General features: G+C 57.2%; 50 protein-coding genes (2 of these 50 only partly in view). 22 read left to right on the forward strand and 28 right to left on the reverse strand.

Annotated features, from left to right (window positions below):
- Window positions 1-576: the 3' portion of an FAD-binding oxidoreductase gene (locus tag ACR0BT_RS04000; protein WP_480762577.1), read on the forward strand. Its footprint begins 483 nt before the window's first position; 576 of the gene's 1,059 nt are visible here — the last part of the coding sequence; its start codon lies beyond the left edge, outside the window; it ends in the stop codon at window positions 574-576.
- A 27-nt stretch (window positions 577-603) separates the two neighbouring features.
- A complete protein-coding gene (locus ACR0BT_RS04005; RefSeq protein WP_170566031.1) occupies window positions 604-2,283 on the forward strand; it encodes a BCCT family transporter in 1,680 nt (559 codons plus the stop codon).
- 342 nt (window positions 2,284-2,625) lie between these two features.
- On the opposite strand, the gene ACR0BT_RS04010 is transcribed toward ACR0BT_RS04005, so the two are convergent.
- From ACR0BT_RS04010 to ACR0BT_RS04040, 7 genes are all read right to left on the reverse strand, one after another.
- The gene (locus ACR0BT_RS04010; RefSeq protein WP_480762578.1) at window positions 2,626-3,060 is read right to left on the reverse strand and encodes a Gfo/Idh/MocA family oxidoreductase; all 435 of its coding nucleotides are present in this window, start codon (window positions 3,058-3,060) and stop codon (window positions 2,626-2,628) included.
- On the reverse strand, window positions 3,036-3,431 hold the full coding sequence (locus ACR0BT_RS04015; RefSeq protein WP_480762579.1) for a Gfo/Idh/MocA family protein: 396 nt from the start codon (window positions 3,429-3,431) through the stop codon (window positions 3,036-3,038). The genes ACR0BT_RS04010 and ACR0BT_RS04015 overlap by 25 nt, the downstream gene beginning before the upstream one ends.
- A gap of 804 nt (window positions 3,432-4,235) precedes the next feature.
- Window positions 4,236-5,213 carry an HpcH/HpaI aldolase/citrate lyase family protein gene (locus ACR0BT_RS04020; protein WP_480762580.1) on the reverse strand — a complete coding sequence of 326 codons (978 nt, stop codon included), beginning with the start codon at window positions 5,211-5,213 and terminating at the stop codon, window positions 4,236-4,238.
- A gap of 28 nt (window positions 5,214-5,241) precedes the next feature.
- On the reverse strand, window positions 5,242-6,213 hold the full coding sequence (locus ACR0BT_RS04025; protein ID WP_480762688.1) for a 2-hydroxyacid dehydrogenase: 972 nt from the start codon (window positions 6,211-6,213) through the stop codon (window positions 5,242-5,244).
- The gene (gene sucD / locus ACR0BT_RS04030) at window positions 6,213-7,103 is read right to left on the reverse strand and encodes a succinate--CoA ligase subunit alpha (protein ID WP_170613799.1); all 891 of its coding nucleotides are present in this window, start codon (window positions 7,101-7,103) and stop codon (window positions 6,213-6,215) included. Before sucD ends, ACR0BT_RS04025 begins: the two co-directional genes overlap by 1 nt.
- Entirely contained in the window at window positions 7,103-8,299 is a 1,197-nt protein-coding gene (locus tag ACR0BT_RS04035; protein WP_170396612.1) for a malate--CoA ligase subunit beta, read from the reverse strand. The genes sucD and ACR0BT_RS04035 overlap by 1 nt, the downstream gene beginning before the upstream one ends.
- A gap of 15 nt (window positions 8,300-8,314) precedes the next feature.
- A complete protein-coding gene (locus tag ACR0BT_RS04040; protein WP_480570136.1) occupies window positions 8,315-9,556 on the reverse strand; it encodes a pyridoxal-phosphate-dependent aminotransferase family protein in 1,242 nt (413 codons plus the stop codon).
- A gap of 215 nt (window positions 9,557-9,771) precedes the next feature.
- On the opposite strand from ACR0BT_RS04040, the gene ACR0BT_RS04045 reads away from it, so the two are divergent.
- Window positions 9,772-10,407, forward strand: coding sequence for a response regulator transcription factor (locus tag ACR0BT_RS04045; RefSeq protein WP_255612072.1), 636 nt, complete (start codon window positions 9,772-9,774; stop codon window positions 10,405-10,407).
- A 784-nt stretch (window positions 10,408-11,191) separates the two neighbouring features.
- Here ACR0BT_RS04045 and ACR0BT_RS04050 read toward each other — a convergent pair.
- A complete protein-coding gene (locus ACR0BT_RS04050) occupies window positions 11,192-11,869 on the reverse strand; it encodes an aspartate/glutamate racemase family protein (protein WP_170396608.1) in 678 nt (225 codons plus the stop codon).
- Between the two features lie 263 nt (window positions 11,870-12,132).
- Here ACR0BT_RS04050 and ACR0BT_RS04055 point away from each other — a divergent pair, with 263 nt between their 5' ends.
- The 5 genes from ACR0BT_RS04055 (at window position 12,133) to ACR0BT_RS04075 (ending at window position 15,968) form a co-directional block, all read left to right on the forward strand.
- Window positions 12,133-12,555 carry a DUF2852 domain-containing protein gene (locus tag ACR0BT_RS04055; RefSeq protein WP_170396606.1) on the forward strand — a complete coding sequence of 141 codons (423 nt, stop codon included), beginning with the start codon at window positions 12,133-12,135 and terminating at the stop codon, window positions 12,553-12,555.
- Window positions 12,556-12,620: 65 nt separating this feature from the next.
- Window positions 12,621-13,052 (forward strand): RDD family protein, encoded by a 432-nt coding sequence (locus tag ACR0BT_RS04060; protein ID WP_170396604.1) that lies wholly within the window; start codon window positions 12,621-12,623, stop codon window positions 13,050-13,052.
- 74 nt (window positions 13,053-13,126) lie between these two features.
- Window positions 13,127-13,951, forward strand: a complete 825-nt coding sequence (locus tag ACR0BT_RS04065; RefSeq protein ID WP_170396602.1) for an arginyltransferase — start codon at window positions 13,127-13,129, stop codon at window positions 13,949-13,951.
- A 6-nt stretch (window positions 13,952-13,957) separates the two neighbouring features.
- Window positions 13,958-14,365, forward strand: a complete 408-nt coding sequence (locus ACR0BT_RS04070; RefSeq protein WP_480762581.1) for a VOC family protein — start codon at window positions 13,958-13,960, stop codon at window positions 14,363-14,365.
- A 244-nt stretch (window positions 14,366-14,609) separates the two neighbouring features.
- Window positions 14,610-15,968 (forward strand): dicarboxylate/amino acid:cation symporter, encoded by a 1,359-nt coding sequence (locus ACR0BT_RS04075; protein ID WP_480762582.1) that lies wholly within the window; start codon window positions 14,610-14,612, stop codon window positions 15,966-15,968.
- A 53-nt stretch (window positions 15,969-16,021) separates the two neighbouring features.
- Here ACR0BT_RS04075 and ACR0BT_RS04080 read toward each other — a convergent pair whose 3' ends face one another.
- From ACR0BT_RS04080 to ACR0BT_RS04090, 3 genes are all read right to left on the reverse strand, one after another.
- Window positions 16,022-18,376, reverse strand: a complete 2,355-nt coding sequence (locus tag ACR0BT_RS04080) for a TRAP transporter large permease (RefSeq protein WP_480762583.1) — start codon at window positions 18,374-18,376, stop codon at window positions 16,022-16,024.
- 17 nt (window positions 18,377-18,393) lie between these two features.
- Window positions 18,394-19,320 (reverse strand): TRAP transporter small permease subunit, encoded by a 927-nt coding sequence (locus tag ACR0BT_RS04085; protein WP_170396594.1) that lies wholly within the window; start codon window positions 19,318-19,320, stop codon window positions 18,394-18,396.
- 117 nt (window positions 19,321-19,437) lie between these two features.
- Window positions 19,438-20,520, reverse strand: coding sequence for a TRAP transporter substrate-binding protein (locus ACR0BT_RS04090; protein ID WP_170396967.1), 1,083 nt, complete (start codon window positions 20,518-20,520; stop codon window positions 19,438-19,440).
- A gap of 246 nt (window positions 20,521-20,766) precedes the next feature.
- On the opposite strand from ACR0BT_RS04090, the gene ACR0BT_RS04095 reads away from it, so the two are divergent.
- Window positions 20,767-22,200 (forward strand): cache domain-containing protein, encoded by a 1,434-nt coding sequence (locus ACR0BT_RS04095; RefSeq protein WP_170396592.1) that lies wholly within the window; start codon window positions 20,767-20,769, stop codon window positions 22,198-22,200.
- The gene (locus tag ACR0BT_RS04100; RefSeq protein WP_170396590.1) at window positions 22,200-22,847 is read left to right on the forward strand and encodes a response regulator transcription factor; all 648 of its coding nucleotides are present in this window, start codon (window positions 22,200-22,202) and stop codon (window positions 22,845-22,847) included. The genes ACR0BT_RS04095 and ACR0BT_RS04100 overlap by 1 nt, the downstream gene beginning before the upstream one ends.
- Before the next feature lie 74 nt (window positions 22,848-22,921).
- Here the strand turns inward: ACR0BT_RS04100 and ACR0BT_RS04105 are convergent, their stop codons facing one another.
- Complete coding sequence (locus tag ACR0BT_RS04105) at window positions 22,922-23,308, reverse strand: bleomycin resistance protein (protein WP_255612071.1); 387 nt, start codon at window positions 23,306-23,308, stop codon at window positions 22,922-22,924.
- 43 nt (window positions 23,309-23,351) lie between these two features.
- Window positions 23,352-24,197, reverse strand: coding sequence for a HalD/BesD family halogenase (locus ACR0BT_RS04110; protein WP_170396586.1), 846 nt, complete (start codon window positions 24,195-24,197; stop codon window positions 23,352-23,354).
- Window positions 24,198-24,622: 425 nt separating this feature from the next.
- Here ACR0BT_RS04110 and ACR0BT_RS04115 point away from each other — a divergent pair, with 425 nt between their 5' ends.
- The 4 genes from ACR0BT_RS04115 (at window position 24,623) to ACR0BT_RS04130 (ending at window position 29,312) form a co-directional block, all read left to right on the forward strand.
- On the forward strand, window positions 24,623-26,374 hold the full coding sequence (locus ACR0BT_RS04115; protein WP_170598101.1) for an acetolactate synthase 3 large subunit: 1,752 nt from the start codon (window positions 24,623-24,625) through the stop codon (window positions 26,372-26,374).
- A gap of 169 nt (window positions 26,375-26,543) precedes the next feature.
- Window positions 26,544-27,719, forward strand: coding sequence for a glycosyltransferase family 87 protein (locus tag ACR0BT_RS04120; RefSeq protein WP_480762584.1), 1,176 nt, complete (start codon window positions 26,544-26,546; stop codon window positions 27,717-27,719).
- Window positions 27,716-28,276, forward strand: coding sequence for an acetolactate synthase small subunit (ilvN, locus tag ACR0BT_RS04125; RefSeq protein WP_170396580.1), 561 nt, complete (start codon window positions 27,716-27,718; stop codon window positions 28,274-28,276). The genes ACR0BT_RS04120 and ilvN overlap by 4 nt, the downstream gene beginning before the upstream one ends.
- 340 nt (window positions 28,277-28,616) lie before the next feature.
- Window positions 28,617-29,312: a helix-turn-helix domain-containing protein gene (locus ACR0BT_RS04130; protein WP_480762689.1), complete on the forward strand. Its 696-nt coding sequence runs from the start codon at window positions 28,617-28,619 to the stop codon at window positions 29,310-29,312.
- On the opposite strand, the gene ACR0BT_RS04135 is transcribed toward ACR0BT_RS04130, so the two are convergent.
- From ACR0BT_RS04135 to ACR0BT_RS04165, 7 genes are all read right to left on the reverse strand, one after another.
- Complete coding sequence (locus ACR0BT_RS04135) at window positions 29,309-30,106, reverse strand: DUF2189 domain-containing protein (RefSeq protein ID WP_170396570.1); 798 nt, start codon at window positions 30,104-30,106, stop codon at window positions 29,309-29,311. The two genes, ACR0BT_RS04130 and ACR0BT_RS04135, sit on opposite strands and share 4 nt — an antisense overlap.
- Window positions 30,107-30,134: 28 nt before the next feature.
- Window positions 30,135-31,532: an amidase gene (locus ACR0BT_RS04140; RefSeq protein ID WP_480585325.1), complete on the reverse strand. Its 1,398-nt coding sequence runs from the start codon at window positions 31,530-31,532 to the stop codon at window positions 30,135-30,137.
- Window positions 31,533-31,650: 118 nt separating this feature from the next.
- Window positions 31,651-32,358, reverse strand: a complete 708-nt coding sequence (locus ACR0BT_RS04145) for a M50 family metallopeptidase (RefSeq protein ID WP_223117911.1) — start codon at window positions 32,356-32,358, stop codon at window positions 31,651-31,653.
- Window positions 32,359-33,486, reverse strand: a complete 1,128-nt coding sequence (gene prfB, locus ACR0BT_RS04150; protein WP_170566005.1) for a peptide chain release factor 2 — start codon at window positions 33,484-33,486, stop codon at window positions 32,359-32,361.
- A gap of 89 nt (window positions 33,487-33,575) precedes the next feature.
- The gene (locus ACR0BT_RS04155) at window positions 33,576-36,062 is read right to left on the reverse strand and encodes a PBP1A family penicillin-binding protein (protein WP_170396564.1); all 2,487 of its coding nucleotides are present in this window, start codon (window positions 36,060-36,062) and stop codon (window positions 33,576-33,578) included.
- Between the two features lie 95 nt (window positions 36,063-36,157).
- Window positions 36,158-37,378, reverse strand: coding sequence for an N-acetylmuramoyl-L-alanine amidase (locus ACR0BT_RS04160; RefSeq protein WP_170512067.1), 1,221 nt, complete (start codon window positions 37,376-37,378; stop codon window positions 36,158-36,160).
- A 66-nt stretch (window positions 37,379-37,444) separates the two neighbouring features.
- Complete coding sequence (locus tag ACR0BT_RS04165) at window positions 37,445-38,608, reverse strand: pyridoxal phosphate-dependent aminotransferase (RefSeq protein WP_480762585.1); 1,164 nt, start codon at window positions 38,606-38,608, stop codon at window positions 37,445-37,447.
- On the opposite strand from ACR0BT_RS04165, the gene ACR0BT_RS04170 reads away from it, so the two are divergent.
- The 3 genes from ACR0BT_RS04170 (at window position 38,607) to ACR0BT_RS04180 (ending at window position 41,840) form a co-directional block, all read left to right on the forward strand.
- Complete coding sequence (locus ACR0BT_RS04170; protein WP_480762586.1) at window positions 38,607-39,992, forward strand: M48 family metalloprotease; 1,386 nt, start codon at window positions 38,607-38,609, stop codon at window positions 39,990-39,992. The two genes, ACR0BT_RS04165 and ACR0BT_RS04170, sit on opposite strands and share 2 nt — an antisense overlap.
- Window positions 39,989-40,747 (forward strand): DsbA family protein, encoded by a 759-nt coding sequence (locus tag ACR0BT_RS04175; protein ID WP_170396556.1) that lies wholly within the window; start codon window positions 39,989-39,991, stop codon window positions 40,745-40,747. The genes ACR0BT_RS04170 and ACR0BT_RS04175 overlap by 4 nt, the downstream gene beginning before the upstream one ends.
- Window positions 40,748-40,814: 67 nt before the next feature.
- On the forward strand, window positions 40,815-41,840 hold the full coding sequence (locus ACR0BT_RS04180; protein ID WP_480762587.1) for an agmatine deiminase family protein: 1,026 nt from the start codon (window positions 40,815-40,817) through the stop codon (window positions 41,838-41,840).
- Window positions 41,841-41,846: 6 nt separating this feature from the next.
- Here ACR0BT_RS04180 and ispG read toward each other — a convergent pair whose 3' ends face one another.
- The 3 genes from ispG to hemA all read right to left on the reverse strand — a co-directional run bounded on the left by ispG (window position 41,847) and on the right by hemA (window position 45,607).
- Window positions 41,847-42,968 carry a flavodoxin-dependent (E)-4-hydroxy-3-methylbut-2-enyl-diphosphate synthase gene (ispG, locus tag ACR0BT_RS04185; protein ID WP_170396552.1) on the reverse strand — a complete coding sequence of 374 codons (1,122 nt, stop codon included), beginning with the start codon at window positions 42,966-42,968 and terminating at the stop codon, window positions 41,847-41,849.
- Window positions 42,969-43,038: 70 nt separating this feature from the next.
- On the reverse strand, window positions 43,039-44,253 hold the full coding sequence (locus tag ACR0BT_RS04190) for a helix-turn-helix domain-containing protein (RefSeq protein ID WP_170608901.1): 1,215 nt from the start codon (window positions 44,251-44,253) through the stop codon (window positions 43,039-43,041).
- Between the two features lie 130 nt (window positions 44,254-44,383).
- Window positions 44,384-45,607 (reverse strand): 5-aminolevulinate synthase, encoded by a 1,224-nt coding sequence (hemA, locus tag ACR0BT_RS04195; RefSeq protein WP_170403046.1) that lies wholly within the window; start codon window positions 45,605-45,607, stop codon window positions 44,384-44,386.
- Window positions 45,608-45,909: 302 nt separating this feature from the next.
- Here hemA and ACR0BT_RS04200 point away from each other — a divergent pair, with 302 nt between their 5' ends.
- Window positions 45,910-47,295 (forward strand): dipeptidase, encoded by a 1,386-nt coding sequence (locus ACR0BT_RS04200; protein ID WP_480762588.1) that lies wholly within the window; start codon window positions 45,910-45,912, stop codon window positions 47,293-47,295.
- A gap of 134 nt (window positions 47,296-47,429) precedes the next feature.
- On the opposite strand, the gene lpdA is transcribed toward ACR0BT_RS04200, so the two are convergent.
- On the reverse strand, window positions 47,430-48,824 hold the full coding sequence (gene lpdA, locus ACR0BT_RS04205) for a dihydrolipoyl dehydrogenase (RefSeq protein WP_480762589.1): 1,395 nt from the start codon (window positions 48,822-48,824) through the stop codon (window positions 47,430-47,432).
- A gap of 212 nt (window positions 48,825-49,036) precedes the next feature.
- Between lpdA and ACR0BT_RS04210 the strand changes: the two genes are divergently transcribed.
- A complete protein-coding gene (locus ACR0BT_RS04210; RefSeq protein WP_170512961.1) occupies window positions 49,037-49,471 on the forward strand; it encodes a hypothetical protein in 435 nt (144 codons plus the stop codon).
- Here ACR0BT_RS04210 and ACR0BT_RS04215 read toward each other — a convergent pair.
- The 4 genes from ACR0BT_RS04215 to ACR0BT_RS04230 all read right to left on the reverse strand — a co-directional run bounded on the left by ACR0BT_RS04215 (window position 49,468) and on the right by ACR0BT_RS04230 (window position 56,006).
- A complete protein-coding gene (locus ACR0BT_RS04215) occupies window positions 49,468-50,046 on the reverse strand; it encodes a DUF924 family protein (protein ID WP_170396541.1) in 579 nt (192 codons plus the stop codon). The two genes, ACR0BT_RS04210 and ACR0BT_RS04215, sit on opposite strands and share 4 nt — an antisense overlap.
- A gap of 107 nt (window positions 50,047-50,153) precedes the next feature.
- Complete coding sequence (locus tag ACR0BT_RS04220; RefSeq protein ID WP_170422201.1) at window positions 50,154-51,425, reverse strand: MFS transporter; 1,272 nt, start codon at window positions 51,423-51,425, stop codon at window positions 50,154-50,156.
- Between the two features lie 106 nt (window positions 51,426-51,531).
- Window positions 51,532-52,578 (reverse strand): tRNA preQ1(34) S-adenosylmethionine ribosyltransferase-isomerase QueA, encoded by a 1,047-nt coding sequence (gene queA / locus ACR0BT_RS04225; protein ID WP_480762690.1) that lies wholly within the window; start codon window positions 52,576-52,578, stop codon window positions 51,532-51,534.
- Between the two features lie 44 nt (window positions 52,579-52,622).
- Window positions 52,623-56,006: a YhdP family protein gene (locus ACR0BT_RS04230; protein ID WP_480762590.1), complete on the reverse strand. Its 3,384-nt coding sequence runs from the start codon at window positions 56,004-56,006 to the stop codon at window positions 52,623-52,625.
- A gap of 68 nt (window positions 56,007-56,074) precedes the next feature.
- Here ACR0BT_RS04230 and ACR0BT_RS04235 point away from each other — a divergent pair, with 68 nt between their 5' ends.
- The 3 genes from ACR0BT_RS04235 to ACR0BT_RS04245 form a co-directional block, all read left to right on the forward strand.
- On the forward strand, window positions 56,075-56,536 hold the full coding sequence (locus ACR0BT_RS04235) for a peroxiredoxin (RefSeq protein ID WP_170512955.1): 462 nt from the start codon (window positions 56,075-56,077) through the stop codon (window positions 56,534-56,536).
- Between the two features lie 85 nt (window positions 56,537-56,621).
- Window positions 56,622-57,440: a ferritin-like domain-containing protein gene (locus ACR0BT_RS04240; protein WP_170422471.1), complete on the forward strand. Its 819-nt coding sequence runs from the start codon at window positions 56,622-56,624 to the stop codon at window positions 57,438-57,440.
- Window positions 57,441-57,618: 178 nt separating this feature from the next.
- Window positions 57,619-57,671 carry the beginning of a DUF5930 domain-containing protein gene (locus ACR0BT_RS04245; RefSeq protein WP_480762591.1) on the forward strand. It continues 1,273 nt past the right edge of the window, so only the first 53 of its 1,326 coding nucleotides appear in the window; the start codon lies at window positions 57,619-57,621; the stop codon falls past the right edge of the window.

Consider the following 57,671-nt stretch of genomic DNA (forward strand, 5'->3'; position numbering starts at 1 on the left):
TTCGTGCATTTCGCTCGCTCGCCTAGGGACATCATTTTCCACGACCAGCTTGAGTTTTTGAACCGACGCTTCGCCAACGTGACCATCCATACCATTGTGGATGAAGCGAATGATGGGTTTGAGGGTGAAATCGGTCAGATATCGGCAGATTTGCTGCAGCGACTTGTGCCTGATCACGCCGAGCGCAGCATTTTCATGTGCGGTCCCGAAGGGTTCATGAAAGCAGCCCGTGATGTGGCTTCTGTCATTCCGTTTGCCGCTGTCCACGAAGAAAGCTTTGGCGAAAAGATCACTATCGAAGAAAGCAGCGGCACGGGGGGTGAGGTCTATTTCTCACTCAGCGGTCTGCACGGTCATGCCGCCGAGGGCGAGACCTTGCTAGAGGCTGCGCTGAACGCAGGCGTCTGGATCGACTCGGCCTGCCAGCAGGGCGTTTGCGGCAACTGCAAAGTGCGCCTCACTCAGGGCGATGTTGAGATGCAGGACATGGGCGGCCTGCAACCCGGTGATACCGAGCAAGGGTATGTGCTGGCCTGTTGCAGTTGGCCGAAAGGCCCGGTCGCGCTCGACGCGTGAAGTGGAGATTCAAAGGGAGGAATACAAATGTCAATGAAACCACCGCTATCGGAACTTCCGATAAAAACCGCTGACAACGGTTTTTACCGGGGGTTCAGCGTCAACGTGACGGTGATCAGCAAGATCGTCATCAGCCTGCTGGTTGTTTGGTGCATAGTCTGGCCAACACAGGCTGGTAGAATTCTTGGCGATTGGAATGCCGCCATTCTTTCGCAGTTTGCTGCCTGGTATATCTGGGTTGTTACCGGGTTTGTCATCGTCTGTATTGGGCTGGCCATCTGGCCAACTGCTGGACGTATGAAACTTGGCGTAGAGGGCGAGAAACCCGAGTTCTCTAACTTTTCCTGGTTCTCGATGATGTTTGGCGCGGGCATCGGTGTCGGAATGTTAACTTGGGCGGTCGCCGAACCTGTCGCGCATTTCAAGAACAATCCATCCGTTATTCAGGGGGTGACGACTGCACTGGATGCAGACAATGTCCGAACGGCGTATGTTTGGTCATACCTACATTGGGGTTTCGGGGCGTGGGCATGCTATGCGATAGCTGGCTTGGCGCTTGCTTTCTTCAGCTATCGTCGCGGACTGCCGCTGACGATCCGCTCCTCATTGACCCCACTGTTTGGTAAATCACTGTCGGGCAACCTCGGTCATCTGATCGACATCGTCGCCGTTGTCGCCACTATTCTTGGGGTAGCCCAGACGCTCGGCTTCGGTGTTGAACAGTTCGTTGCAGGTCTCACACGCATCGGCATCGGTGGGCTCGCACAGCCCGATGGTTCTGCGACAAACTTGGGTATCGTCGTCGCTCTACTTGTCATCATGGGCGCGTCGACCTTGTCGGCCCTGTCCGGTGTTGGCAAGGGCATCAAATGGCTATCGAACATCAATATGGGCCTGTCGATCTTCCTTCTGGGGTTCTTCATCCTGTTCGGAGCGACCTTCTTTGGCGCCAAAGCGTTTTTTGTAGGCATATGGGACTATGTGGTCGCGCTGCCATGGCTGAGCTTCAACGTATACACATCTGATGGTGTTGAAGGGTCGGAAGCGTTCCTTCTTGCGCAGTGGCAGGGCTGGTGGCCGGTCTTCTACTGGGCGTGGTGGATCGCGTTCGCACCTTTCGTCGGTTTGTTCCTGGCGCGGATTTCCAGAGGCCGGACAATCCGTGAATTCGTGTTGGGCGCGATGATCGTCCCCGCGCTGATGTGCTTTGTCTGGTTCGCCTGGGCCGGAGGCACGGCAATCGATCTGGAACTGAACGGAGACGCAAACGGCGTCATCCTAGATGCGGCGAACGGCGACAAGATCTTTGCAATGACGGAACACATGCTTGCTCCGATTGCAGAAGCATTGGCGTGGGCGATGGCCGCTGTGATTGTTGTTCTACTGATGACGTTCCTCGTCACGTCTGCGGACTCGGCCGTGCTGATCGTGAATACAATCAACGCGGCTGGCGATGAAGGTCCCAAGGCAAGGCCTCACATCATGTTCTGGGGCGCAGCTCTGGCACTTGTTGTAGGGGGCTTGCTTGTCTCAGGTGGTACCGGAGCAATTCAGACCGCAATGGTGATAGGTGCACTGCCCTTCTCAATTGTAATGGCGTTGATGTGCATCGCACTGATCAAAGCAATCTGGAATGATGGGCGGCGCGAAGCAGCGGGCATCGCGACAACAATCTCAGCTGACGCAACGACTATGCCGGCCGAATAGAGGTTGAGCTAATATCTTTGATTGGCCTCCGGTATTTCGGAGGCCATTTTCTGTCTGGCCCTCAATGCCAACCCATCAAAGGTGTGAGCAAACTGAAACTGATTCAAATCTGTATTCCAGTTTGAAGTTGTTTGCGACAATGTCGGCCAATGTGGACGCTTTACTACAAGTATCGCCCCGCACTTTTTTGCCGACAATCGAGGTCGCGCACATGATCCGTAAAGGTCAGCTAACGCTTGGAGTCTGTTCCTTTCAAAAGCTCAAAGAACTGACCACTTTATACCGCAGGTCAGATGCATTTATTAGAACTTCAGGAGGCTTCGCTGTAGAACCCTTATGCATTCATGCGGCACCATCGGCCTTCGTCTTGACCGATGCCAGTACGCTTGAGATTAACGCCATACCCAACAAACCGTCACAAAGACCGGGCAGTAAGTGGTCCGCCTTATCCTCACATCGGATCAGTTCGGCGGCCTCGGCGTAGAGGGTTGCAAAGCCTTCCAAATATCCTTCAGGGTGGCCCGGAGGGATACGAGTTGCTCGTTGGGCGGCTTGCGGCAGCACCGATCCTGATCCACGTGTCAGGAGCTGCATAGGCTGGCCAACGCGGGTGAATTGTAGGTGGTTAGGTTGTTCCTGTGACCACTCCAGACCACCACGTTCGCCATAAACCCGCAAACGCAGGCCGTTTTCGTTTCCCTCGGCCACGTGACTGGCCCATAGCATTCCACGCGCGCCACTAGCATAGCGCATCAAGACGTGGGCGTTGTCGTCCACCTGGCGGCCCGGAACCAAGCTTGAAAGGTCAGCGGCAAGGTGCGATGGCACTTCGCAGTTACAAAATGTGCCAGATTGAACGCGTGAGTACCGATATCACCAATTGCACCAGCACCGGACCGAATTGGGTCGGTGCGCCGGTCGGACTGCTTGTTGTCCGATGCGGTGGGTACGGTCAGCCAGTCTTGCGCATATTCCACTTGCACCAACCGCAGCTTGCCCAGCTCGCCCGCACGCACCATGCCACGTGCCTGACGAACCATTGGATAACCCGTGTAGTTGTGAGTCAGTATAAGATGAGCTGATGACGCTTGTCGGAAGCGCAGAATGGCGTACTCGGCATCACGTTCGGTCACAAGATCGCCCTTCATTGCGAACCAGGCTCTTATGTGCCCGAATAGTTCGGTATCCGGATCGTAAACCTGTTCGAGATCTTACGAGTCGATGACGGGTTCATGCAGCTTTCGAACCTGACATGGTGCCCTGTTCAAACCACTATGCTGCAGATTCAGTTTTTGACCGAGGCTTAGGTCATCTGGCTTAATACCTATCATGCGACACTGATTGAACGTCTTGGCCCCTGCTGTCGTCGTCAAAATTGACATGGTTCAAAACCGCGTTTGCGCCGTTGCCACTTTATAGAAGCTGGTTCTGTCGTAACGGGACCCGTTGCAGTCTTTTGGCCATTGACGTTGGTGGATCTAGCGCCTGTTTGGCGAAAGGTATTATCCAGTTGACGGTCTGCTATTGGTCTCCTTCAAAAGGCGGTTCAGTGCAGCGTGGTCCAAGACTACCCTCCGCTCCGACATGGTTTCTTCTGGGTCCCGGCAAGAAACACGCTAACGCAGGTGGTGGAAAACCGCGTGGAAGATCACTTCATCAGGAAAATGTGCTCCCTTGAGTAAGATCAGAACGTACCGCTCCTGTCTGTTTTGCGAACGCCGCCAAAAGAACTACCTTGCAAGCGACAGTTGGGATCGTAGATTGCGACAGAACCTATCTGGTTTGGTCCGAAAAACATCGTTTTCAGGCAAGGCTGTGAGTGTTCAAGGTAGTGTGTTGCAGACTTCAGCCATATCGATTGAATGACCACCGAAGTCTGCAGATGTTGCCTGCCCCGGACCTGCCGAGGCAAGCGCGCGCACCCCTACTTCAGTGCCCAATGCGGGCTAAAATCACGCTGCCGCGATCTGGCGAGCCTTTTCGACCATCACTTCGGCCTGGCGGATCGAGGCATAGTCGATCAGACGACCATCCAGAGACACCGCACCTTTGCCTGCGGTCTCGGCCTCGGCCATAGCAACAAGGATACGCTGCGCCTTGGTGACTTCGGCATCGCTGGGTGACATGACCTCATTCGCCAGAGCGATCTGGCTGGGATGGATGGCCCATTTGCCTTCGCAGCCCAACACCGCCGCCCTTTTGGCAGCTGCCTTATAGCCTTCAGGATCCTGGAAATCACCGAACGGACCATCAATCGGACGCAGACCGTTGGCACGGGCGGCGACAACCATACGGGCGAGCGCGTAGTGCCACATATCGCCCCAATGGGTTGCGCGCGCAGCATCGCCATCCGGGTCAGTCAGAACCGAATAGTCGGGGTTCACGCCACCAATGATCGTGGTTCGCGCGCGGGTCGAGGCTGCATAGTCCGCCACACCGAAGTGCAGGCTCTCATTGCGGCTCGAGGCCGCCGCGATTTCGCTGACATTCTGCATGCCCAGAGCGGTCTCGATGATATGCTCGAACCCGATGCGTTTCTTGTAACCCATCGCGTCTTCGATCTGCGTGACCATCATATCGACGGCATAGACATCTGCTGCTGTGCCGACCTTGGGGATCATGATCAGGTCCAGCCGCTCACCGGCTTGTTCGACTACATCCACAACATCGCGATACATGTAATGCGTATCCAGCCCGTTGATGCGCACCGACATTGTCTTGCTGCCCCAGTCGATATCGTTCAGGGCTTGAATGATGTTCTTGCGGGCCTGCTCTTTTTCATCCGGGGCTACCGCGTCTTCGAGATCTAGGAAGATCACGTCCACATCCGAGTTCGCGGCTTTTTCGAACATGCCGGGCTGGCTGCCCGGCACGGCGAGTTCGCTGCGGTTCAGGCGCGCGGGGGCCTGTTCGATGGCATAAAAGCTCATGGGTTTTGCTCCTTTGAAGAAGGGTTCGTCAGATTACGCGGTCACGGGGTGGGCGACCAGCGAAGAAGTCGCCCAGATTGTCCAGCACGCGAAAGCCCATGGCTTCGCGCGATTCTTTTGTTGCGCTGCCCAGATGCGGCAGCATCACCAAGTTGTCGCATTGCAACAGGTCAGGGTTGATGCGCGGCTCGCCGTCGAAAACATCCAGCGCAGCGCCGCCGATCGTGTCGAACATCAGCGACTGTACCAAAGCGCGCTCGTCCACCACCTCACCGCGCGCGGTGTTGATCAGGAAGGCGTCGGGTTTCATCAAGTCCAGCCTGCGCCCGTTGATCAGGTGCCGGTTCGCGGCCCCGCCGGGGCAATGCAGCGAGACGAAATCGCACTGCGGTAACAGATCGTCCACTGTCTCGACCTGCGTGGCGTTGAATTGCTTCAGTACGTCTGGCGACACGGTGCTGCGGTTCTGTACGAGAATTTTCATGCCGAAACCGTGATGAGCGCGGCGGGCCATTTCCTGACCGATGCGGCCAAAGCCGATGATACCCAGCGTCTTGCCGCTGACCTTGGTGCCGACCAAATGGGTCGGACGCCAGCCGGTCCAGCCGCCAGCGCGCAGCTCGCGTTCACCCTCGCCCGCGCGCCGAGCGGCCATCAGCAGCAGCGTCATGGCCAAATCAGCGGTGCATTCGGACAGGACATCCGGCGTGTTCGTGACCGTCATACCCAGATCTCGGGCCGCCGGTTCACAGATGTGGCTGTAACCCACGCCGTAGTTCGCCAAAATCTTGGTTTGTGCGGTTGGTACGTCCAGCGCCTCGGCGCTCAGTGTATCTGTCACTGTCGGCAGAACCGCGTCGTATGTCTTCAACGCGTCGCGGAGTTCAGCCGGAGACATCGGATTGTCCCCGGTATTCAGCACGGCGTTGTAGTTTTCGGCCAGTTGCGCCTCGACGGCGGCAGGCCAGCGACGGGTGACAAGGACCGAAGGTTTGACCATCACGCAGCCTTTCCCATGACACGGGCGATAGTCTCGCCGATCACCGCGGGGTTTTCAGCAACCGTCACACCAGCCGCCGACAGGATTTCCACCTTCTCGCTGGCACTTTCGCCAAAGGCCGAGATGATCGCGCCAGCATGGCCCATGGTCCGGCCCTTGGGCGCGGTCAGACCCGCGACATAGGCCACAACAGGCTTGGTGACGTGGTCACGGATGTATTCTGCAGCCTCGGCTTCCTGAGGGCCGCCGATCTCGCCGATCATGGCTATGACCTCGGTGTCTTCGTCCTGTTCGAACCGCTCAAGGATATCGCGGAAGGACGAGCCGTTGATCGGATCACCGCCGATGCCGACGCTGGTCGAGACACCGATGCCGCGCTCTTTCAACTGCGCTGCGGCCTCGTAACCCAGCGTGCCCGAACGTCCGATGATGCCCACATTGCCTGGCAGGTAGATATGTCCCGGCATGATGCCCAGCAACGCCTTACCGGGGCTGATGGTACCGGCACAGTTCGGACCGGTCAGCACCATGCGCTTGTCCTTAGGATAGCGGTACATGTAGCGTTTTACGCGGATCATGTCCTGCGCGGGGATGCCGTCGGTGATGCAGACGCAATAGCGAATACCGGCATCTGCGGCCTCCATGATCGAATCCGCCGCAAACGGCGGAGGCACGAAGACAAGGCTAGCCTCGGCGCCAGTGGCCTCAACCGCCTGTTTGACGGTGTCGAATACGGGTACGCCTTCGACGGTCTCTCCGCCTTTGCCGGGAACAACGCCGCCAACGACGTTGGTGCCATATTGCACCATATCCTTGGTATGCAGGCGCGCCATGCGTCCGGTGATGCCCTGAACGATAACGCGGGTGTCGCGGTCCAGAAGAATGCTCATTACACAGCCCTCATCTTGGTGTTTTGGGACAGATCGTTGCGCCATGCACCCACAGCGCGTTCAGCGGCTTCCATAAGGGTTGTCGCGCGGATGATTGGCAGGCCCGATTTGGCCAGGATTTTCTGACCTTCCTCGACATTGGTACCCGCCAGACGCACGATGACCGGCAGGTCGATTTCCAACTCGCGCAGCGCCTGTACTACGCCCTCGGCCACCCAGTCACAGCGGTTAATGCCTGCGAAGATATTGACCAGCACCGCCTGAACGTTGTCATCGGACAGTACCAGTCGGAACGCTTTGGCCACCCGCTCGGGCGAGGCACCGCCACCGATGTCCAGAAAGTTCGCAGGTTCACCGCCAGCCAGCTTGATGGTGTCCATCGTGGCCATGGCCAAACCGGCACCGTTCACGATACAGCCGATATTGCCGTCCAGTCCGACATAAGACAGTCCGCGATCCGCCGCGCGGCTTTCGCGCGGGTCTTCCTGACTTTTGTCGCGCAATTCAGCAACCTGCGGATGGCGAAACAGGGCATTGTCGTCAAAGCTCATCTTCGCGTCCAACGCCAGCACACGGTCGTCACCAGTGATGACCAACGGGTTGATCTCGACCATAGTCGCGTCCAGCTCGCTGAACGCAGCATAGCAACCCTGCAGGGTACGGACCATGTGTTGAATTAGGCGAGGTTCCAGCCCCAGATTAAACGCTATTTCGCGGGCCTGAAACTCCTGCAGTCCAACGGCAGGTTCAACGATTGAGCGGACGATACTGTCGGGGCGCTCAGATGAGATTTCTTCGATCTCCATCCCACCTTCCGAAGAGGCCACTATCATCACCCGCTGACTGGACCGATCCAGCACAAAGCCCAGATAAATCTCGCGATCAATCGGTACGGCGGCCTCCACATAGACGCGGTAGATGCCTTTGCCCTCGGGGCCGGTCTGGTGCGTCACCAGCTTGCGGCCAAACATCTCGTCACAAGCCTCGTATATTTCGCTTTCCGAGTTGCACAGCTTTACACCACCGGCCTTTCCACGCCCGCCAGCATGGACTTGCGCCTTAATAACCCACTTGTCACCACCCAACTCACGCGCGCGATATGCCGCTTGCTCGGGGCTGTAGGCCAAAGCCCCCGAAGGGACCTCGACGCCGAAATTCGAAAGAAGTTCTTTCGCCTGATATTCATGGATATCCATCTGCATTCCCTCCCGTTATGCAGCGATAGATGTGCCGTAGCGACTTTCCAAAAGTGCTTCGATGGCTTCGAAATCAACCGAGCCGCCCATCTCGCGGATGGCCTGGGCGAACAGCCTGACGATGCGACTGACCGATTGGTGGGTTAGCTGGTTCAGGATGCCGATACGGACTTGAACCGGGGCGCTGAGCGTGGGCCAGATGCCAAAGCCACGGGCGCGGCAGTTCTGTACCAACTCCATCTCACGACCCGCCAGCTCTGCGGGCAGGTTCAGCACCACAAGGCTGGGCATGTCCGATGTGACCTGGCAACCCATCGCGGTGACGGCGTCGCGCAGGACGGCCTCATGCGTGCGATAGGAATGCGCACGTTTGGCCAACCCTTCCTGCAGAGTCAGGCGCAGCGATTCATGGAAGGCGGCGACCGCATAGCCCGAATGGGTACGGTGATAGGTGCCCTTTTCCACGTCTTGCCCGTCAACGATGCCCCAGTGGCGTGCTTCGAAAATCGGGTTGTGGACGTATGTATAGGCGCCGGAGGTCTTCAGCGCGTCGATATAGGCGTCGGTGAAGCTGACCGGCGCATAGGTCAGCGGTAGGCAGCACAGCCCTTTTTGCGGGCACGAGGCCCATCCCGCGACACCCGGATAGTCATCGATGCTGAAATCCGCGATACCCAACGACGATACGGCATCGATCAAACCCATCACATCGTGGCGTTCACAGGCGTCCGAGAAGCCACGCAGGTCGTTGACCCGACCCGACCCGGTTTCCCAATGCGCCATGAAGGCCCACTTCGGTTTGTGCGTGGCCAACACCTCTTCGACCATCTCGCCTGTGACGGGCTGGCCATGAGGAACCTCAATAACGGCGACACTCGCAGCTTGTGGGTCCAGAGGGTTGGTCGCGTGCTCTTCCGGTGTTGCAGCCTTGATCCGCAGAGTCATCGCATCGATGCCCGAGAAGGTGCCATTGGTGAAGGCCACAACCTTGTCACCCGGCATCACCGCCGAGAACATGGTGTCCAGCCCACTCCATCCGGTGCCAGCAACCGCGAAGGTATGGGTGTTGGCGGTGCCCCAGATCAGACGCAGCATGTGCTTGCATTCGATCATGCCACGCAGCACGTCGCTCTGCATGTGGTCGGCAACGCCGGCGCTGGCAAACGCCTGCAAAACACGTGCGTCGGTGTTTCCCGGTCCTGGGCCAGCGGCCAGCGTCTCGGGGATGTCGAGCGTTGGATAAATCTGAAACGTCATGTGCTCCTCCTGTGCGTCGGGTGTGTTCGATACCGCCGATCGCCTTGACCCAGAGGAAAACTGAAACTTGCGCCGGGGCACAACGTAACTTACTACAGCTTTAGCATATCTTGTTAGGTGGGTATTAACCTACCCATTTTGGTAAATATGCCAATGTATACTGAAAGCATCCCCACCAAAATGGGTAGGTTTAGATAAAATCAGACGGGAAAACAATGTCCGACACATCTCAACGCCCCATTGATGTCATGCTGGCCAACAACAACCCTTTGGTGCTGTCGGCCATGTCCGAGATCTTCGAGCGCGACCCGCGATTCTCTCTGGTGGCCACTTCAGCGACCGCCGAGGGATTTCTGGGCACAGTCATGCGGGTGCCGGTTCAGGTGGGGATCGTGTCCTGGGAACTTCCTGCTTTGGGCGCGGCAAAACTGATTGAGGTTCTGCGCGAGCAGACCAACGCGCCACGCTTTGTGGTCTATGGGGACGAGGCTGGGGACGTACCGCGTCAGGCTATGCAGGCCGGGGCCGCAGGGTTCGCGCCGCGTTCGGGCGAGGTCGAAGGCTTGCTGGAAACCTGTGTCGATGTCGCTAAGGGCAAAATGGTATTTCCCTATATCGACGTGCGCAAAATGCATCAAAACCCGTTGCAGACTCTGTCGCGCAAGGAACTCGCTATCCTTGAGGCACTGGCGCAGGGCATGTCCAACAAGGAATTGTCGAAAGAGCTGCAGATTTCGACCAACACGGTAAAGTTCCATCTGTCGAACATTTACGACAAGCTGTCGATCAAGAACCGCGCGCAGGCGATTGCCTTCTATTACGCTTCAAAACTGGACAACGGAAACTCGTGAACTGCGAAACCTCGTGGCGTCCGTTGCTAAGGTTTAGATTGTTAAGCGGCTGGTTCAGCGAATTGATGAAACGGACAGGTTCTGGGTATGATTTGACCTTTGCGGATCATATGCGTCACTTACCTTTCGTCGAGCGTTACCCCCGCTGATTTGAGCGCGCTGACCCAGCCGATCTGAGGTTGAGCGTATGAATGACATCTGGGCCATGGACATCGCGTCGGACCGGCTGGCGTAGATCAAGGGCAAACCAGCGGGCTATGCCTACTATGAGGCGTTGTCGCCGTGCACTGAATTTCTGGACGCAGATATACGCTGATGCTCCAGCCCAGATTTTGTGCCCGTAATTCTAGGATATACACGGGACACCAAATCGCTATTAGGCCGCCCAAGGGCAGCGATTCAGTTGGGGGACCCGAACCTGATCGCAACCCTCGTTGCCTTCGTTCTGTAGTAAGCTCGGTTCGAACACGGCTTCGAACTCAGAGCCTTTCACCCTGACTTGACTGGTCGAAAAAGAGCTTTGCCATAGTCTTTGCGACCCGACCACCGTGAGCGGATACATCAACGGGCAGTAATAATCGCCTTCGGTTGTCTTTCGAGCATTCTTTCCCGATGTTGCGCTAAATATTTCAATCATGCGCCCTGCGCATTGCCTGCCATCCGCCGCGGCAAATGATCTTGTGCATCAACTAATTTCAACGATTGAACGCATCAATTAACAATTTTGATAAGCAACATACCATTGCTACCACTCGACCTCTGACGCAACTAGTAAAAAAACCGGCTAGGAATAAGAACAAAGCTTTGACGTCGTCAATCTGGATTTGACAAGGGCTTCGGCAAAAGTGACGGCACATGCAACGTCATCTACCACCGGCAGGCCGAACTCTTCGGACAGTTGTGACATCAGATCTGTCATGCCAGCGCAGCCCAGAACAATCGCTTCCGCTCGGTCTTCTTCGATTGCGGCGCGTATCTCTGCCCGTATTATATCGATGGTCTTGGGGTCGTTTTCCTCCAGCTTCAAAACCGGCACATCCGAAGCCCGAACCCTGACACATCTGCGATCTAAGCCGTATCGCAACAAGTTTGCCTCTAGCCCTGCTAGAGATCGGGACAAAGTGGTGATGACGCTAAATTTTGGACTGATCATGGAAGCCGCGTGGTAGGCCGCCTCCCCAACGCCGATGACTGGCGCCGAAGTGACGCAGCGCACGGCGTCGACTCCGGTATCATCGAAACAAGCAACAACAATTGCGTCCGCATCAGCATGCGCCTTCACGACCTCCAGAAGACCGGGAACACAGGTAGAGACCTCCAGATAGCCCTGAATGCTGGCGGGGCCTTCTTGCGAATTGGCGGCAATGATCGTGGTTTCGGAATGCGCAGCGGCCCGTGCAGCTTCTTTGATCTTTCGCGTCATGGAGGCGGTGGTGTTGGGATTTACAACAAGCAGTTTCACAGCGTCCTCACACTTCTCCGCCCAGATAGGCGGCTTTGATCCGGGGACCAGTGAGCGAAGAAACCAGAAAACGACTTGCTGCAATTATCCATGTCGAAATTTGAATAAAACCATGGCGCGCTTCACCCCGCTGATTGATCCGCCCGGTCAGACGCTGGATTCCGAAAAATGTAAATCTTTTTCACATACCCCCTTGCAACCACCTATCCCCCCTCCCATCTTGGTAATGTGAAAAGCATTTACATCCTAACTGGAGAGAGCACATGACCGCATTGTCCGACCACGCCGTTCCCCAAAATCCGGGATGGCTGCACCGAAGCGAAGCCTGGCTTGATAGCAAGGGCAAAGGCGCCTGGATCGCCGCAATGGTCCTTGGCTTTATCTTCTTCTGGCCCATCGGCCTGGCCTTTCTTGCCTATATGATCTGGAGCAAACGCATGTTCAGCAAATCCTGCAGCCGCCGTTCGTCGTGGAACAGCCACATGAGCGCCATGAAACCTTCGGGCAACAGCGCGTTTGACGCCTACAAGGCCGACACCCTGGCGCGTTTGGAGCGCGAACAGAAAGACTTTGAGGCGTTCCTGCACCGCCTGCGCGAAGCCAAGGACAAGGCCGAGTTCGACGAGTTCATGGACGAACGCGCCCGCGATAATCGTGATGACGAAAACGGCGAACAACCTGCCTAATTGCGGCTTGCCCTGTCCCGCCCATCGGGACAGGGTGTTTCTGCACAATACCCGGATTACAGTCTATGTCTCATCTGCCTGACCCCGACAGCCAACCCGAATTCTACCAATCCGTAGCGACCAAGCGCTTTTTCGCGTGGCTGTTCGACATCGCCTTTATCTCATTGCTCTGTACAGTTGCGATTCTGCTGACCTTTGGCATGGGCTTCTTCATATTGGCGCTGATCTACGCAGTCATCAGCTTTGTCTATCGCGTTGTTACCATCGCCAACGGCTCGGCCACGCTGGGGATGCGCTTCATGGGGATAGAATTGCGTGACGCCTTTGGCGCCCGAATGGATACGGGGAAAGCCATTGCACATACGGCAGGTTACTTTGTCAGCATGGCGATCCCGGTACTACAGATCATTTCGGTCATCATGATGATGACCAGCGCCCGCTGTCAGGGCCTGACCGATGCCTTCCTCGGCACCGTGATGATCAACCAGCGCGCCTAAAAACACCTGAGTGAAACACTTGGCTGCGCCAAAAACCGTTGCTATCATCGGTTCCGAGGAAATGCGGGACCTTCATGCGACACACGCTGCCAATTGCGCCACAATTCTATGTGACGGCACCCCAGCCCTGCCCTTACCTTGAGGGCAGGATGGAGCGCAAACTGTTCACCGCCCTACAGGGGGAAGGTGCGGATCAATTGAACAATTGCCTTTCGCAACAAGGATTTCGCCGCTCGCAGAACGTACTGTATCGCCCGTCCTGCACCGACTGCGCCGCCTGTCTGTCTGCCCGTATCGATGTGTCAGCCTTTCAGCCAAGCAAAAGCCAAAAACGGGCCCACAAGCGCAATTCCTACTTGATCCGACGTGCAACATCGCCCTGGGCAACGGATGAACAGTTCGACCTGTTCCGTCGGTATCTGGACGCGCGCCATGCGGATGGCGGCATGGCCGATATGGATGTCTTCGAATTCGCCGCGATGATCGAGGAAACCCCGATCCGCAGCCGGGTCGTAGAATATGCCGATCCTGAAACCGGCGAGCTGATCGCCGTCAGTTTGACCGATGTACTGGATGACGGGCTGAGCATGGTTTACTCATTCTACGATCCAGAGTTCCAGCAAAGCTCGCTGGGCACTTACATGATTCTCGACCATATCGAGATCGCGCGCGAGGCTGGGTTGCCCTATATTTATCTGGGCTATTGGGTGCCCGGCAGCCCCAAGATGGGATACAAGGCCAAATTCGCGGGCTTGCAGGTCTATATGCAGGGTGAATGGCAGCGAATTAAAAATCCCGAGCAGTGTGACCATACGGCCCACCACCCCCTTTCGTCGGCCCCGATTGCCGAGCAGGTGGCCAACATCCAACTGCCTGACCGCCACCCCACCAAAGGTTAATCTATCATGCGTCAGAGCCTTCATGCGGTGACGCTGGTCGTCCCGGATTATGACGCAGCGATCGCGTTCTACACCAAAGTGCTGTGCTTTACTCTGACGCAGGATATTGATCTGGGCGATGGTAAACGCTGGGTGCGGATCACGCCTCCGGGCTCGGATGGTGCTTCGTTGTTGCTGGCCCAGGCTGTGGGCGCGGAACAGATCGCATCGGTTGGCAATCAAACCGGTGGGCGCGTTGGCTTTTTCCTCGAAACAGATGATTTCTACCGCGATCACGCGGCGATGCTGGAAGCAGGCGTAGGATTTGAAGAGCGCCCGCGCCATGAACCCTATGGAATTGTCGCAGTCTGGCGGGATCCTTTCGGAAATCGTTGGGATTTGATCGAATTTTCAGCACCTGTATCGACAAAATAAATACATTTTTTTCATCACGTTAAACTACCTTCCGCCATGCTGCGCCCAATTGTTAAACAATCTTAATCGACCTTCCCCAGCCCGTGCGATTGAAAGTTGACGCAAGGTCACCAAATTAGCCGCACTTCTAAACGTCCAGCCCAAACCTGAAACCCGCAGCTCAATCAGACGCTGACCGGGCTGGCTTTATTGTCGCTACGGCAGGCCTCCCACCCTGTCGCAGAGGTTCTGAAGGAGGGGGAAAATGACATATGCCGCACGCCGACTGGTTTCGGCCACGCTGACGACCCAGATTCTGGTCGCGCTCGCCTTGGGCTCGATCTTTGGTCTGGTCTTGAACTATCTCGATATCGCTGCGCTCAACGCAACACTTGTGCAGGGTGTGCTGTCCATGTTTGGGCAAATGTTCCTTAATGCACTTCAGATGCTTGTTGTGCCGCTGGTTGTGTTCTCACTGCTGTGCGGCGTTGTCGGCATTGGCGATGTCAAATTGCTGGGCCGTGTCGGAGGGCTGACCTTCGTCACCTATCTGGCCACCACCGCCTTGGCCGTGACAACTGCCTTGATTTTTGCGGGCCTCATTGGGCCGGGCACCGGATTCACGAGCCTGCATCTGGCCGGTGATAGCGTAAGCGTCGCCAACCCGCAGACCACTTGGGAAATACTGGCGAACATCATCCCAAAGAACCCGATCAACGCTCTGGCCAATGGTGAGATGCTGCAGATCATCTTCTACGTGATGGTCGTTGGTATTGCAGTGCTAAAGATGGGCAGCCGCGCCAAGGCCTTTGTGGAAGGATGCGAGTTCATGAATGAACTGGCGATGAAGATCGTCAATATCGTCATGGCCTTCGCCCCCATCGGCGTCTTCAGCCTGATTGCCCAAACCTTTGCGATGGAGGGCTTTGGCCTATTCGGACCGGTGATCGGCTATCTGACCACGATCAGCCTGACGCTGGTATTCCATCTGTGTGTCACGTTGATGGCGCTGCTGTATTTTACGACCGGGCTGAGCCCTCGGGTATTCCTGCGCAAGATGCGCTCGGCGCAGGTGTTTGCGTTCTCGACCTCAAGCTCGAACGCGACAATTCCGGCCAGCTTACAATGCGTTACGCAGCGCGTCGGTGTTGATCGTTCGGTCGCATCTTTCGGTATCCCACTGGGGGCGACGATCAACATGGACGGCACCGCAATTATGCATGGTGTGGCAACGGTATTCCTGGCCAACGCCTATGGCATTGATCTGGGGCTGAGCGGATACCTGACCGTGATCTCGATCTCGGTTCTGGCTTCGATCGGCACCGCAGGTGTGCCGGGCGTGGGGATAGTGATGCTTGCGATGGTTCTGAACCAGTTGGGTATGCCGCTGGAAGGCATCGGCATCATTCTGGCCGTCGACCGGATCCTCGATATGATGCGGACGGTTGTGAATGTCACTGGCGATGCGGTGGTGACCACCATTGTCGGGCAAAAGGTCGGCAAGCTGGACAAGGCCACGTTCGACAATCCCAATGCCGGACTTGTCGAGACCACAGACCTTGCAATCGATCATGCCACTGAAGCGGAGTTTGAAAGGCTGACACACCCGCAGTCACATTCCTGAAAAACAAACGGGGGCCCGAATGGGCCTCCGTTTTCGTTAGATTAAGCTGCAGATCAGTTCGGGATCAGGTCAGGAACGATAGTCACAATCGTGGGGAAGAACCACAGGATTGCAATGCCCACAACCTGAATGATCACGAACGGTATGATGCCACGATAGATATGGCCCGTTGTGACCTCTTTCGGCGCAACGCCCCTGAGGTAGAACAGCGCAAACCCGAACGGCGGCGTCAGGAACGAGGTCTGCAGGTTCACCGCCACCATGATGGTCACCCATTTCGGATCAAACGATCCGCCATAGATTACGGGGCCCACGATCGGGATCACAATGTAGATGATCTCAAGGAAATCCAGCACAAAGCCAAGAATGAACAGCACCAGCATCACGATCAGGAAGACCGTGAATTCATTATCAAAGCTGCGCAGGAACTGCTGGATATAGTGCTCTCCACCAAAGGAAATCACCACCAGGTTCAGCAGTTGCGATCCGATCAGGATGGTGAAGACCATCGACGTCACCTTCGCTGTCTCACGCACCACCGGTGTCAGAACCCCGCTTGAGAACAGCACCCAGCAGCCGTAGATCAAGCCGAACAGCGCATAGAGGTAGGCCGAATAGGCGATGATGAACGCGATCCAGCTTTCAACCGAAACATTGCCCTGATTGATGCGCAGATCAAAGTTCACTCCCATCACCAGTGCGATGATCACTGCGAAGGTTGACCAGATGATCACTTTGCCCGACCGGTTCTGATCCTGAAGTTTCCGATAGGCCGCTAGCATGATCGCTCCACCCGCCCCCAGTGCCGCAGCCGGCGTAGGGTTGGTGACACCGCCAAGGATCGAACCCAACACCGCGATGATCAGCACCAGCGGTGGGAAGACCACACGGATCAGATCATTGGTCGCGCAACGGGCGGCAGCTTCTTTGCACCCATGCATTGCGAGCGCAAAAGGTATGGCGAGTATCAGGAACGTAGCCCCGGACGAAGTCGTTGGCGCGATCAGCAACACGTCGACCAACAGCATCAGCAACAGGCCAATCGCTCCGACGATCAGAGGCTGCGGCGCTTGCGACGGTGCAATCCCGCGACCCAGCACCAGTGTCAGACCCAGCAGTACCACAATAACGGCGACGCCGTTGCCGATTGGCGCTGCAGCGGCGATCTTGGCCTCTTGCGCAGCAGCCAGTTCCTCTTCGCTCAGACGCTGCGCTTCGGACGAACCACCTGCTTCGTCAATCGCTTCCTGCTCGGCCACGGCCTGATCCCAGGCTGATTGCCCATGCAGTTCGATCATCGAAGCCTTACACTCTTCGGACACGTTCGTGCGCAGCGAGGCGCCCTGCCCGATATCCGTAAATGCCGAGACCGAGATGTTCTGGCTGCCAATCACTCCCGCGCTTCCCAAAAGCACCGCGCCAACAATCAGAGCAACCGGAGCGCCCAGCAGCCAGGTCAGCCCTTCCGAGCGCGTGATGGTTTCACCCGAGCCTCCCGACAATTCAACTGCCGGGGCCTTTTCCGGGTTCAACAGCGCATAGCCAAAGGCATAAAGCGCGTAGAGCAGCGCCAACATGATCCCAGGCAGCAACGCCGCCTGGAACAATGTACCCACCGAAACAACTGCAGGCTCGCCCAGATAGGTCAGCGCGTCGGTGCACCCGGCCTCAACCGCGCGCGTTTCCTGCGCGGTCGAATAGAGGTCGCCAGCCAGTGTACCTAGCAGAACGATCACGATGGAGGGTGGAATGATCTGCCCCAACGTACCCGAGGCCGCGATCACACCTGTCGCCAATTCCGGCGAATAGTTGTTCCGCAGCATGGTCGGCAGGGCCAACAGTCCCATGGTAACAACGGTCGCGCCGACGATACCGGTCGAGGCAGCAAGGAACGCGCCCACGACCACAATCGAGACCGCAAGGCCACCGGGCAGCGGGCCAAAGACGCGCGCCATCGTGGTCAGCAGGTCGTTTGCAATTTTTGAACGCTCCAGCGTGATGCCCATCAGAACGAACATCAGCACCGCCAGCAGCGTCTCGATCGACTGCCCGGCCAGAACACGTTCGTTCATGCGGTTCACGATGAAGGAAACATTCCGGTCCAGCGCGGTTTCCCAGCCTTGTACAAAGACCGGCTCGGCGATCCTTGGCAAATCCGGGTATCGGAACACGGATATCACATCAGGTTTGACGCCAGAATTCACCACGTCGCGGTAGGCTTGCGAGCCGGTGTCGATCGCCTGGTGGATCAACAGTCCGGCACTATCCAATGCAGCGATAATCCCGAACGAAATCACCCCGGCCCCACCGATGGCAAAGGCCACGGGGAAACCCGAAAGAATGCCTCCGAAGAGGCAGAAAAATACGATAATGAGGCCTATCTCGACGCCATCAAGTCCGAATAGCATTGTCTGGTTCTCCGTCCCTAATGCGCGCCTTCGTAGGCTTCTTCACCCTCGCCAAGGCTGTCCTTGTCGAGGTATTTTCCTTCACTTTCCGGCCCTTCCACGTATTCCAGATACGAGCGATACAGGAACGCAATCGCGTGCAGGAACACCATGGCGGCAAAGGCCACCAGCAGGATTTTGAACAGGAAGTAGGCGTTGAACCCGTTGGGACTAAACCCGATGGTTTCCACGTTCCAACGCAGCGCTCGGGACTTGGCCACAAGCCTATCCAGCGTGTCACTGGCCGAGGGTTTCGGCACGATCAGGTGCCGCCACATGAAGTACCATCCATACATCCAGGTCAGAACGGCCATGGGCATCATGAACAGAACCGCCCCGCACATATCAACGACGCGTTTGGCCTTGTGACTGATGCCCGCATAAATCAGGTCAACGCGCACATGGCCGCCCTGCACGAATGTGTAGGTGCAGCAAAGGCACACAACCATGGCGTTGTAGAGTTTAAGTTCTTCGGCGAACCAACTGATATCCATTTGAAAAGGGATACCCAGCCCAAAGGACATATCCGGCCGTGTGAACACCCGCTGCATGAATACGATAACGATCTGCTGAATTACCATCAGCAATCCCGCCCACGCAAAGAAGCGGCCAGTGGTATTGGCGAAGCCCTCGAGCCCGCGCACCATTCCCCACATGAAGTTCCGATAGTAAAGACCAATGGCCGTCAGCACCAGAAACAGCGCGAAGATCACGAAGAAGAACTCGACAGACCCGCCATAATAAACAAAGCGCATGATTGCTTCTTTGTTCGACCAGTCCAGCCAGAGCTGCGGATGCGTGATGGCGTATCCGAAATTATAGAAGGCTTCGGCAATGTTCTGAATGAACCAGACCAGTCCATTCCACAGGGCGCCGAAGAACGAGATACCGTTTTCGTCCTGCATGTTGTCCCCAGGTCGCATCGGTTGCACGTTTGGTTATGACGGCATGTCCGGGCCGCTTATGTGCAACAGGAAAGGCTCCCCCGATGACGGGGGAACCGATTGCATTGAGCGGATTGCTTAGCCGCGTACGCGGTCACGCTGCGAGGTGTAGACACCCGACGACAGGTTGTTCCATGCCGACGATGCTGCCATCGACTCCATAGCGCTGTCGTGAATGCGCTTGAACAGCTCATCACCCATGTTTTCGTCCAGAACTTCTTGGCTGGCTGCGCCAAACGCGTCCCAAACGCTGTCCGGGAATTCCATGACCTTGACACCACCGGCCTGCAGACGCTGCAGCGCTGCACCGTTGTTGGCCAGGAATTGTGCCAGGTTCCACTGGTGGCACTCGGCAGCTGCGATCTCGATGATCTTCTGCTGCGCGGCGGACAGGCTGTCATAAACCTCGCGGTTGGTGGCCAGCGACAGACCCGCACCCGGCTCATGGAAGCCCGCGGTGTAGTAGGTTTTGGTGATTTCCTGGAAGCCCGCTTTTTCGTCAGCCCAGGGACCAATCCACTCGGTTCCGTCAATAGCACCGGACGACAGCGCCTGATACACTTCCGAACCCGGAATGTTCTGAACGGATGCGCCCAGTTTGCCCAGCGCCTTGCCACCCAGACCCGGCATGCGGAATTTCAGGCCGTTAAAGTCTTCGGGGCTGTTGATCTCTTTCGAGTACCAGCCACCTGCCTGCGCGCCAGTGTTACCGGCCAGGAAGGATTTCAGGCCGAAGATTTCGCCCAGTTCATCATGCAGCTCCATGCCGCCGGCATGGTAGTACCAGTTCACCAGTTCCTGTGCGGTCATGCCGAACGGAACAGCGGTGAAGAATGCATAGCCCGGGTGCTGACCCACAAAGTAGTAGTCTGCCGCGTGGTACATATCGGCCTGACCGGACGATACCGCGTCAAACACCTCAAAGGCACCAACCAGTTCACCGGCGGCTTTGATTTCAACGTTCAGGTCGCCATCCGACATTGTGGTAATGCTGTCGGCGCAACGCTGCGCGCTGTCGAACACACCTGCGAGGCCACGGCCCCACGAGGTGACCATAGTCAGCGTGCGCTTGCCTTGCGCATAGGCGGGCGCTGCCAGCGTGGTGGCTGCAGCGGCCGAGCCGCCCAGTGCTGATGTTTTCAGAAACTTACGACGATCCATATGAGTGATCCTCCCCTTCATATTCATTCCCCGGGTGATGCCGGGTCGATCGTTTCTAGTGCGCGTTAGCCTAGTTCCACACACATGAATGTGAATACCTACTACTACGTAGCCAGTCGGGTTTTTCCACATTCAAAAGCACAAATCCGGTTGATTTTACCCGCTCGCGCCCAAATCACTGTGGCCGAGCACTGTGTTCTTCCAAATTTTTTGCAATTTGCCGGCAGCTTGCGTATCGATTCGAACATGGGAGGAATCCGGAACCTAATCTCGCTAACCTATGCGCAAAAACTGTCGCTGGTTGCCGCAATCCCGCTGATCGCAGCGGTTGCGGCCATTGCAATGGTGGTCGCTTATGAATCGCGCGCGACCGCCGAGAGTGAGATACAGGCCCTCGAGCGCCGCCTGATCGAAGCCAAAAAAGAAGAGCTGCGTAATTACGTGACCCAGGCGCGGAACGGGTTTGCCTATATTTACGGTCGCGCCTCCCCGGATGACGAAATCGCAAAAAACCTCGTGACCCAGATTCTGTCGGCGATGATTTACGGCAAGGACGGGTTCTTCTTTGTCTATGACTATGACGGCAACAACCTCGTCAGCCCGCGCCAGACCGAATTCATCAATCGCAACTGGGCCGATCTGACCGACAGCGATGGCACCCCGATTGTGGATGAGTTTATCACGCTCGCCCGACAGGGTGCAGGCTGGCACAGCTTTATGTGGCAAAAACCATCGACCGGTGAAGAGGCTCAGATGATCGCCTATGTTGTTGGCCTACAGGACTGGCGCTGGGTGGTGGGCACGGGTGTGTTCATCGATGACATCGTTGCCACCGTCGCCAATGCCCGGGCTGAGGTTGAGGCCCGCGTGCAGCGCACATTCCTTTATATCGGAGGCATTGTTCTGGCCGCTGTTCTGATTGTCTTTGCCTCGGGCATGTTGCTGAACTTCCGCGAACGGCGGCTGGCTGATGCCAAGCTTAAAGAACTGACACAGCGGGTACTGGACGCTCAGGAAGAAGAGCGCGGGCGCGTCGCCCGCGAATTGCATGACGGCATCAGCCAGATTCTGGTTGGCGTACGCTATGCACTGGACAACGCCCGACGACGTCTGATCCGCGGGGATGACGAGTCGGCGCAGGAACCATTGCAAACAGGTATCGACAATCTGGCCACCGCCATCACCGAGGTTCGCCGCATCAGCCGCGACCTGCGTCCGGGTGTTCTGGATGATCTGGGGCTTGGGCCAGCGCTCAAGGCTTTGACCGACGATTTCAGTGAACGCACGGGTATTGAAACCGATTTCTCAACCGTGGTGTTCCGAAACCGATTGGATCAAGACAGCAAGATTGCCCTCTACCGTATTGCGCAGGAAGCCCTGACCAATATCGAGCGCCACTCGGGAGCAACCCGTGTTACCATTGACCTGCGGGGTCATAAGAAAGGCGCCACGATGCGGATTACGGACAATGGTCGCGGGTTGCGGAACGAACCAGGCCATGTCAGCACCGGAATCGGGCTACGCAACATGCAGGAACGGATCGAACAGCTTGACGGCACTCTACGCATCCTCTCATCGCGCGGCGGGCGCAGCGGCACCGTGATTGAGGTCAGCTTGCCGCTCAGTCATATGCTGCCACCACAGGAAGACCCAACGCCAAAACGAAAGGCCGGTATCTGATGTCCGACTCAATCATCCGGGTCCTTATTGTCGACGATCACCCCATGGTCGCCGAAGGCATTCAGTCTCTGCTGGAAAGCTATGATGAGATCGAAGTTGTCGGCACACTTTCCAACGGACAAGAAGCTGTCGATCGAGCAACCCACCTGCAGCCGGACGTGATCCTGATGGATCTCAATATGCCCGGCCTGAGCGGGTTGAACGCCACCGAGATCATTTTAGAGCGCCTGCCCAAAACCCGCGTTCTGATCCTGTCGATGCATGACAGTCCCGAATACATCTCAACCGCGCTCAGCCACGGCGCCAAAGGCTATATCCTCAAGGACGTTCCCACCGAAGAGATCAAGCAAGCCATCGATGCCGTGATGCGGGGCGAGCGGTATCTTTGTACCGGGGCCAGCGGCTCGCTGGAGCCCAAGGACGGCAACACGCGCGAGGCGCTGACCGGCCGGGAACAGACAATCCTGCTGGAATTGGCGCAGGGTAAATCCAACAAAGAGGTGGCACTGGCGCTGGACATTTCGGTGCGCACGGTTGAGACGCATCGCAAGAACATCAAGCGCAAACTTGGCATCTCCTCGACCGCCGGCTTGACCCGCTATGCCCTGGAGCATGGCGTCCTGCAGGGCACCAGCCCCGGGCTATGACCGCAGCGCGAAACGCGCTGCCCGGTCCAACCGAAGGAGATGTGCCAACGGCACATTGAAGTCGGGCGGGAGCACTACCCGCTGCCGCGTTCACTGATATCTTCACCAAAGAACACCAAAGTCCCGTCTTCATCGAGGACATGAAATTCGCGCTGCTGATAGGGCTGATCGAATGGCGGGCGCACCCGCCCTTCAGGCAGTTCCTCCAACCCGGGGCGCAGGCTTTCGAACAGGCTGTCGATTCCTTTGACGTCAACATAGAACGACTGCTCATCCCCCAATGCGCGCCCATCCTGACGCGGTGGACATTCCAATAATCGGATCGCCACAGGATCACGGCGCAAAAAGGCATAATTGTCCTGCCTGAATGTGCAGGAAAACCCAAGCCGCTGAGTGTAGAACTCAATCTGCGCGTCCAAAGAAGAACAAAGGACAAATGGTGTAAGTTGTAATATCTGCATCAAAACAGCCCTCTTCCAACCTCGGGCCCGAGACTAGCACAAATCAGTCAAGCAGTTGATCACCCCGCAACCCTTCACGCTCATAATGATGCGGCAGCACACGGCCATAGAGTTGACGGGTCCGCTCCACCCCACCACACATGCCTTCGGTTTCGACAAACGAAAAGATACCAACATAGCGTTTCCGTTGTCCTTCAACCGGCGCTACCCGGTGCAAGGCATAGCGCCCCTTGAATATCTGCAGGTCGCCCGGTTGCAGTTCCAGTTGGTGTACGCCCCTCCTGCTGCCATCCAAAATCGCAGCGACGCCTTTGAAATTCTCGTCTTCACTGGTCCGCAGATTGGGTGCGTATTCGAATGCACCGCCCTCCTCGCCATTCTGGATTGCCAGCGTCACGGTGTAATTATTGGTGTCAAAATGCCACGGAAAGCCGCCTCCCTTCTCGACCACATTGATGATCACATCCGCCAACGGGTCATCATATCGGAAGAACCGATCCTCCGGCTCGTTCAAAGCCATGCGGATGAAAGGCATGAAACCTTCATACTGATAAATACGCCGCAGCGGGCTTGTGACAGGGAAGTTGTCAGCCGGAACAAAGGCGTTTGATCGGTCATAAAAACGTCGGATTGGATGACCGATCCCGTAACTGGGATCATCCTGCGTAAAATAGGCATTCGTGCGATTGAACGAGCGATGCGCTTTGGGAGCGACGTGATCGGCTTCAGCGATCAGTTTCCCTAGGCCATCTTCATGCACAAAGCCGGGGAGGACCGCACATCCATCAACTTCCAGATCCCGCCTCAGGTCCGCGATCAGCTGCCTGTACCCGTATGAATCAGGCCGATCGATCGGATAGCGCCCCAGATCCACAAGATCGTGCAGCATGTCTGACCTCCCGATTTAGCGCTGTTTTCACCAGCCTGCCTCAGCATCGGGCGCTGCTCTGGTCTGTTTCAGACATGGGCCTGACGCAATCAGACCACTGTTGATCACCCGATCGCCCACCAATGTACGGCGAATTTTCGCGGATATTTCTCGACCTGCGTCATTTTGCGCAACAAAATATCAAATCCCACAAGCCCAGACTTACAATATTTTTGTATTTGCCTGTTGACGCCCCTTCCCCTCAACCATAATGTCCCTGCACGCAAAGAAGGAGCCTCTGGCGATGAAAGCGCTAGTCGTAATCGTAGGAAACACGCGCATGGGCCGGTAACGGTAAACCATAATCGAACCCATGCGCCTCCGAAAATCTCGGGGGCTTTTTTTTGGCAACACGCAAGACACATGTCGCGAACGGAGCAAAGCAGATGACACGTGAGATGACCGGCGCAAAGATGGTAGTTCAAGCCCTCAAGGATCAGGGCGTGGACACGGTATTCGGATACCCCGGTGGCGCCGTCCTACCGATCTATGACGAGATCTTTCTGCAAAATGACATCCGTCACATTCTGGTGCGCCACGAACAAGGTGCTGTGCACGCAGCCGAAGGTTATGCCCGGTCAACCGGCAAGCCGGGCGTTGCGCTGGTAACGTCGGGCCCCGGCGCGACCAATGCGGTGACCGGCCTGACCGATGCGTTGCTGGACTCGATCCCGATTGTCGTTCTGACCGGGCAGGTTCCGACCTTCATGATTGGCTCTGACGCCTTTCAGGAAGCCGACACTGTGGGCATCACGCGCCCCTGCACCAAGCACAACTGGTTGGTGAAGGATACGGACTCGCTGGCGGCAACTATGCACGAGGCCTTCCATGTGGCCACTTCCGGTCGCCCCGGCCCCGTGCTCGTTGACATTCCGAAGGACGTTCAGTTCGCCTCGGGTGAATACACCACGCCAAAACCGTCGACCTCTCACTATCAGCCAGTATTGAAGGGCGATCTGGAAGAAATCACGGAGCTTGTTGCAGCAATCGAGACCGCGAAGAAGCCAGTGTTCTACACCGGCGGCGGCGTCATCAACTCGGGCCCGGCTGCCAGCCAGCTGCTGCGCGAACTGGTGGATGCAACCGGCTTTCCGATCACTTCGACTCTGATGGGGCTTGGGGCCTATCCGGCCTCGGGCGAAAACTGGATCGGCATGCTTGGGATGCATGGGCTCTACGAGGCCAACATGGCGATGCATGATTGCGATCTGATGATAAACATCGGCGCGCGATTTGATGACCGTATCACCGGCCGGATCGATGCGTTCTCGCCGAACTCAATCAAAGCCCATGTAGATATCGACCCTTCGTCGATCAACAAAGTTATCCGTGTCGACATCCCAATAGTTGGCGATGTTGCCCACGTGCTTGAGGATATTCTGAAAGTCTGGAAAGCACGCGGTCGCAAAACAGACGCTGCCAATATCAAGCAGTGGCAAGACCAGATTAACGAATGGCGCAACGTCAACTGCCTTGCCTTCACAAACAGCGAGAAGACCATCAAGCCGCAATACGCGCTGCAACGGCTTGAAGAGCTGACGAAGAAATATGACCGCTATGTCACGACCGAGGTTGGACAGCACCAGATGTGGGCGGCGCAATACCTGGGATTTGAAGACCCCAACCGCTGGATGACTTCGGGCGGGCTGGGCACTATGGGCTATGGTTTCCCCGCCTCGATCGGTGTGCAAATGGCACATCCCGATGCGCTGGTCATCAACGTGGCTGGTGAGGCCTCGTGGCTGATGAACATGCAGGAAATGGGCACGGCCGCGCAATACCGCCTGCCCGTGAAACAGTTCATTCTGAATAACGAGCGGCTTGGAATGGTACGACAATGGCAAGAACTGCTGCACGGCGAACGCTATTCGCATTCGTGGTCCGAGGCCCTGCCTGATTTCGTCAAGCTCGCTGAAGCCTTTGGTGCCAAGGGTATCCTGTGTTCCGACCCGGCCGATCTGGACGACGCGATCATGGAGATGATCAATTACGACGGTCCGGTCATCTTCGACTGCGTGGTCGAAAAGCACGAGAATTGCTTCCCGATGATCCCATCGGGCAAGGCCCACAATGAGATGCTGCTGGGCGAAGCCGAAACGCAAGGTGTTATTCAAGCTGGTGGAGCTGTGCTCGTTTGAGCACCGCTTTGCCACATCTAGGTCAAATGCCGGAGCTAAGGTCACCGCACGTGACATGAAAAAGGGTTAGATCATGTGTGATCTCAGCAGTCAGTTCTCAGCCAGAGCTTCGAGCCCGGAAGAGAATTTGTCGATATTCGCCGGCCGTCGCGGTTGGCAAGTGGGGCTCATGGTACCACTCTTCGTTCTAGCGTTGATATTGTTCTGGGTCGGCACAGGCTGGTATGCCGTTGTTGATCAAGGAAAAATGGCGTTATCCGTTGATTTCAAGGTGTTCTGGGCTGCAGGTCACCTCGCGCATTTAGGCGAACCGCTTGCGGCATTTGATATCGACAGATTGTCGGAAATACACGAAGCGTCCAAGGAAGACGATTGGATGCCTTGGTCTTATCCTCCCTCATTCCTTGTCGCACTCCAACCACTCGGGGCATTGTCGTTTTCTCCGGCTTGGGCGATTTTCACAGCGATTTCAATTGTCGCGATGTTTCTTGCTGTGCGGCCATTTTCCTGCGGAATCGTACCGGTTTGGTTTGCTTTTGCACTCTCCCCCGCCATGTTGCCAAACTTGTATATGGGGCAGACCACAACCCTTTGGGCAGCAGGCCTTCTGGCCGCACTAGCGGCGCTAAAGAACGACCGCTTCGTACTAGCAGGGTTCTTTATTGGATTGCTGACGCTTAAACCCCAACTCGGCCTGCTCATACCGCTTGCGCTTTTGGCAAGCGGTGCGTGGAAGACGATCATATCAGCAACGGTCACGACGGTGGTCTTGTCCGTTCTGGCCACTCTGGTCGTTGGCGTCGAATATTGGACCGAAATGCGCAACATGATGGGCGTTCACTTTGAAGAGATACGAAGCTCAATCCACCTGAATACGGTCATGCTTAGCCCTTATTCCTTGCTGGCCAGCATCGGTGTGCCAGAAAGGCTCGCGCTTGCGATGCAATGGACTTTGACAGTATTGTCTGGAATTGCAGTCTTCGTTGCATGGCGCAGCCCAAGGGTAGGTTTTGACTTGCGGGTAGCGGTGCTCTTTCTGGGTATTTCCATGTCTACACCGTACTTCTGGTTCTATGAATCTGGGCTGCTTGCAATCGTTGCATTGTTCCTGCTTCGAGCTGGCGTCCTGACAACTTCTCCATGGCGTCTGGTACTGGCCGCCGCAATGTGGATCGGTATCGGACCAGCAACACATATGGTGCTTTTCAAGATGACCGAGATATTGTCTTTGCGCCTCGTGTTTGCCCCGATCCTAATACTGGCTTGCGTAGTTTGCCTCCAAGCGCTGATCTCTGCGCTACGAAAGCCCGAAGAAACTTATGTCCAAGATGAGGTCTATCAATGACTCCGCTAAACATCGTCAAAGGCTCCACCCGCCATTCTGCATATAACCTACGCCCAACATTCTCGGACGTGCAGGAACAACACACGATCGCGGTGCTGGTTGAAAACGAACCGGGGGTTCTGGCCCGCGTAATTGGTCTGTTCTCGGGTCGTGGCTATAATATTGAAAGTCTAACGGTTGCCGAGGTTGACCATACCGGGCATCTCAGCCGAATTACCATCGTCACCACCGGCACCCCGCAAGTGATTGAGCAGATCAAGGCGCAGCTTGGACGCATCGTGTCGGTCCGTGACGTGCATGATCTGACCGTCGAAGGTGCTTCGGTCGAGCGCGAGCTGGCGATCATAAAGGTTGTCGGTGAAGGCGACAAACGGGTCGAAGCCCTGCGACTGGCCGACATTTTCCGGGCCAATGTCGTCGATAGTACGCTGAATTCGTTCATCTTCGAGATCACCGGTGCACCGGACAAGATCGATGCCTTTGCCGATCTGATGCGCCCTCTTGGCTTGATTGAAATCGCCCGTACCGGAGTTGCAGCCCTGTTGCGCGGTGACTAAGCTCCATTTCCGCCCTGGGACTGAATTCAATTTTGGGGCGGCGGCCTGCTTGGCCATGGTGCCCTGCTAACGTCAAAAAGGCTTAATGCGTTCATCATATATGAGCAACAGCATGAAAAAGATCATGCAAATAGGCTGAAAGCCTATTGATTTTGCTTATCATCAGACTAGCCTGTGACGCGTAGCGAGGCGCTTTGCAGCACCCGTTGGGGTCAACTTTACGATTTCTGAATACTGCGCGGTCGCTGTGCCGCCCTAAACCTGTTTTTGCTGAAGATACAAACGGAAATCTGGGACAGAAGTGACCGACATCAATCGCAGCCCCGCAGAATTGCGCAGCATGTTCGGAGCCAACCTTAGGCAGCTCGCAAACAGTTATCGGTCGGTTTCAGAGCTTTGCCGCCAATTGGGCATCAATCGAACGCAGTTTAATCGCTATCTGTCAGGTGAAAGTTTTCCCAGGCCGGATGTGCTGGACCGGATGTGTCGATTCTTCGATATCGACGCGCGTATCCTGCTGAAACCTTTGGATGAAATAGAACCGGTCGCCGCTCATCCCGCATCAGAAATCATCGATCGATTTCTCGTCACCGGGCCAGAAAAAACCATGGCGACCGGATTTTATCACGCCGCTGAGGCCCCGCCAAACCGACGCGAACCAACACTGCACCGGCTGCTGTTTATCCGCCGCATTAGGCATTGCACCTTGCTGCGCAGCTATGAGCCCTTGTCCCATATGCCGAAATGCTCCGCGCCCATGCGTGAGGTTCAGGGCATCGTTTCTCACATCGGCGGACAAGTCTGCGCATTGATGTCCCGGCCCGGCGCACAGGATTGCAGAATGATGGTTCTGAACCTTCCGCCTGAATGGGCACCTCAGGAATGGTCGGGTTATGTGTATCGGTTGGCCGGTGGCAGTGGATCCGATGTAAGACGGCTTACGCTGCATCACCTTGGGCATGATTTGTCCGCAGCACTGCAATCGGCCCGAAAGGCGCACAATTCATCAGGGCCTGACTTAAACGGACAGATTTAAGAGGGTGTCGGCTGAGCAGCCCCGGACGGATCGTTGTCCAAGATCAAGCGATAAAGATGCCAGCTGGCATGCCCCAGCAAAGGCAGGACGATAAACAGGCCCAGGAACCAAGGGATCATCGCCAAAAAAGTGATGATCGCGATGAAGGCCCCCCACGCCAGCATCACACCCATGTTCGCTTTGACATAGGCAAAGCTGGTGATCATCGCGGTCACAAAATCCAGCTCACGATCCAGCAGCATAGGAATCGACAGCACGGTGATCATGTACAGAATGATTGCAAATACGGCCCCGACCAGTGTGCCCAATACCAACATGCTCAGCCCATTCGGGGTCAGGAATACCTCAAATGATGTTGAAATGTTGGTCATCGTCGACAGCCCCATGAACAGGGCAAAGATCATGTGGCCCAGAAAGAACCAGAACAGAAAGATCACCACGATAATGGCGCAGATCGACGGCAGTTGCCTTCGGCTTTGCTGTATGACCACGCCGAAGATCGCACCGGGATTCAACGGCTCACCCTGTTCCAGCCGGTGCGAGACCTCATACAATCCCACGGCAGCAAACGGCCCGATCAGGGGAAAGCCGATCGCGGCCAAAACCAGCCAGAACGACGTTCCCGTCTGCAGCGTGACCCACGCCATCAGCCACCCGGCCAGCACGTAGAAGCCTGCGAACAGAAGCCCAAAAAGCGGCGCGCGGCGATAATCCTGCCAAGCTCGGCGTAACGCTTCTTTCAGCATCGCGGTATCAACGGGTTTCAGCGTCGGCACACCAAAGGGTTTGTCCATTCTTGTTTTCTCCTCCCGGGCGGTTGTTCTACATGGCGGGTCGTTTCTGAGGCCAAAGCGTTGCAGAATGATATGCCGCCCCAATCGACAAGATCCGCGCATCTGCACCACGCGGACCGAACAGCTGCATTCCCATCGGCAGCCCTTGTGCTCCAAAACCGACAGGCGCACCCAGACAGGGCAACCCCAAAAGGCTGACGGGTGTCACGACCTGCATCCAGCGATGGTAGGTATCCATCCCCTGCCCCTTGATTTCGGTTGGGTACGGCGTTTCGAGCTCGAACGGCCAGACCTGCGCTGCGGGCAACACCAAGGCGTCATAGTCTTCGAAAAGCTCCACCGCCCGCTTGTGCCAGTCAGACCGGTTCACACTGGCCCGGTGCACATCCATCGCGCTGAGCGCCAGGCCGCGCTCCAACTCCCATTGCGCGGTATCTTTGAGTGATGATTTCTTCTTGGCCAAAGGCTCCAACCCTGCGGCCACTGACCAGGAGCGCAGAGTAATCCAACTGTCCCAGATCAGGTCCGCGTCAAACGGTGGTGCAAGCGCCTCAACGCGCGCACCGCGTTCTTCGAAAACGTGCAACGCATCGCGGCATAGCGCGAGGATACCCTCTTCGCACGGAAACGCCCCGCCCCAGTCGCCCAACCAGCCTATGCGCATCCCTGTCAGATCAGCCGCTTGAACGGGCGACACGCGCTCGACCTCTGTGCTTAATGGCATCCTTGGATCGGGGCCGGATATGACGTCAAGCAATAGCCCGATGTCTTCAGGGCTGCGCGCCATAGGCCCCAGAGTTGAAAGCTGATGCAGATAACCGTCCCCCACTGGCTCAGACGGAACGCGCCCCCAACTTGGCCTGAACCCGTATACGTTGTTCCATGCGGCCGGGTTGCGCAGGCTGCCCATCATGTCCGAGCCGTCCGCCAGCGCCAGCATTCCCGTCGCCAACGCCACTGCTGCACCGCCCGACGAACCTCCACAGGTTTTCGTGGGATCATAAGGGTTGCGTGTTGCACCATAGACAGGATTGAACGTGTGCGAACCCAGTCCGAATTCCGGCGTGTTGGTCTTACCGATCAGAATTGCCCCAGCAGCCCTTAGCCGGGCGGCCAGCAGATCGTCAGTTTGCGGCACATGATCCTTGAACAATGGCGAACCCTGCGTCGAAGTGATCCCTGCCACATTTACCAGATCTTTCACCGCTATCGGCAACCCGTGCAGCGCGCCGCGAGGTGACGCGGCATCCGCCGCCCGCGCCTCGGCCATCAAAGCGTCTTCATCCCGCAGCGCGACAATCGCGTTTACCTCACCGTTCACCTGGGCGATCCGATCCAGCGTCGCGCGCATCAGTTCTGCAGCTGAAAGCTGTCGGCGGGACAAGGCGTCAAGAATGTCCGTCGCGGATGCTCTGGTCAAATCCATGCGGGTTGGTCCTTTGGCTGCTCGTCATCAGCCTAGCGACGTGCTCGGACCATTTAAAGCCACTGTTTAAATGTATCTTTTTAGAATTTCGCGAAGAAGAGCGGCGCAAGAGCGCGCATCATCTGATCCTGAGGTCGATCCGCACATTGCTATTGCGGCCCAGCACATTCTTCAGACCAAAGACGATCATCACCAGACTAAGCACCAGCCACAACCCGCCCCACATCATGGTGGTTCCGCCGAATTCTTCAGCCAGCATATATGCATCTGATCGCAATCCCGCGCGTCGGATCGTGTCATCGAAAATGTCAAACGGAACGTAGATCATGCTGGTCAGCCCGATGACCCGTAGAATCAGATCACACAGGTTGCGGTTCAGGAACCACGCGGTGGCCAGCATCACCGCTCCACAGCCCGCGCTGAACGCCATGGCAAACGGTTCCCGGATATACAGGAGCGCAACAATCAGCATGACTCCCCCAAAGAGACCAAGCGCAGCCCGATCGGCATTGGTGCGCAGGGCGATCATCAGCAGGCCCATCCCAAGCATCAAGGACCCAAGATATCCCGCTGACAGACTGACAAACCGATTGCCTCCTCGGCCAATAACCAGGCCACCTTGTTGTGGAGAGACCGAGAAACTTTCAACCGAACCACCGGTCAGGATAATGGCACCGGCATGCGAAAGCTCATGCAGGAACACAACCAGGATTTTCAACGGAAGCACCAGCATCGTGTTCCAGAACACAAACACCAACGCGACAATTGCGATCAATTGCCAGTGGCCCTTGATCAGGTTCACAGCCGAGGTCAGGGACTGCCGCAATTAGCCGTCGCCCTGTGCCTCGGACCGGCTTTTGCCCGAGACATTCAGGGCCAGTGTCGCCGCCATGAAACCATCCAGATCACCATCCAGCACACCCTTGGTGTCCGATGTCTCGTGATTGGTCCGCAAGTCTTTGACCATCTGATAGGGCTGCAGCACGTAAGACCGGATCTGGTTGCCCCAGCCCGCATCACCCTTGGCTTCGTGGGCGGCGTTAATCTCGGCGTTTCTGCGATCCAGCTCTTGCTGGTACAGCCGTGATTTCAGCGCCTTCATGGCAATATCTCGGTTCTGGTGCTGCGATTTCTCGGAACTGGTCACCACAATTCCGGTTGGAATATGCGTAATCCGAACCGCCGAGTCCGTCGTGTTCACGTGCTGACCACCCGCGCCCGAGGACCGGTAGGTATCAACGCGGATATCCGATGGGTTCACCTCGATCTCGATATTGTCGTCCACCACAGGATAAACCCAGACCGAACTGAACGAGGTATGCCGCTTGGCCGCCGAGTCGAACGGAGAGATACGCACCAGACGGTGCACGCCACTTTCCGATTTCAACCAGCCATAGGCGTTGTGGCCAGTGATCTTGTAGGCGGCGGACTTGATCCCCGCCTCTTCCCCCGCTGTCTCGGATTGCAGTTCGACCGTATAGCCCTTTTTCTCGGCCCAGCGGACATACATCCGCGCCAGCATCGAGGCCCAGTCGCAGCTTTCCGTACCGCCCGCGCCCGAGTTGATCTCAAGGAAGGTATCATTGCCGTCCGCTTCGCCATCAAGCAGCGCCTCAAGCTCTTTCTTTGCGGCCTTGGTCTGCAGCTTTTTGATCGCTTCTTCGGCGTCGGTTACGACCTCTTCGTCCTCTTCCATCTCGCCCAGTTCGATCAGCTCGATATTGTCGCTGAGATCGGTCTTGATGGATTCGTAGGTCTCGATGGCATCGACCAGCAACTGCCGTTCGCGCATCAATTTCTGCGCGTTCTCGGGATTGTCCCACAGGTTCGGATCTTCAACACGCGCGTTGAATTCCTCCAACCGGTGCGGCGCTGTTTCATAGTCCATGCGCTGCGCCAGCAGCTCCAGCGACTTTTCGATTTCCGCCACAATATTCTGGGTTTCGGCGCGCATGGTCAGGTCCCAACTTGCTCAATCAGGTGTGCGTGATAGCAAGAGGTGCGAGGCACCACAAGACGACTGAGCCGGGAAACTTGGGCGGATCAGTAAAGCCCGCCGCCCTGCAGATCGCCCTGGCTGGCATTGGGCCCAACGGTGATCGTATCCCCGGTTGAGGTGGTCACCTGACGGCCCGAACTTGCCTCTTCAAACAACGGCAGGTCAGATCCCATCGCGAAGCCACCGTCATAGACGCGATCGATAAAACCATCCACGCCATCACGGAAATACTCGGCGACCACATATTCTCCACTGGCATCTTCTGGCAGGCGCGCGCCGCTGAAACGGTCAATCTTGATGAAATGGCCACCCGGAGGCACCTCGAACGGGCCACCGCCGTATTTCTCGACTGCTTTTTCCATAAAGCTTTGGAACACAGGGCCGCACAAGGTGCCGCCGTAGGCCCCCCGGCCCATCGGGCGCGGGCGGTCATAACCGATGTAGCAACCGGCCACGATATTTGAGGTGAAACCGATGAACCACGCATCCTTGGATTCGTTCGTGGTGCCGGTCTTGCCCGCTGTGGGCACGGGCAGGTTCACAACACGTGATGCAGTGCCGCGATCAACCACGCCCTTCATCATCGACGTCAACTGGTAGGCGGTGATGGCATCCATGACCTGGCTGCGATCGGTGAGGATCGTCGGCGATTCATCAGGCTCAAGCCAGCTAGAGTTACAATCGACACACTGGCGATCGTCATGGCGATAGATGGTCTTGCCGAACCGGTCCTGAATACGGTCAACCAGTGTGGGTTCAACCCGCTCGCCACCATTGGCGAACATCGCATAGGCAGCGACCATTTTGTACAGCGTAGTCTCTTCAGACCCTAGCGAGTTCGCAAGGAACGCCCCCATCCGATCATATACGCCAAACCGCTCGGCATAGCCCGCAACAACGGGCATGGTGACTTCTTGTGCCAGACGGATGGTCATCAGGTTCCGCGACTGTTCGATCCCGGTACGCAACGGGGTCGGACCATAAAACTTGTTCGTCGAGTTTTTGGGACGCCACAGGCCCTGCGGTGTATTCACCTCGATCGGCGCATCCACAACGATCGTCGCGGGGCTGTATCCGCTATCCAGAGCAGCGGCATAAACGAATGGCTTGAAGCTGGACCCGGGCTGGCGCTGCGCCTGAGTGGCGCGGTTGAACACGGTGTCCTGATACGAGAACCCGCCCTGCATCGCCAGAACACGGCCCGAGTTCACATCCATCGCGACAAAGCCGCCCTGCACCTCTGGCACCTGACGGGCAGACCACTGCCCCTCTTCGCCAGCCATTACCAGAATGACATCGCCGCGTTTGAAATTGTCCTGGAAATTGCCCTGCATCCACTTGATGTCTTCGCGCGGGACGGTGCCATCTGCTGGGCCATCTTCGATCCCGACGGTCAGGGATTGGTCGGCCACGTTCAGAACAACGGCAGGATACCACTGCGTCGGCAGCACCACGTCGCGGGGGATTTCCATGATCGCCAGCGCCTCGCGCCACTGTGCTTCATCCGCCAGCTTCTCCTCGGCGATGACTTCGCCTGTGCCGCGCCACCGCCCACGAGAGCGGTCGTATTTCTGCAGCGCCGTGCGCAGGGCTTTCGCCGCTTCGACCTGCATTTCCTCATCCACCGAGGCGCGTACGGTGAAACCGCCAGTGAAAAACTCACCCTCGCCAAAATCCTCGCTCAACTGGCGACGGATTTCGTCGGTGAAATAGTCACGCGGCGGCAGTGCAGTGCGGAAGCTCTCAAAATCGCCGTTCTGAACCGACCGCAAAGGCATCTCGACTTCGGTCTCATAGGTGGCCTGATCGATATAGCCGTTCTGTTGCATCTCGCGCAGCACATAGTTGCGGCGGTTCAGCAAACGTTCTTTCTGCCGCACAGGATGGTAGTCCGATGGAGCCTTGGGCATCGCCGCCAGCATCGCGGCCTCATGCGGGGCCAGTTCCTGCAGAGTTTTGTTGAAATAGGTCTGCGCAGCAGCGGTCACACCATAAGAGTTCTGACCCAGAAAGATCTCGTTCATATACAGCTCGAGGATCTGTTCCTTGTCCAAGGTATCCTCAAGCCGGGTGGCGAGGATAATTTCCTTGATCTTGCGCTCGGCCCGGCGGTCACCGGACAACAGGAAGTTCTTCATCACCTGCTGCGTGATGGTTGACGCACCACGAACGGTTTCGCCTTTAGTGCGCACGGCCTCGACCCCGGCAGCAATGATACCCCGCGGGTCATAGCCCTGATGGGTATAGAAATTCTTGTCTTCCGCTGAGATAAACGCCTGTTTTACCAGATCGGGAATTTCCTCGGACGGCGTGAACAGGCGGCGCTCCTGTGCAAATTCGTCGATCAGCTGGCCCTCACCCGAGTAAATCCGGCTGATCGTCGGTGGTTTGTATTGCGCCAATGACTCGTGGCTGGGCAGGTCTCGGCCATACATCCAGAACACCGCGCCAACGACCAGCGCGGCCATAAAAATACCTAAGGTCACGAGACTGAAAATTGCCCCGAAGAACGAAAGAATGAACCGGATCACGTTACTGCCTTTTACTCGCGATGACGCCTATATAGTGTCGCCCCCGCGCAGGGTCAAAACACGAAAGGCTACAATGGCTGTTTTGCGCCGCTGCGTCATTGTCCGATCAGAGATCGCTTCACCAGATCGTCCCGACGCCAGTTCTCAAGCCCCTGCACAAGCCCATGCGCCATGGATGCGCGCCAGTTCGGATCAGAGATGTTCTTGAAATCGCGCGGGCTGGACAAAAAACCCAACTCAACCAGAACCGATGGGATATCTGCTGCCTTCAACACCGAAAACGACGAAGAACGTAGCGGACGACGATTCATCGGGCCTCCCTGCTGCGTCATTCCATCCACCAGCGAGCGCGCCAGTGCGCTACTGCGTGGCACGGTCTCTTGCCGAGCCAGATCCAGCAACACATCAGCGACCTGATCGTCCGCACCGCTGAGATCAATGCCTGCGATCAAATCACTCCGGTCATGCCGTTCGGCCAGCTTTTGACTGGCAACGTCTGAAGCTTCCTCTGAAAGAGTGTAGACGACCGACCCATGCGCCAGCCCTTCGGAAAGCGAATCCGCGTGCAGTGAGATAAACACGTCGGCCCCGGCCTGATGTGCCAGCGAGATACGGCGTTCGAGCGAGACGAATTGATCGTCAACACGCGTCATCACCACTTCGAAACCGCCGGTACGCAGCAGCGCCTCTCGCAGCTCTCGCGCGAAGGTCAGCATCAGTGTTTTCTCATTGGTATCAGCGAATTCTGCCCCGGGATCAATGCCGCCATGCCCGGGATCCAGCATGACCCGTACCGCCCGCACGCCGTCGCGCCGCGGCAGTGCCGGTGTCACTGCGGGTTCCGGCAAATCCCAGCCAGGCTGACGGGGGGCACCTGCGCTGGCTGCAAAACTGTCAAAATCAGTGCCTTTCAGGTGCAGCGATAGTTGAGCAGTGCCCGTCGCCTGATCAACCCGCAGATCAGCTGTTTCCACCGCCAGCGGAGCGCCCAGCTCCAACACCAGACGCGACCAACCGGGCACGTATGCGCCGAATTGAACACCGCTGATCCGGCTGGTTTGCAGGAAGGTCTCGCGGTTCAGGCCAGACCAGTCGACCTCTTGGAAATCCAGAACCACGCGGTATGGATCGCGCAGCGTGAACACGCGGTATGGAACGCCTTGAGTCAGCCCAAGTTCGACCCTTACGCCGGTATTGCCATCATCGACGATTCCGCTCTGGTCCGGAAGGACGCGTGCAAGCGCGCTGAAGTCCTGCGCGACAGCAGCACCAGTCAGCGCCCAAATCAGGGCGATTGCGTAGAAAATCCTGCTCATGGCCTCAAGTTATCCCGAGATCGTTTGAGGCAGAGCCTATCGCATGACGCCGCCTTTGTGAACGCTTTAGGCCGATTGCGGGATCGCACCCCGCTTGGCCATAAAACGTTGTAGCCGATCCAGCCCATCCTGAATGTCTTCGGTCGATCGCGCATAGGAAAATCGCAGCGTCGTATGCCCGCGCACCGGATCGAAATCCAGCCCCGGCGTCACGGCAACCCCGGCTTTGTCGAGAATTTCGGCTGCAAATGCCCGGCTGTCATCGGTCAAGTCTGAGACATCCGCGTAAACATAAAACGCCCCATCCGGCGGTGCGATACTGGTAAAACCGGCCTTGGGCAACCCGTCCAACATCAACAGTCGATTGCGGCGGTATACATCCAGATTTGCCTGCAATTCGTCGTCACAATCCATAGCTGCCAATGCGGCCACCTGACTGGCGTGAGGCGCGCAGATGAACATGTTCTGGGCAATCCGCTCAACCACCCGTACCTGATCTTCGGGCACAACCATCCAGCCAACGCGCCAGCCGGTCATCGAAAAATATTTGGAGAATGAGTTGATCACATAGCACTCATCCGTCAGCTCCAGCGCAGTGACGGCTTTGGCCTCGTATTCCAGCCCGTGATAAATCTCGTCACTGATGAACGATGCACCCTGCCCGTGCGCCGCATCGATCAGCGCCTGCATCGCCATGTGATCCAGCATTGTTCCAGTCGGGTTGGCAGGCGAGGCAACCATCAATCCCTGCAAATCAAGCCCCGTGAAATCGGCGGGCACCGGCTGTAGCCGGTTTTCCGGTGCTGTCGGCAAGTCTACCGGCACCAAACCCAAGGCTTTCAGGATTTGCCGATAAGAGGGATATCCCGGGGCACCAATCCCCACCCGATCACCGCTGTCGAACAAAGCGGTAAAGGCGAGCAAAAACCCGCCCGATGATCCCGGTGTGATGACCACCCGTTCTGGATTGAGATCAACGCCATACCATTCGCCATACATCTGCGCGATCCGCTGACGAAGAGCGGGCAAACCCAAAGCCACCGTATACCCAAGCGGCCCTTGTTCCATGGCCTTCGCCAATGCTTCGGTTGCCCCTTTGGGTGCGCCGGTCCCCGGTTGACCTACTTCCATGTGAACGACATGCCGCCCGGCTTCTTCCGCCTTGCGCGCGGCCTCCATCACGTCCATCACGATGAAGGGATCGACCCCGGAACGGGTTGAGTTTCTCATGGCCATCTCCCATGTTGCAGCCATGGCTTTTGAACGCTTATCCCGGCTGGCGTCAATCCCGGCCGTGTTGCTGCTGGCAGTGACATGGTCGATCAGCGCCATGCAGGCCAGCGCGCAAAGCCTTATCCGCGATCCCGACATTGAACACGGGCTGCAAGAGCTCGCCTTTCCGATCCTGCGGGCCGCTGGCCTGAACACCAACCGGGTGCGCGTACTGATCGTCAATGATGGTACGTTCAATGCCTTCGTGATCGATTACAACACGATCTATATCAACTATGGCTTGATCCTGAGCGTCGATACGCCCGAGATGCTGCAAGCGGTGATCGCACACGAGGCCGCGCACATCGCCAACGGCCACCTGGCCAGACGCTCAGAGAACCTGCGAGCGGCACAACGTAACGCGCAGCTTGGGACGCTTTTAGCGCTTGCAGCCGCAGCCGCAGGTGGCGGAGAAGCTGCAGCAGGAATTGCAGCGGGCACACAAGCCTCGGCGCTGCGCAGCTTTCTGGGCCATACGCGGGCCGAAGAAGCCTCGGCGGATCGAAGTGCTGCCAGCTATTTGCGTTGGGCGGGAGTATCTCCGCGCGGGATGGTCAACCTGCACCGTAAGTTCGCGGGGCAAGAGCTGTTGAACCCCGTCAATCAAGACCCCTACATGCGCTCACACCCTACCAGCCGCGAACGTTTGCGCGCCGCCGAGGCCTTTCTGAACGAATTCGGCGACAAGGCAGAGCAAAACGCAAATGCCGATTACTGGTTCGCGCGGATCAAAGGTAAGTTGTCAGCCTTTCTTCGATCCCCGACCTGGACCATGCGTCGCGCGGGCGAAGAAAAAGATCGTGACATACGCCTGATGCGCGAGGCATCGGCCCATCATCAAAATCGCGATCTCGCCCGTGCCCGCGCAGCAATCGATGGTGCGCTGGAGATTCGCCCTGACGATCCGTTTTTTTATGAATTGAAGGGCCAGATTCTATTGGAGAACCGGCGCGTGCCCGAAGCTGTGGATGCCTACGGTGCAGCCGTTGATATGGCGCCCAACAATGCCCTGATCCTCGCCGGTTACGGACGTGCTTTGCTGGCGGATGGCAAGACGAAGAAAGCCCTGCAAGTGCTTGAAAAGGCGCGCGCACGCGACTATCGCAATGCCCGGCTGATGCGGGATCTGGGTTCTGCCTATTCGCAGGTGGGCAACAACGGAATGGCGTCTGCGGTGACTGCAGAACGCTATGCGCTGCAGGGACGACTTGATGATGCGGGCATACATGCTAAACGGGCTGTTGCAGAGCTCCCCGAAGGCTCTCCGGGTTGGCAAAGGGCACAGGATGTGTTGATTGCCTCGGAGCGCGCAAAGAAGAAGAAAAAGAGGAAACGGAAATGATCCTGAGACATGCTGCACCGGCCCTATTGGGTCTTTCCCTGATCACTGGTCCTGCGCAGGCGCTGGAATTGAACGCGATGAGCGACGCCGAGAAGGCCGAGTTTGGCGCACAAGTGCGCGAATACCTTCTGGAAAACCCCGAAGTGATCCTCGAGGCGATCAACATCCTTGAGGAACGCAATGCCGTTGCCGAGGCTCAGGCTGACAAGGAGCTCGTCGCGGCCAACGCTGACGAGCTTTTTAATGACGGTTACAGCTGGGTCGGTGGCAATCCGGACGGCGATATTACTCTGGTCGAGTTCATGGACTACCGTTGCGGTTACTGCCGGCGCGCCGTGCCCGAAGTGGCCACCCTGCTGGCCGAGGACGGCAATATCCGTCTTGTGATCAAGGAATTGCCGATCCTGGGCGATGCCTCTGTCGCGTCATCCCGCTTTGCCATCGCAACAAAACAGGTAGCCGGAGACGATGCCTATAAGCAGGTCCATGACGCTCTGCTGGAATTCAGCGGCGAGCCCTCCGAGGTGACCCTGCGCCGGATTTCAGATGGGCTGGGTCTGGACAGCGACGCGATCATCGCGGCAATGAACAGCGATGAGGTCACCGAAGAAATCGCAAAAACCCGCGATCTGGCGCAAAAGCTGCGGATTTCAGGCACACCGTCCTTTGTTCTGGGCACCGAAATGATGCGCGGGTACCTGCCCGCAGACCAAATGCTCCAGATCGCAAATGGTGTTCGGGCAGAACAGGGTTAAGTCATCACTGTGGGTTTCCAGCATGGATCGACGGAACCTCTTACTCACTGGAGGTGCGCTGAGTTTTATGGGCCTGTCTAAGCAAGCCCTCGCTCAGCGCACCTCAAACTTCTTTGTACCGGCGGAAGAAGCGCCCCACGAACGCACATTTATGCAATGGCCGGTCAGCCGCAAAGTTTACCGTGACCAGATCTTTCTGGATATGGTGCAACAAACCATCGCGGAAATCGCGAACGCCATTTCCGCCTTTGAACCCGTGACGATGCTTGCGGCGAGAAAGCACCATGTGGATGCACGTCAAAAACTTTCCTCATCAGTCGAGCTCTGGGATGTTCCAACCGAAGATTTGTGGTGCCGCGACGCAGGTCCAATCTTCGTGATCGACAATCGAGGCGGGATTGCGGTCACTCGTATCCAGTTCAATGGCTGGGGCCGGAAACAGGTGCACAAACACGATGCGCAAATCGCCAGTAAGGTTGCCGATCACCTCGGCCTACCCCTGCTTCCGTCCGGCTTGAGGGGCGAGGCCGGTGGTGTAGAACAAGACGGGCATGGGTTGATCATGGCCCATGAAAGCTCGTGGGTGAATGAGAACCGCAATCCAGACCTGTCACGCAACGAAATTGAATCCCGATTACTGGCAGCCTATGGGGCTGACCGCATGGTCTGGTCTGATGGGGTCTGGGGCGAGGATATCACCGATTACCACATCGACAGTCTGGCGCGCTTCACCGGCCCTGGGCGCGTTTTGATCAACCTGCCAGACGAGCCGGATATGGATGATCCGTTTCATGTCGCGGCCCTTGATACTCATGACCGTCTCGTCGCCGAAGGATTGCAGGTTGAGGTGATCCCTGAACCCAATAGGCGCCGAGTTAACGATCCCGAATTCGTGGCGTCTTATGCGAATTACTATGTTTGTAATGGTGGCATCGTGATGGCCCAGTTCGGAGACCGCGAAACCGATGAGATTGCACAGAAGGCATTAGCTCGTCACTACCCCGGCCGCGAGATCATTGCATTGAATGTCGACGTATTGGGCGAGCTGGGCGGCGGCATTCACTGCGCAACACAGCAAATGCCTGTTGCTTAGGCCTTGTTACTCAGCAGCTTCAGCTGCCGCATCCAGCTCTGCTGCCTTCTTTTCGACCTCTTCAACGATGTGATCAATCATCTGGTCGTTTGACATCTTGTGGCTGGCTTTGCCTGCCAGATAGACCATGCCCGAGCCTGCCCCGCCACCGGTGAAACCGACATCGGTCATCAGCGCCTCACCCGGACCGTTCACGACACAGCCGATGATCGACAGGCTCATGGGTGTCTTGATGTGTTCCAAGCGATGCTCCAACGCCTCAACCGTTTTGATTACGTCAAAACCCTGTCGCGCGCAGGAGGGGCATGAGATGATGTTCACGCCGCGATGGCGCAGGCCCAGAGATTTCAGGATCTCATAGCCGACCTTGACCTCTTCCACCGGATCAGCAGACAGGCTGACGCGGATCGTGTCGCCAATGCCCATCCACAGCAGATTGCCCAGACCGATGGCCGATTTGATGGTGCCGCTGACCAACCCTCCGGCCTCGGTGATGCCCAGATGGATGGGCGCATCCGTCGCCTCGGCAATGCCCTGATAAGCCGCCGCTGACAGGAATACGTCGCTGGCCTTCACACTGATCTTGAAATTGTGAAAGTCGTTGTCTTCGAGAATACGGATATGCTCCAACCCGCTCTCGACCATCGCTTCGGGGCACGGCTCGCCGTATTTCTCAAGCAGGTGCTTTTCCAGGCTCCCTGCGTTCACCCCGATCCGGATCGAGCAATTGTGGTCTCGCGCGGCTTTGATGACCTCTTTCACCCGTTTTTCATCGCCGATATTGCCCGGATTGATCCGTAGACAGGCCGCACCGGCCTCGGCGGATTCGATTCCGCGACGGTAGTGGAAATGAATATCAGCCACGATAGGAACAGGGCTTTCGCGCACGATCTCTTTCAGCGCTTTTGACGAGGCCTCATCCGGGACCGAGACCCGCACGATATCCGCCCCCGCCTCGGCCGCCGCCTGCACCTGTGCCACGGTCGCAGCCACATCGGTGGTCAGCGTGTTGGTCATGGTCTGCACGGCAATCGGTGCGTCACCTCCGACGGGCACATTGCCAACCATGATCTGGCGGGATTTACGGCGATAGATATTGCGCCAGGGGCGCACGTGATTGAGCGACATGAGGATCGATCCGGATCAGCCTGAATTGACCCTTAGATAGTTCGCCATCCCTTGGGGAGCAATGCCAAGATCACTCGGCGGGCGCTTCTGCCGCCTCGGTCTGCAACTCGGCCACCAGTTGCTTGAGTGCGCTGTTCTGATCGGCCTCAAGATCGGCAACTGCGAAGGTTTCTGCAACGGCATCCTTTGACAGAACAACACCTTTGGCCACCGTACCCGGCGCGCCCACAGGACCAAAGTGTTCGCCATTCATGGAGAAATAGACCGACCCCGCGGCTCCTGCTCGCAGTTGCGGGGGTTCCTCGGTGAGCGGCACTTCAAACGTGCTGCCCTGCTCAACGGTGCCCAGAGTTCCTTCGAAAATCACGCTGCCATCGGCTGCAGTGACACGCATCCAAGCAGGGTTCACGGCCACGATCTTCAGCGTCGTATCCAGCTTTTCAACCACTTGAGGCAAGGCCGGGCGTTCAACCGTATGAACTTCGGTCACTTTGATTTGCGGAGGTTCAGGCGCGCGGAACGTTCCGACATTGCGCGGATCAAGGGTGGAAATCGGCGCATCGCGCGCCACCAGCACCGGCACATCAAGTGCCTGCGGACGATACAGACGATCCAGCGCTTCAGAGCTTGGCACCTCTGCGCTGGCCAGTTCCGTTGCCTCGGGCCGGGCCTGTGCGGCATCCAGCGGGTCAAGGTCTGTAAGCACGACGGGGGCCTGCTCAACCGGGCTGACCTGCACCTGCTGAATGCGGTTCAAAACCGACCAGCCCCCATAACCGATGCCGCCAATGACGGCCAACAGCACCAGCGTCGATCCAATAGCACGCGGTTCAATCTGGCTGACTACGGATTCGCGGCCCGGAATATAAGGCGTACTGGGCGAGACAAACGGATCACGCCCCATCGGCCCGCGTGAAGGCAGACCACCCTGCGCCTTTTTGACCACCGACGCCTCGGCCGACATGCCATGCGCAACCTCGAAACCGCTTTCCTGACAGAAGGTCGCAAAAGTCTCATCGGGGTTCATGCCCAGATAACGGGCATATGAACGCACATACCCGGCGATGAAGCCGGGTGTGTCAAAGGCATCGGGATCTGCATTTTCGATGGCGGCGATGTAGTTGGCTTTGATTCGCAGTTCACGCTGCACATCCAGAAGCGACTTGCCCATCGTTGCACGTTCGCCGCGCATGACATCGCCAAGCCGTACCTCATAGTCATCAAAACCCTTGGGTCTGACGTCCATGTCTTCTTCGGAATCGCGCTGTGATCTGCGCCCAATCATTCCTGCTGCCCCATCTTTGCCTGTCGCGTGTTACGCGCAAACGTCGAATCGCCCCTATAACGATTCGTCCGCTTCTTTTGTTAGCGTAAGCTTAACACGCAGCAAACTCGTTGCACACTTTAGCGTGAGGTTATCCAGCAAGTTCGGCGCGATTTAGCGCACAATGTGACCAAAGTTCGTCCATCGCCTGCACCAGACGGTTCATTTCGTCGGGTCCATGCACCGGAGATGGCGTAAACCGCAGACGTTCGGTGCCGCGCGGAACGGTCGGGAAATTGATTGGCTGCACATAGATACCATAGTCATCCAGCAGCATATCGCTCAACTTCTTGGTGTGGACTGGGTTGCCAACGATCACCGGCACAATGTGGCTGCCGTGATCAATCAGAGGCATGCCAAGCCCTTTCAGCCTCAGCTTAAGAATGCTGGCCTGGGTCTGGTGCTGCTCGCGCAGTTCAGGCGCGCGCTTGAGATAGGCCACCGAGGCTGCCGCCCCTGCCGCAACCGCAGGTGGCAGCGAGGTAGTGAAGATGAAGCCCGGCGCATAGGACCGGATGGCATCGCACATCTTAGCGCTGGCGGCGATATAACCACCCATGACACCGTAGGCTTTGGCCAGCGTTCCGTTGATGATGTCAATGCGATGCGCCAACCGATCACGCTCGGTTACGCCCCCGCCGCGGGGGCCGTACATGCCAACCGCGTGAACCTCATCAATATAGGTCAAAGCACCGAATTCATCGGCCAGATCGCAAATCTCTTCAATGGGTCCGAAATCGCCATCCATCGAATAGACCGACTCAAACGCGATCAGCTTGGGGGCTGCAGGGTCATCGGCCTCCAGCAACTCACGCAGATGCGCCACGTCATTGTGGCGGAAAATGCGTTTGGCCCCCCCGTTGCGGCGCACGCCTTCGATCATCGACGCATGGTTCAGTGCATCGGAATATATAATCAGGCCGGGGAACAATTTTGGCAGAGTGCTGAGTGTCGCGTCATTGGCGATATAGGCACTGGTGAATAGCAGTGCGGCTTCTTTGCCGTGCAAGTCCGCCAATTCAGCTTCCAGCCGTTTGTGATAGACTGTCGTGCCTGAAATGTTGCGCGTCCCGCCCGAGCCTGCGCCTGCGGCCTCCACCGCCTCGTGCATGGCCTCCAAAACAACAGGATTCTGACCCATGCCCAAATAATCATTGCCACACCACACGGTGATGTTCTGCTGCGAACCATCGGGACAAGTCCGTACCGCATGCGGAAAATGACCGTTCCGACGTTCAATATCGATAAAGGTCCGATAACGTCCTTCGTCATGCAGCCTGGCAATCGCTGTATCGAGCTGAGCAGTATAGTCCAACGGACCCTCCTTGGATGCCCGGTTATTATAGCCCCGGGCGACTTTTTTCGCCACTTCACAAGCCGGGCTGGAAGTATGGCGTCGCGTTCATCTGTCCAACTGGCCTACAGCCGAACAGCCGAACCCAACTTTGATTTGCATCAAATAACGCCAAACGCCTAAACCGACAAGCAAAGTTACGACCACAAGACGCGAGGAAACGCCGCAGGCCTTTCCCCCAGATCCAGCACAGAAACCTGCTGGACGGTACCGCCCATGCTGATAGGCTCTGTCCAATTTCAAGACCTTCCCAGGAGACCCCTATGTCGCTTGACGCTGTACTGAGCCGGATCGATACCGATCTGACCACCTCCATCGACCGCCTGATGGAGTTTCTGCGCATTCCCTCCATCTCGACTGACCCGGCCTTCAAGGACCAAGTCGACCAGGCTGCCGATTGGCTGGTGGCGGATCTGAAAAGTATCGGTATTGCAGCCAAAAAGCGCGAAACTCCGGGACATCCCATGGTCGTTGGCCATGTCGGTGAGGACAGCGGTGGGCCGCATGTTCTGTTCTATGGGCACTATGATGTGCAACCTGTCGATCCGCTGGAGCTGTGGACACGCGATCCTTTCGATCCGGCTTTGGAAGACACTCCACACGGACAGGTGATACGCGGGCGCGGCGCTTCTGACGACAAAGGCCAACTGATGACCTTCGTCGAGGCCTGCCGCGCCTGGAAAGCAGTGCATGGCACCCTGCCCTGCCGCATCACGTTTTTCTTCGAAGGTGAGGAAGAATCCGGGTCGCCCTCGCTCGTGCCATTTCTCAAAGCAAACAAATCCGAGCTTCAGGCGGATCTCGCGTTGGTCTGTGATACTTCGATGGTGTCGCGGGGGGTGCCTTCGATAGCGTCGCAATTGCGCGGCATGCTCAAGGATGAATTCACAATCATCGGTCCCCGCATCGACCTGCATTCGGGCCACTATGGCGGGCCGGGTCTGAACCCGCTGCGGGAACTGTCGCGCATCGTCGCATCCTTCTATGATGAAGAAACCGGCCGCGTCGCAGTCGAAGGTTTTTACGAAGGCGTACACGAAGTCCCGGCCGAGCAGTTGCGCCAATGGGAGAATTGCGGGTTCGATGAAACGGAATACCTGAATTCGGTTGGCTATACCGAGCCGCACGGTGAAACAGGCTATTCCACGCTGGAACAACAATGGGCGCGACCCACGCTCGAAGTGAATGGCCTTTGGGGAGGTTACAACGGCGCGGGCTCCAAAACCGTTATCCCGTCCGAGGCACATTGCAAGATCACCTGCCGCCTGGTCGGCGACATGGACCCGGACGCGCTCCGCAAAAGGATCCGCAAACATGTCGAAGAGCGCCTGTCTACGGATGCAAAAGTGGTCTGGGACAGTGATCTCGAAGGCTCTCCTGCTTCGGTGATGAACCTTAGCCGCCCAGAATTCGAAGCGGCCCGCAGAGCACTTTCGGACGAGTGGAATCGCGAGGCCGTTTTCACCGGGATGGGCGGATCAATCCCGGTGGTTGGATATTTCAATACAGTGTTGGGGCTGGATTCGATGCTGGTTGGGTATGCCAATGACGATGATGCCATCCACTCGCCGAACGAGAAATACGACGTCAAAAGCTTCCACAAAGGCATCCGCTCGTGGGCCCGTATATTGGAAGCAATAAATAAATGAGGATCCTTTGCGAGGCTCTGCCTCGCGCTCCGATGTATTTTCGGCCAGATGAAGTACGGATCCCCTGCTTCATCTGGCTATAAATATCTCGGGGGAGTCGCGGCTTGCCGCGGCGGGGGCAGAGCCCCCTGTCCTTACATGTGGATCACGCGTCCATAGGCATCCAGCACGCTTTCATGCATCATTTCAGACAGCGTCGGATGCGGGAAGACGGTGTTCATCAGGTCTTCTTCAGTGGTTTCCAACTGGCGACCGACCACATAGCCCTGAATAAGCTCTGTGACTTCGGCACCGATCATGTGTGCACCTAGCAGTTCCCCAGTCTTGGCATCGAAGACGGTCTTGATCAGTCCCTCGGGCTCACCAAGCGCGATGGCCTTGCCGTTGCCGATGAACGGGAAGCGTCCGACCTTGATCTCATAGCCCAGCTCTTTGGCCTTGGCTTCGCTATACCCAACCGAAGCGACCTGAGGCTGGCAATAAGTGCAGCCCGCGATGCTTTCAGGCTTGACCGGATGTGCGTGTTTGCCCGCGATCAGCTCAGCTACCATCACGCCTTCGTGGCTGGCTTTGTGTGCCAGCCAGGGCGCCCCGGCGATATCACCTATTGCGTAAAGCCCGTCTACCCCAGTGCGGCAGTATTCATCGGTGACCACGTGCGTGCGGTCGATCTTCACACCCAAGGCTTCAAGCCCGAGGTTTTCCACATTGCCGACGATGCCCACGGCCGAGATCACCGTGTCAAAATCGTGTTTCTCAACCTTGCCTTTCACCTCGATATGCGCAGTCACCTTGCCCTTGGCGCGGTCCAATTGTTTAACCATCGCCTTTTCCATGATGGTCATGCCCTGCTTGGTGAAAGCTTTCTTGGCAAATGCACTGATCTCGGCATCTTCTACAGGCAGCACTCGATCCATCACCTCGACCACGGTCGTGTCCGCGCCCAACGTGTTATAGAAGCTGGCGAATTCGATCCCGATCGCACCCGAGCCGATGACCAGCAGTTTCTTGGGCATCCGCGGCGGTTGCAGCGCGTGTTTGTACGTCCAGACCAGATCGCCATCCGCTTCAAGGCCCGGCAGTTCGCGCGCCCGGGCACCGGTGGCCAGAACGATATTCTTCGCGGTTAGGTCTTCCGTGCCTTTGTCTGTTTTGACGCTGACCTTGCCCTTGGCGGGGATCGATGCCTCGCCCATGACAACAGCGATTTTGTTCTTTTTCAGCAGATGACCTATACCGCCGGACAACTGCGCGGCAACACCGCGCGAGCGCTTCACAACCGCATCCAGATCGTAGCCGACCTTGTCGGCTTTCAAGCCAAAATCCTTGGCACGCTCCATCAGGTGAAACACTTCCGATGACCGCAGTAGTGCCTTTGTCGGGATACAACCCCAGTTCAGGCAGATACCACCCAGATGCTCGCGCTCGACAACAGCGGTCTTCAGGCCCAGTTGCGCCGCGCGAATAGCGGCTACATAGCCACCGGGGCCAGCCCCGATTACGATCAGATCATAAGATTGTGCAGCCATGTTTCCCTCTCGGCACAGGTCAGTTCAAAAACTAGTTTACCGTTAAACTATTTTTTACAACGCATCAACATCAGAGCCCGCGACATATGTGACGCGGGGTCAAATCAGGTATTTGGGGCTGAATTCAGCCTATACCCACGTTACCGCAAAGGCTAGAACTGACGAATATGCACTACCAGTTTTTGACCTTCCCGATTTTCGAAAGGCGTATCATGGCTAAAACGCTCAAAGATTTACTGCTCGCTCTTTTGAACGCGACATTGATATTGTTGGCTTTATGCCTGTTTCTGGGGTGGAAACTTGCGCAGTCTGTCGATCAGATCCGGGTCGGGTTTGCTGAGAACCTGCAGGTCGTGGCGCCGCTACGAGATCAGGCGCAGGGAATTCGTGGGGAACTGGCCGCGTTGCGCAGCGATCTTGCAACCCTTAGCAGTCGGGGCACGCAACTCGATGCGGTCACGCGCCAACAGCTGAATGCGGCATTGCGACGTTTGGGTGATCTGGAGGGGAAGCTGGAAGACACTCAGACCCGATTGGCGGGCCTGGTCGAAAAACCAGAAGACTTGATCGACTATGCCATTACGACATCCGCCGACACTGTTACCGACCGCCTTCTGATCCTAAAAGGCTGTGAGCCCGCGACCTAGGTCGCGGCCTGCAACTCGCGCACAGTCGAACCATATCCGCCATTACTGACATATGCGGCTTCGTGTTCAGTAGTCGCGCGTTCCAGCGCATCGTTTCGATACGGGAAACGACCGAACTTGCGGATCACCTCACGATGAGCGCGCGCATGAAGCAGATTGCTCTCGCCGCCTTCCGGCATCCGTTCGATCATAAGGCGCACACAGCGCTCCTGATCGCACAGATTTTCCGAATGCATCATCGGCAAATAAAAGAACTGCCGCGCCGGTTCGTCGATCTTAAGATCCCAGCCTTTGTCGACCGCGCATTTCGCTGCAGCCAGTGCCGCCCGATCCGATGCAAAGGCCTGTTTGCTTCCCCGGAACATGTTGCGAGGCAACTGATCCATAAGAATAATATAGGCCAGCGAACCGCTGGGATAGGTCAGCCAAAGCGAGAATTTACCCTCACACGCGGCTTCCCATGTTGAAAGAAATTTATCCCGGATCCGCGCATCCAGCGCTTCATCCTGCAGGTACCACCCCTCGGGGCCAACCTCATCTAACCAAAAACTCAATACTTCTTCAGGACCTACCATTGCCCTAGACTCCGTAATTGCCCTCCCCAGGACGTAACGTCATTAAAATCACTTTTACAGATTTGTGACAGTAACATATTGCAACACAAAAGTCACATTTCCGGCGCTCAGGCGGGTTCTTGCGTATCCTGCTCGTCCTGGGCTGCTTCAATGGCGACCTCTTGCGCAACTTCCAGGGCAACGGGCGAAGATGTCGGGTAGATCGGGGCAATCGATCCGGTTTCATCCACGGGTTTGTAAACGCGCTGGGTCATACGATAGGCCGCATAGGCGGCCATGATGAACATCAGCGCCGCGATGAACAGGAAAAAGCCTTGTGGGCCGAGCACGCCAGCCCCCATTAGCCAACCGGTGATAATTGGACCTGCGATTGCGCCCAAGCCGTTAATAAAAACCAGACCGCCCGAAGCCGCCGACATATCGTCATACTCCAAGTAGTCATTGGTATACGCGATCAACAGAGAATAGAGCGGGCTTGTCATGCCGCCGATGATAAAGGCAGCTACGAGAAGCATGGTGAAAGTGACGCCCAGTATCATGCCTATCACGGCGCCTACCCCACCAACAGCGGCCACCAGCATGATCAGCAGACGGCGGTCCATTCTGTCGGACATCCAGCCCAACGGATATTGCAGGACTACGGCGCCGATATAAAACACCGCTACGAAGGTCGAAATCTCGACCAGACTCAATCCAACCTGAGCGCCATAAACGGCGCTCATCCCGAATTGCGCTGAAAATATCCCGCCAAGCAAGAACATGCCGACGCAGCCCAGCGGCGATGTTTCCATCAGCTGGCGCAATGTCATTGGTTTGGTGGTATCGAACGCCGGGGTCGGAGAAATGGACAGCAGAATAGGCGCAAATGAGATCGAAACCAGTATAGAAGCGATGACAAAGGTCTCATATCCTGCCGGGTCGCCGACCAGCAACAAGGCCTGGGCACTCACCACTCCTGTCATCTGCACCATCATATAAAGCGACAGCGCCTGCCCTCGGTTCTCGTTGTTTGCGGCATTGTTCAGCCAGCTTTCCGCGGTCACATACACGCCCGAAAAACAGAACCCGATAATCACGCGGCCAATCGACCATGCAATTGGATCGGTCAGCATCGGATACATGATCATGACAGCCGAGATGAACGAGGCCAGCGCCGCAAACACGCGCACGTGCCCCACGCGGCGGATCATTTCAGGTGCCAGACGCGAGCCGCCAAGGAACCCAAGGAAATAGGCCGACATCACAAAGGACATCTCTAAGGTCGAGAATCCCTCGATCTCCCCACGCACCCCCAGCAACGTGCCCTGCAGGCCGTTGCCGACCATCAGCAACCCCATTCCCAGAAGAAGCGCCCAAGCGCTGGAAAGAACCTGAAGCATTCTGCCTATCCAAAATTGCCGGTGTGTTTTGTCCGCTTTGCCGTCAATGACGAAGCACGTCGCGCTTGTCTACGACATTGTAAGGGCGCAGATGGCCAAGATACGACTATGGTATCAGCAGAGACGCGTCGCCGTATGAGAAAAAGCGATATTCTTCTGCGATAGCGTGGTCATAGACCGACTTGACCCGATCCTGCCCAATCAACGCCGAAACCAGCATCAGCAATGTGGATTTCGGCAGGTGGAAGTTGGTCATCAGCGCATCAGTGACGTGAAATTCAAAACCTGGGTATATGAAGATATCGGTCTCGCCCTCCCACGGCGCGATCCGGCCGCGTCGTGCTGCGCTTTCGATCAGTCGAAGGGCAGTTGTGCCCACCGGGATAACGCGCCCGCCCGCTTCTTTGGTCGCCGCAATCTCGGCAGCGGCCTGCGTGCTGACCCGTCCCCATTCGGCGTGCATCTTGTGGGTGGTCACGTCTTCCACTTTGACCGGCAGAAATGTGCCTGCCCCCACATGCAGTGTGACATGCGTGAACTCGGCACCGCGCTCCGATAGCGCCTGCAAAAGCGCATCATCAAAATGCAAGGACGCGGTTGGGGCCGCTACGGCTCCGGAGTTTCGCGCCCACACAGTTTGGTAGTCGGTCTTGTCCTGTTCATCCGCTGCACGTTTCGCTGCGATGTAGGGAGGCAACGGCATCGCGCCGGCCTGCTCCAACGCTTGATCGAAATCCTCTCCGGTCAGGTTGAAGCGCAGATAGGCTTGGCCATCGGCAACTCGGTCCAGGGTTGCGCTCAGATCGTCTGAGAATACGATCTCTTCGCCCGGTTTGATCTTCTTAAGCGGCTTGATCAGCGCGGCCCAACAACCATCAGATTGCGGGTCCAGCAACGTTGCCTCAATCGCGGCAGATACCGGCCCTTGCGCGCTGTCACGGTGGCGGCGACCGCTGAGGCGAGCGGGAATGACGCGGGTGTCGTTCAGCACCAGACGGTCCCCGGGCTGCAATATGTCCGGCAGATCGAACACGTGCCGGTCCTGAACAGCATCACCCTGCGCAAGCAGCAGTCGCGCGGACGAGCGCGGGCTGGCGGGACGCGTGGCAATCAGGTGTTCGGGCAGGTGGAAGTCAAAGTCGCTGAGTTTCATGGCCGCGCCATACATCGGCCCGACAGATTCGGCCACAGCTCAGATCAGCGATCCTCACCACGTGTCTGGAAGGCGGGATTGGGTTCGCCAGATCGATCCGGTGTGGCATTCGGGCCATCCGAGACCGTTGGCGCAGGCTCGCGCAACAGGTTGCGCAGAAACAGAGGTGCGAGACCAGACAGAGGATTGACCGAAACTTGCGGGTCGGACAGCGGTCCGGACAAAGTGTAGTTGAAGGCAAAGATACCTTCCCCCTTTTTGGTCAGAACGCTGCCAATTGCATTGACCAGATAGATCGGTGAAATCGCGCCGCGCAGGTTCAGCATCCCGGCTACAGTGTCGACCGTACCATCAAAGGACAGCCCCATTGATGGCCCCACGGCACTACCGCTCAGCACTTTCACCTCGGTCGGAGTGATACGCATTTTGCTGTCGATGGCTGCGAAGAAAATACCTTGCCCCGCCATTTCATCCAGCAACCCCACCAGACTGATCGCGTTCAATATCGCTGCCATGGCCGGGGCGTCCGTGATCCGCGTATTTTTGATTTTCAGGTCGACGTCATAGTTTCCAGGCTCTGCGATCGGATCCAGCTGCAATTGCATTGTTCCACCGCGTGCCTGCGTCAGAACCCCCGCTGATCGCAGAACTGCCCCTGCATCGTCCGAGGTTAGACCAACCGCAGATCGGGACGCGCGCGGGGTGACCTGACCGCGGATCGCTGCACCGCCATTGACTTGCGACGCAAAGCTGCCGGTCAGTCCGCCAGTGGTTTGAAACGAGCCAGTCAACCCGGTCAACGCAACGGATTCAGTGACTTGTAGTCGGTCCAGCTTCACATCCAGCTTTGGCCCGGGCCCGGCAGCACCACCGCTGCTACCTCCCTCACCGATGGTGGATTTTCCCAGATCAAGCACGCCGCCCAACACACGGATATCTGGCAGCGCGGCACCACGCCCAATCAATTCCGCCGGAACTGCAAGCCAGTCGCCCAGTTCGAACGTGCTGAACCGTACCCTTTCGAACCCGCCATCCCGGAACGAGATCGCTGCAGTTGTCCGTAGACCAGCAGCGTTGATCCGAAGGGAATCGACACTTAGCTGAGCGCCCAGCGTGGCCTCGGCAGTCAGAGAGCCGCCAGTGCTGGCTGATTTGCGCCATCCAAGCTCAGGGATCGCCAGCGCGACACCAACCAGATCGGATTGTGCGGACAAGCGCGGGGGCTCACCCGCACCAAGACTCAGGCTGAAATCGGCGATCCCCTCTCCGGTCAACATGCCGCGCGGCAGTCCGGCATTGATTTGTTCCATCAGACGCGGGGAGAATTCGATTTGACCTGTCAGTTCGCTTTGCTGCGGGGTTTCGCCTCCGATCGGCTGCCGCCAAAGCGCTTCAACCGGTACAACACCAAACAGCCCCTCGCCCTGGATGGCCACTTGCGTCTGGTCGCCGCTCAGGTCCAATCGGTCTGCGCTGACTTCAAATCCGGGTACCAGCTTGCTGCTGTCCAAATTCGACAACTCGCCAACGAAATGGAACCTGGTATCTTCCAGCTTCAGGCCCTTGATCAGCGGCAAGGAAAGCGTTCCACTCAGACTGACCTGACCGTCGGCCAGATCCACCGGCAGATTGGCCTTGGTCAACAGTTGCAGCGGCGGCCGGTCCAGCAATGACATGGCTGCGGTTACACTGCCGCTGGCCTTAATCCGCGCAATGGCCGGGGTGGTTTTTTTGATGCCGGTATCGGGGATGATGAACGAGGTGCCCGAGGCATCAACGGTACCTCCTTCATCCGCGATCACAATCCCCTTTTGCGCCGAGACGGTAAAGCGCCGGTTGAGCAGGCTGGCCTGCCCCTGCGCGTCTTGGATAGTTGGCAACGTCTTGGCGAACCGAATCTCGGTCTCGTCGAATTCGAAATCCGCATAGATGTCCGGCTTTTCGCCGGGCCGTAGACGCAGGGCGAAATCCAGATCGGACATTTCTCCGTGATAGAGGTTATCGGTGACCCAAAGGCGCGGTTTCGGGGCAAGTCGTTCGGGCCAGTAGTTCAACAGCTGATCAGAGCTCATCCGATCAATCTGTGCATCAATGGCTGCGACCCAGCCGTCGGTCAAACCAGCCAGAGACCCGCTGAGCCGTGCGCGATGTGCACCGTCTTCAACCGTCATTTGCCCCAGCTGTATACGGAACGGCGCAAGTTTCATCTGGAAATCAACATCGGCCCGCGTCAGATTCAGTGCTTCGGGGAACAGATTGGCCGGGTTGATCTCAATCCCGCTGAGGCGGAACTGCCCCGACATACTGTCCAACCCGCCAGCTTCGACCCCATGTAGAAAGGCCTTGCCATCTGCCTGCACCGTACCCCAGGCAGACTGGATCGAGACTTCGTTGAAATCCAGCGCCTGTTGTTTCGGGTCGTAGGTAAAATACGTCCGCGCCGCGTCGAATTTGATCGGTGTTGTTTCAGGCGTGGGCTGCACGGCGCCTGCACCCAGATTCAACGTGGCAAAGACCGGCCCCAGCGCGCCCTCAGTATCAATGCCACCCCTCAAAGCACCTGAGATCGGTGTGCGAAGTACCTGCATCCATGCCAGCGCCGGGCTGTGGCCTGCGATATCCTCGGCGGGAAGATCGGTGATCGAGATGCCGAACTGCGCAGCCGGACTACCCAGCAAACTGGTGTAGTTGGCCTCGATCGTGCTGACATAATCGCGACCGGCCAGCACCGAGAAATTGGTGGCCAGACGAACCTCACCCGCGTTGCGGTTGGCCTGAATGCGCCCGCCGTCCAGCACCCAGGACCGGCCCAACCGCAGGTCCTGATAGTCCAGCGTAATTGCATCCAGTTCGACCGAGGTCAGGGCTGACAAAATAGGTGCCTGGAACACCTCGTCCGATGATTCAATCAGCTGCGCCAGGTTCCGGGCCTGACCGACCGGCGCACTTCCGGCACCGACCGTCAGCGACAGCGCTCCATCGACACCCCGTGTCAGTGCAATCTGCGCGCCTTGCAATATGATCCGCTTCGGGCGCACATGCCCGCGCAACAGCGGGCGCATCGACAGGCTGGCCCGCAGGTCGGACACTTCGGCAATCTGCCGTCCGTCCGCATCGCTGATACGAACATCGGTCAGTCGCAATCGCGGACGCCAGCCTTCATGAATGATGAAACTGACATCGCCGAACCGAACTTTGACGCCACCCAATGTCTGATCAAGGCGCGCCTCGACCCGGTCGCGCAACCAATCCGGCGCGTGCATGCGCTGGCCGACAACCATAAAGCCGGTGACCAGTGCCAGAAATCCAAGGATGAAGACACCGCGCAATGTCCACAGCCCTGCGGTCCGACGCCGCGACCGACGGCGGGGTTTCTTATCCGCCTTCGTGTCATCCTGCTGTTCTTGCTGGACCAATTTGCGTCTCACGCCTTTCAACCTGTCAACGGAGCCCTATGATATGCGGCAACCGTTAATTTCTCAGCCGGAGTTTGAATATGCCCGAAGTCTCAGACATCGCACCCGACTTTACACTGCCTCGCGACGGCGGCGGCGAGGTGACCCTGTCGGAACAGCGTGGCCGCGCGGTCGTTCTGTTTTTCTATCCCCGCGATGATACGCCGGGCTGCACCAAGGAATCCATCGGTTTCTCGGAACAACTACAAGCCTTTGCGGATGCGGGTGCTAACGTTTTCGGCATCTCGCGCGATACCGTGGCAAAGCATGACAAATTTGTCGCCAAGCACGGCCTTACGACGCCGCTTTTGTCCGATGAGGGTCAGAGCGTGTGCGAAGATTATGGCGTCTGGATCGAAAAGAACATGTACGGACGCAAATCCATGGGGATCGAACGCTCGACCTTTCTGATTGATGCGGATGGAAAAATCGCCCGCGTCTGGCGCAAGGTGAAAGTGCCGGGTCATGTGGACGAAGTGTTGGAGGCCGCACGCGCGCTCTAGCCCTCTCGACCCGCGCGGGCATCAAGGGTATGACCCGCGCGGAGTGAAGCGTAAGGGGGCAAGCGTGTCAAAAACACTGACCGAAATGGCGACCGAGGTTTTGACCACATCAGTCGGTCGCGAGAAAACCGCCCTGTCCAAACGATACGCCGCTGCCTGGTTCGCAGCCCGGCAAGGCGACGCGCCCAAGATCGAAGTGGGCACCGCAAAGCCACCGCTATACCCTGCGCGACCTGAAAAGCCCGAACTGTTGTCGCCTCGTGATGTACCGCGCCGAAGGGCGGGGTCCGAGGCCGGCCGCATCGCACTGTTGCACGCTGTCGCTCATATAGAGTTGAACGCCGTGGATCTGCATTGGGATATCATTGCCCGGTTTGGCCATGTGCCCATGCCCATCGGCTTCTATGACGATTGGGTGAAATGCGCCGAAGAAGAATCGCGCCATTTTGAGATGGTCTGCGACTGCCTCGAACAGATGGGGAGCCACTATGGCGCCCTGCCCGCCCATGCAGGCATGTGGCGCGCCGCCGAGGACACCGCACAGGATCTTATGGGTCGTCTTGCCGTCGTCCCAATGGTGCTTGAGGCACGTGGGCTGGACGTGACCCCCGGAATGATCGACATTTTCCGCAAGGCCAAGGCTGACGACGCAGTCGCTGCACTGGAAGTGATTTATGCCGAGGAAGTTGGTCACGTCGCCTATGGCTCGAAATGGTTCCACTTCTTGTGCGGGCGCGAGAATGCCGACCCCAAGGATGTATTCCACGCCCTCGTCCGCCGCTATTTCCACGGCGCGCTGAAACCACCATTTAACGAAGAGAAACGGGCCGAGGCCGGACTGCCGCCAGATTTCTATTGGCCCCTGACCGAAGACCTGCCACCACCCGGAGTTGTGTCGGACTGACCGCAAATGCTCGCTATCGGCAAGTTCTCGCCGATCACGTGCGGTAATTCTCCGTTCATAGCTCTTGATTGGTTAACAAACTTGCCCGAATGCCTCGACCGCTTTATGCAATCGCGTCAAGGAGCGGCTACTCACTCACGACCGGCTCCGAGATATGGGGACAATTGAGGTAGGACGCGTGCGGACACGTCTGGCAATTAAACTACACTCACTGCTCGAGCGGCACTTTCC

This window comes from Ruegeria sp. CJ6 (assembly GCF_056536665.1).

Excerpts from the sequence above, each read along its gene's own strand:
- ACR0BT_RS04035 (WP_170396612.1), bottom strand. The coding sequence starts at position 8,299 with ATGGATATCCATGAATATCAGGCGAAAGAACTTCTTTCGAATTTCGGC.
- ACR0BT_RS04085 (WP_170396594.1), bottom strand. The coding sequence starts at position 19,320 with ATGCAGGACGAAAACGGTATCTCGTTCTTCGGCGCCCTGTGGAATGGA.
- ACR0BT_RS04060 (WP_170396604.1), top strand. The coding sequence starts at position 12,621 with ATGTCTCATCTGCCTGACCCCGACAGCCAACCCGAATTCTACCAATCC.
- ACR0BT_RS04090 (WP_170396967.1), bottom strand. The coding sequence starts at position 20,520 with ATGGATCGTCGTAAGTTTCTGAAAACATCAGCACTGGGCGGCTCGGCC.
- ACR0BT_RS04240 (WP_170422471.1), top strand. The coding sequence starts at position 56,622 with ATGGCGACCGAGGTTTTGACCACATCAGTCGGTCGCGAGAAAACCGCC.
- ACR0BT_RS04100 (WP_170396590.1), top strand. The coding sequence starts at position 22,200 with ATGTCCGACTCAATCATCCGGGTCCTTATTGTCGACGATCACCCCATG.
- ACR0BT_RS04055 (WP_170396606.1), top strand. The coding sequence starts at position 12,133 with ATGACCGCATTGTCCGACCACGCCGTTCCCCAAAATCCGGGATGGCTG.
- ACR0BT_RS04170 (WP_480762586.1), top strand. The coding sequence starts at position 38,607 with ATGGCCATCTCCCATGTTGCAGCCATGGCTTTTGAACGCTTATCCCGG.
- ACR0BT_RS04220 (WP_170422201.1), bottom strand. The coding sequence starts at position 51,425 with ATGCTTCAGGTTCTTTCCAGCGCTTGGGCGCTTCTTCTGGGAATGGGG.
- ACR0BT_RS04070 (WP_480762581.1), top strand. The coding sequence starts at position 13,958 with ATGCGTCAGAGCCTTCATGCGGTGACGCTGGTCGTCCCGGATTATGAC.
- queA (WP_480762690.1), bottom strand. The coding sequence starts at position 52,578 with ATGAAACTCAGCGACTTTGACTTCCACCTGCCCGAACACCTGATTGCC.
- ACR0BT_RS04080 (WP_480762583.1), bottom strand. The coding sequence starts at position 18,376 with ATGCTATTCGGACTTGATGGCGTCGAGATAGGCCTCATTATCGTATTT.
- ACR0BT_RS04045 (WP_255612072.1), top strand. The coding sequence starts at position 9,772 with ATGTCCGACACATCTCAACGCCCCATTGATGTCATGCTGGCCAACAAC.
- ACR0BT_RS04215 (WP_170396541.1), bottom strand. The coding sequence starts at position 50,046 with ATGGTAGGTCCTGAAGAAGTATTGAGTTTTTGGTTAGATGAGGTTGGC.
- ACR0BT_RS04065 (WP_170396602.1), top strand. The coding sequence starts at position 13,127 with ATGCGACACACGCTGCCAATTGCGCCACAATTCTATGTGACGGCACCC.
- ACR0BT_RS04135 (WP_170396570.1), bottom strand. The coding sequence starts at position 30,106 with ATGGACAAACCCTTTGGTGTGCCGACGCTGAAACCCGTTGATACCGCG.
- ACR0BT_RS04095 (WP_170396592.1), top strand. The coding sequence starts at position 20,767 with ATGGGAGGAATCCGGAACCTAATCTCGCTAACCTATGCGCAAAAACTG.
- ACR0BT_RS04020 (WP_480762580.1), bottom strand. The coding sequence starts at position 5,213 with ATGAGCTTTTATGCCATCGAACAGGCCCCCGCGCGCCTGAACCGCAGC.
- ACR0BT_RS04110 (WP_170396586.1), bottom strand. The coding sequence starts at position 24,197 with ATGCTGCACGATCTTGTGGATCTGGGGCGCTATCCGATCGATCGGCCT.
- ACR0BT_RS04105 (WP_255612071.1), bottom strand. The coding sequence starts at position 23,308 with ATGCAGATATTACAACTTACACCATTTGTCCTTTGTTCTTCTTTGGAC.
- ACR0BT_RS04040 (WP_480570136.1), bottom strand. The coding sequence starts at position 9,556 with ATGACGTTTCAGATTTATCCAACGCTCGACATCCCCGAGACGCTGGCC.
- lpdA (WP_480762589.1), bottom strand. The coding sequence starts at position 48,824 with ATGGCTGCACAATCTTATGATCTGATCGTAATCGGGGCTGGCCCCGGT.
- ACR0BT_RS04235 (WP_170512955.1), top strand. The coding sequence starts at position 56,075 with ATGCCCGAAGTCTCAGACATCGCACCCGACTTTACACTGCCTCGCGAC.
- ACR0BT_RS04180 (WP_480762587.1), top strand. The coding sequence starts at position 40,815 with ATGGGCCTGTCTAAGCAAGCCCTCGCTCAGCGCACCTCAAACTTCTTT.
- ACR0BT_RS04165 (WP_480762585.1), bottom strand. The coding sequence starts at position 38,608 with ATGAGAAACTCAACCCGTTCCGGGGTCGATCCCTTCATCGTGATGGAC.
- prfB (WP_170566005.1), bottom strand. The coding sequence starts at position 33,486 with ATGCGCGCCGAAACCCAGAATATTGTGGCGGAAATCGAAAAGTCGCTG.
- sucD (WP_170613799.1), bottom strand. The coding sequence starts at position 7,103 with ATGAGCATTCTTCTGGACCGCGACACCCGCGTTATCGTTCAGGGCATC.
- ACR0BT_RS04015 (WP_480762579.1), bottom strand. The coding sequence starts at position 3,431 with ATGAAGGGCGATCTTGTGACCGAACGTGATGCCGAGTACGCCATTCTG.
- ACR0BT_RS04130 (WP_480762689.1), top strand. The coding sequence starts at position 28,617 with ATGTTCGGAGCCAACCTTAGGCAGCTCGCAAACAGTTATCGGTCGGTT.
- ACR0BT_RS04120 (WP_480762584.1), top strand. The coding sequence starts at position 26,544 with ATGGTACCACTCTTCGTTCTAGCGTTGATATTGTTCTGGGTCGGCACA.
- ACR0BT_RS04140 (WP_480585325.1), bottom strand. The coding sequence starts at position 31,532 with ATGGATTTGACCAGAGCATCCGCGACGGACATTCTTGACGCCTTGTCC.
- ACR0BT_RS04025 (WP_480762688.1), bottom strand. The coding sequence starts at position 6,213 with ATGGTCAAACCTTCGGTCCTTGTCACCCGTCGCTGGCCTGCCGCCGTC.
- ilvN (WP_170396580.1), top strand. The coding sequence starts at position 27,716 with ATGACTCCGCTAAACATCGTCAAAGGCTCCACCCGCCATTCTGCATAT.
- ACR0BT_RS04160 (WP_170512067.1), bottom strand. The coding sequence starts at position 37,378 with ATGAGCAGGATTTTCTACGCAATCGCCCTGATTTGGGCGCTGACTGGT.
- ACR0BT_RS04210 (WP_170512961.1), top strand. The coding sequence starts at position 49,037 with ATGGCTAAAACGCTCAAAGATTTACTGCTCGCTCTTTTGAACGCGACA.
- ACR0BT_RS04190 (WP_170608901.1), bottom strand. The coding sequence starts at position 44,253 with ATGATTGGGCGCAGATCACAGCGCGATTCCGAAGAAGACATGGACGTC.
- ACR0BT_RS04005 (WP_170566031.1), top strand. The coding sequence starts at position 604 with ATGTCAATGAAACCACCGCTATCGGAACTTCCGATAAAAACCGCTGAC.
- ACR0BT_RS04175 (WP_170396556.1), top strand. The coding sequence starts at position 39,989 with ATGATCCTGAGACATGCTGCACCGGCCCTATTGGGTCTTTCCCTGATC.
- ACR0BT_RS04115 (WP_170598101.1), top strand. The coding sequence starts at position 24,623 with ATGACACGTGAGATGACCGGCGCAAAGATGGTAGTTCAAGCCCTCAAG.
- ACR0BT_RS04075 (WP_480762582.1), top strand. The coding sequence starts at position 14,610 with ATGACATATGCCGCACGCCGACTGGTTTCGGCCACGCTGACGACCCAG.
- ispG (WP_170396552.1), bottom strand. The coding sequence starts at position 42,968 with ATGTCGCTCAATCACGTGCGCCCCTGGCGCAATATCTATCGCCGTAAA.
- ACR0BT_RS04200 (WP_480762588.1), top strand. The coding sequence starts at position 45,910 with ATGTCGCTTGACGCTGTACTGAGCCGGATCGATACCGATCTGACCACC.